This window comes from Rhizobium brockwellii (genome assembly GCF_000769405.2).
Taxonomy (GTDB): Bacteria; Pseudomonadota; Alphaproteobacteria; order Rhizobiales; family Rhizobiaceae; genus Rhizobium; species Rhizobium brockwellii.
In genome coordinates this window covers 345340-400451 of sequence record NZ_CP053440.1, presented here as the reverse complement: position 1 = coordinate 400451, position 55112 = coordinate 345340, and the positions used below count along the sequence as shown (strand labels likewise).

General features: G+C 59.1%; 57 protein-coding genes and 8 pseudogenes (1 of these 65 running past the window's edge). 35 read left to right on the top strand and 30 right to left on the bottom strand.

From position 1 onward, the window contains the following. The first annotated feature begins 617 nt into the window (after positions 1-617). Positions 618-971 carry a chemotaxis protein CheW gene (locus tag RLCC275e_RS25465; RefSeq protein WP_033184492.1) on the top strand — a complete coding sequence of 118 codons (354 nt, stop codon included), beginning with the start codon at positions 618-620 and terminating at the stop codon, positions 969-971. Between the two features lie 143 nt (positions 972-1114). Here the strand turns inward: RLCC275e_RS25465 and RLCC275e_RS25460 are convergent, their stop codons facing one another. Beyond that, on the bottom strand, positions 1115-1327 hold the full coding sequence (locus RLCC275e_RS25460; protein WP_033184493.1) for a hypothetical protein: 213 nt from the start codon (positions 1325-1327) through the stop codon (positions 1115-1117). A gap of 128 nt (positions 1328-1455) precedes the next feature. Here RLCC275e_RS25460 and RLCC275e_RS25455 point away from each other — a divergent pair, with 128 nt between their 5' ends. The 4 genes and pseudogenes from RLCC275e_RS25455 to RLCC275e_RS34350 form a co-directional block, all read left to right on the top strand. Continuing rightward, on the top strand, positions 1456-2013 hold the full coding sequence (locus tag RLCC275e_RS25455) for a threonine transporter RhtB (RefSeq protein ID WP_033184494.1): 558 nt from the start codon (positions 1456-1458) through the stop codon (positions 2011-2013). Between the two features lie 225 nt (positions 2014-2238). Then, positions 2239-3318, top strand: a complete 1080-nt coding sequence (locus RLCC275e_RS25450) for an IS630 family transposase (protein WP_130707161.1) — start codon at positions 2239-2241, stop codon at positions 3316-3318. Between the two features lie 403 nt (positions 3319-3721). Further along, positions 3722-4026: pseudogene (locus RLCC275e_RS34355) on the top strand (chloride channel protein); the annotation flags it as partial. Then, a pseudogene (locus RLCC275e_RS34350) lies at positions 3963-4142 on the top strand (universal stress protein); the annotation flags it as partial. The pseudogenes RLCC275e_RS34355 and RLCC275e_RS34350, both read left to right, overlap by 64 nt. A 186-nt stretch (positions 4143-4328) precedes the next feature. On the opposite strand, the gene RLCC275e_RS25440 reads toward RLCC275e_RS34350, so the two are convergent. Together RLCC275e_RS25440 and RLCC275e_RS25435 are read right to left on the bottom strand one after the other, a co-directional pair. Beyond that, complete coding sequence (locus RLCC275e_RS25440) at positions 4329-4670, bottom strand: type II toxin-antitoxin system RelE/ParE family toxin (protein WP_130712162.1); 342 nt, start codon at positions 4668-4670, stop codon at positions 4329-4331. Then, positions 4667-4975 carry a type II toxin-antitoxin system RelB/DinJ family antitoxin gene (locus RLCC275e_RS25435; protein ID WP_082229838.1) on the bottom strand — a complete coding sequence of 103 codons (309 nt, stop codon included), beginning with the start codon at positions 4973-4975 and terminating at the stop codon, positions 4667-4669. The genes RLCC275e_RS25440 and RLCC275e_RS25435 overlap by 4 nt, the downstream gene beginning before the upstream one ends. An 88-nt stretch (positions 4976-5063) precedes the next feature. Here RLCC275e_RS25435 and RLCC275e_RS34775 point away from each other — a divergent pair, with 88 nt between their 5' ends. From RLCC275e_RS34775 to RLCC275e_RS25420, 3 genes are all read left to right on the top strand, one after another. Next, positions 5064-5324 (top strand): hypothetical protein, encoded by a 261-nt coding sequence (locus RLCC275e_RS34775; protein WP_171816964.1) that lies wholly within the window; start codon positions 5064-5066, stop codon positions 5322-5324. Between the two features lie 131 nt (positions 5325-5455). After that, positions 5456-5656, top strand: coding sequence for a type II toxin-antitoxin system VapB family antitoxin (locus RLCC275e_RS25425; RefSeq protein ID WP_013851145.1), 201 nt, complete (start codon positions 5456-5458; stop codon positions 5654-5656). Further along, entirely contained in the window at positions 5653-6036 is a 384-nt protein-coding gene (locus RLCC275e_RS25420; RefSeq protein WP_033182978.1) for a type II toxin-antitoxin system VapC family toxin, read from the top strand. Before RLCC275e_RS25425 ends, RLCC275e_RS25420 begins: the two co-directional genes overlap by 4 nt. 217 nt (positions 6037-6253) lie before the next feature. On the opposite strand, the gene RLCC275e_RS25415 is transcribed toward RLCC275e_RS25420, so the two are convergent. Genes RLCC275e_RS25415 through RLCC275e_RS25395 form a run of 5 tightly spaced genes read right to left on the bottom strand, consistent with a single transcriptional unit; the run spans position 6254 to position 12062 of the window. Next, a complete protein-coding gene (locus RLCC275e_RS25415) occupies positions 6254-7102 on the bottom strand; it encodes a fumarylacetoacetate hydrolase family protein (RefSeq protein WP_033182979.1) in 849 nt (282 codons plus the stop codon). Between the two features lie 42 nt (positions 7103-7144). Then, a complete protein-coding gene (locus RLCC275e_RS25410) occupies positions 7145-8455 on the bottom strand; it encodes an MFS transporter (protein ID WP_130707957.1) in 1311 nt (436 codons plus the stop codon). A gap of 51 nt (positions 8456-8506) precedes the next feature. Further along, complete coding sequence (locus RLCC275e_RS25405; RefSeq protein WP_033182981.1) at positions 8507-10084, bottom strand: bifunctional 3-(3-hydroxy-phenyl)propionate/3-hydroxycinnamic acid hydroxylase; 1578 nt, start codon at positions 10082-10084, stop codon at positions 8507-8509. A 30-nt stretch (positions 10085-10114) separates the two neighbouring features. Then, positions 10115-11008: a VOC family protein gene (locus tag RLCC275e_RS25400; protein WP_033182982.1), complete on the bottom strand. Its 894-nt coding sequence runs from the start codon at positions 11006-11008 to the stop codon at positions 10115-10117. A gap of 4 nt (positions 11009-11012) precedes the next feature. Continuing rightward, positions 11013-12062 carry an amidohydrolase family protein gene (locus RLCC275e_RS25395; RefSeq protein ID WP_033182983.1) on the bottom strand — a complete coding sequence of 350 codons (1050 nt, stop codon included), beginning with the start codon at positions 12060-12062 and terminating at the stop codon, positions 11013-11015. Positions 12063-12185: 123 nt separating this feature from the next. On the opposite strand from RLCC275e_RS25395, the gene RLCC275e_RS25390 reads away from it, so the two are divergent. The 7 genes from RLCC275e_RS25390 (at position 12186) to RLCC275e_RS25360 (ending at position 19950) form a co-directional block, all read left to right on the top strand. After that, positions 12186-12905: a GntR family transcriptional regulator gene (locus RLCC275e_RS25390; RefSeq protein WP_033182984.1), complete on the top strand. Its 720-nt coding sequence runs from the start codon at positions 12186-12188 to the stop codon at positions 12903-12905. 158 nt (positions 12906-13063) lie between these two features. Then, complete coding sequence (locus tag RLCC275e_RS25385) at positions 13064-14299, top strand: ABC transporter substrate-binding protein (RefSeq protein ID WP_033182985.1); 1236 nt, start codon at positions 13064-13066, stop codon at positions 14297-14299. 69 nt (positions 14300-14368) lie between these two features. After that, complete coding sequence (locus RLCC275e_RS25380; RefSeq protein WP_033182986.1) at positions 14369-15256, top strand: carbohydrate ABC transporter permease; 888 nt, start codon at positions 14369-14371, stop codon at positions 15254-15256. Continuing rightward, positions 15253-16146 (top strand): carbohydrate ABC transporter permease, encoded by an 894-nt coding sequence (locus tag RLCC275e_RS25375; RefSeq protein WP_033182987.1) that lies wholly within the window; start codon positions 15253-15255, stop codon positions 16144-16146. Before RLCC275e_RS25380 ends, RLCC275e_RS25375 begins: the two co-directional genes overlap by 4 nt. Positions 16147-16148: 2 nt before the next feature. Continuing rightward, on the top strand, positions 16149-17222 hold the full coding sequence (locus RLCC275e_RS25370) for an ABC transporter ATP-binding protein (protein ID WP_033182988.1): 1074 nt from the start codon (positions 16149-16151) through the stop codon (positions 17220-17222). Then, positions 17222-18907, top strand: coding sequence for a glycoside hydrolase family 3 protein (locus RLCC275e_RS25365; RefSeq protein ID WP_033182989.1), 1686 nt, complete (start codon positions 17222-17224; stop codon positions 18905-18907). Before RLCC275e_RS25370 ends, RLCC275e_RS25365 begins: the two co-directional genes overlap by 1 nt. A gap of 74 nt (positions 18908-18981) precedes the next feature. Beyond that, positions 18982-19950, top strand: coding sequence for a LysR family transcriptional regulator (locus tag RLCC275e_RS25360; protein ID WP_130712164.1), 969 nt, complete (start codon positions 18982-18984; stop codon positions 19948-19950). Positions 19951-19956: 6 nt separating this feature from the next. On the opposite strand, the pseudogene RLCC275e_RS25355 reads toward RLCC275e_RS25360, so the two are convergent. Then, positions 19957-20493: pseudogene (locus RLCC275e_RS25355) on the bottom strand (NAD(P)-dependent oxidoreductase); the annotation flags it as partial. On the opposite strand from RLCC275e_RS25355, the pseudogene RLCC275e_RS25350 reads away from it, so the two are divergent. Beyond that, positions 20479-20724, top strand: a pseudogene (locus RLCC275e_RS25350) (IS701 family transposase); the annotation flags it as partial. The pseudogenes RLCC275e_RS25355 and RLCC275e_RS25350 overlap by 15 nt on opposite strands. Here the strand turns inward: RLCC275e_RS25350 and RLCC275e_RS34340 are convergent. Together RLCC275e_RS34340 and RLCC275e_RS25345 are read right to left on the bottom strand one after the other, a co-directional pair. Next, positions 20658-20798 (bottom strand): annotated as a pseudogene (locus RLCC275e_RS34340) (IS91 family transposase); the annotation flags it as partial. The pseudogenes RLCC275e_RS25350 and RLCC275e_RS34340 sit on opposite strands and share 67 nt — an antisense overlap. Next, a complete protein-coding gene (locus RLCC275e_RS25345) occupies positions 20795-21673 on the bottom strand; it encodes a LysR family transcriptional regulator (protein WP_033184475.1) in 879 nt (292 codons plus the stop codon). The pseudogene RLCC275e_RS34340 and the gene RLCC275e_RS25345, both read right to left, overlap by 4 nt. 102 nt (positions 21674-21775) lie before the next feature. Here RLCC275e_RS25345 and RLCC275e_RS25340 point away from each other — a divergent pair, with 102 nt between their 5' ends. The 4 genes from RLCC275e_RS25340 to RLCC275e_RS25325 all read left to right on the top strand — a co-directional run bounded on the left by RLCC275e_RS25340 (position 21776) and on the right by RLCC275e_RS25325 (position 25122). Beyond that, positions 21776-22585, top strand: coding sequence for a VOC family protein (locus tag RLCC275e_RS25340; RefSeq protein ID WP_033184476.1), 810 nt, complete (start codon positions 21776-21778; stop codon positions 22583-22585). Between the two features lie 11 nt (positions 22586-22596). Further along, positions 22597-23373: a nuclear transport factor 2 family protein gene (locus tag RLCC275e_RS25335; RefSeq protein ID WP_033184477.1), complete on the top strand. Its 777-nt coding sequence runs from the start codon at positions 22597-22599 to the stop codon at positions 23371-23373. Between the two features lie 11 nt (positions 23374-23384). Next, positions 23385-23744 carry an antibiotic biosynthesis monooxygenase family protein gene (locus RLCC275e_RS25330; protein ID WP_033184478.1) on the top strand — a complete coding sequence of 120 codons (360 nt, stop codon included), beginning with the start codon at positions 23385-23387 and terminating at the stop codon, positions 23742-23744. 388 nt (positions 23745-24132) lie between these two features. Then, positions 24133-25122, top strand: a complete 990-nt coding sequence (locus tag RLCC275e_RS25325; RefSeq protein WP_033184479.1) for an AraC family transcriptional regulator — start codon at positions 24133-24135, stop codon at positions 25120-25122. Positions 25123-25497: 375 nt separating this feature from the next. On the opposite strand, the pseudogene RLCC275e_RS25320 reads toward RLCC275e_RS25325, so the two are convergent. The 4 genes and pseudogenes from RLCC275e_RS25320 to RLCC275e_RS25305 all read right to left on the bottom strand — a co-directional run. Continuing rightward, positions 25498-25841: pseudogene (locus RLCC275e_RS25320) on the bottom strand (electron transfer flavoprotein subunit alpha/FixB family protein); the annotation flags it as partial. A 7-nt stretch (positions 25842-25848) separates the two neighbouring features. Then, on the bottom strand, positions 25849-26346 hold the full coding sequence (locus RLCC275e_RS25315; RefSeq protein WP_033184480.1) for a chemotaxis protein CheW: 498 nt from the start codon (positions 26344-26346) through the stop codon (positions 25849-25851). Further along, positions 26346-28271 (bottom strand): HAMP domain-containing methyl-accepting chemotaxis protein, encoded by a 1926-nt coding sequence (locus RLCC275e_RS25310; RefSeq protein WP_033184481.1) that lies wholly within the window; start codon positions 28269-28271, stop codon positions 26346-26348. Before RLCC275e_RS25310 ends, RLCC275e_RS25315 begins: the two co-directional genes overlap by 1 nt. A gap of 346 nt (positions 28272-28617) precedes the next feature. Then, a complete protein-coding gene (locus RLCC275e_RS25305) occupies positions 28618-28818 on the bottom strand; it encodes a hypothetical protein (RefSeq protein ID WP_050516886.1) in 201 nt (66 codons plus the stop codon). A 692-nt stretch (positions 28819-29510) separates the two neighbouring features. On the opposite strand from RLCC275e_RS25305, the gene RLCC275e_RS25300 reads away from it, so the two are divergent. The 5 genes and pseudogenes from RLCC275e_RS25300 to RLCC275e_RS25280 form a co-directional block, all read left to right on the top strand. Further along, entirely contained in the window at positions 29511-31193 is a 1683-nt protein-coding gene (locus RLCC275e_RS25300; protein WP_050516887.1) for a globin-coupled sensor protein, read from the top strand. Beyond that, the gene (locus RLCC275e_RS25295) at positions 31193-31675 is read left to right on the top strand and encodes a chemotaxis protein CheW (protein WP_033184482.1); all 483 of its coding nucleotides are present in this window, start codon (positions 31193-31195) and stop codon (positions 31673-31675) included. The genes RLCC275e_RS25300 and RLCC275e_RS25295 overlap by 1 nt, the downstream gene beginning before the upstream one ends. A gap of 37 nt (positions 31676-31712) precedes the next feature. Then, positions 31713-31940, top strand: coding sequence for a hypothetical protein (locus RLCC275e_RS25290; RefSeq protein WP_033184483.1), 228 nt, complete (start codon positions 31713-31715; stop codon positions 31938-31940). 124 nt (positions 31941-32064) lie between these two features. Beyond that, positions 32065-32403, top strand: a complete 339-nt coding sequence (locus RLCC275e_RS25285; protein ID WP_130707959.1) for a hypothetical protein — start codon at positions 32065-32067, stop codon at positions 32401-32403. A gap of 116 nt (positions 32404-32519) precedes the next feature. Beyond that, a pseudogene (locus tag RLCC275e_RS25280) lies at positions 32520-32854 on the top strand (transposase); the annotation flags it as partial. Between the two features lie 15 nt (positions 32855-32869). Here RLCC275e_RS25280 and RLCC275e_RS25275 read toward each other — a convergent pair. From RLCC275e_RS25275 to RLCC275e_RS25235, 9 genes are read right to left on the bottom strand one after another with little or no spacing between them, the layout of a single operon-like run. Beyond that, positions 32870-33802 (bottom strand): 2-hydroxyacid dehydrogenase, encoded by a 933-nt coding sequence (locus tag RLCC275e_RS25275; RefSeq protein WP_130707960.1) that lies wholly within the window; start codon positions 33800-33802, stop codon positions 32870-32872. A 6-nt stretch (positions 33803-33808) separates the two neighbouring features. Then, the gene (locus RLCC275e_RS25270; protein WP_033183470.1) at positions 33809-35128 is read right to left on the bottom strand and encodes an NAD(P)/FAD-dependent oxidoreductase; all 1320 of its coding nucleotides are present in this window, start codon (positions 35126-35128) and stop codon (positions 33809-33811) included. 40 nt (positions 35129-35168) lie between these two features. Then, positions 35169-35522, bottom strand: a complete 354-nt coding sequence (locus tag RLCC275e_RS25265) for a cupin domain-containing protein (RefSeq protein WP_033182991.1) — start codon at positions 35520-35522, stop codon at positions 35169-35171. A 23-nt stretch (positions 35523-35545) separates the two neighbouring features. Beyond that, positions 35546-36226 carry an ABC transporter permease gene (locus RLCC275e_RS25260; protein WP_033182992.1) on the bottom strand — a complete coding sequence of 227 codons (681 nt, stop codon included), beginning with the start codon at positions 36224-36226 and terminating at the stop codon, positions 35546-35548. A 2-nt stretch (positions 36227-36228) separates the two neighbouring features. Further along, positions 36229-36942 carry an ABC transporter permease subunit gene (locus RLCC275e_RS25255; RefSeq protein ID WP_033183471.1) on the bottom strand — a complete coding sequence of 238 codons (714 nt, stop codon included), beginning with the start codon at positions 36940-36942 and terminating at the stop codon, positions 36229-36231. 59 nt (positions 36943-37001) lie between these two features. Then, a complete protein-coding gene (locus RLCC275e_RS25250) occupies positions 37002-37820 on the bottom strand; it encodes a transporter substrate-binding domain-containing protein (protein WP_033182993.1) in 819 nt (272 codons plus the stop codon). 38 nt (positions 37821-37858) lie between these two features. Then, a complete protein-coding gene (locus tag RLCC275e_RS25245) occupies positions 37859-38635 on the bottom strand; it encodes an amino acid ABC transporter ATP-binding protein (protein ID WP_033183472.1) in 777 nt (258 codons plus the stop codon). Positions 38636-38667: 32 nt separating this feature from the next. Beyond that, complete coding sequence (locus RLCC275e_RS25240; protein ID WP_033183473.1) at positions 38668-40068, bottom strand: aspartate aminotransferase family protein; 1401 nt, start codon at positions 40066-40068, stop codon at positions 38668-38670. A 10-nt stretch (positions 40069-40078) separates the two neighbouring features. Then, positions 40079-41566 carry an NAD-dependent succinate-semialdehyde dehydrogenase gene (locus RLCC275e_RS25235; RefSeq protein ID WP_033182994.1) on the bottom strand — a complete coding sequence of 496 codons (1488 nt, stop codon included), beginning with the start codon at positions 41564-41566 and terminating at the stop codon, positions 40079-40081. Positions 41567-41700: 134 nt separating this feature from the next. Between RLCC275e_RS25235 and RLCC275e_RS25230 the strand changes: the two genes are divergently transcribed. Further along, positions 41701-42177, top strand: coding sequence for an Lrp/AsnC family transcriptional regulator (locus RLCC275e_RS25230; RefSeq protein ID WP_033183474.1), 477 nt, complete (start codon positions 41701-41703; stop codon positions 42175-42177). Between the two features lie 154 nt (positions 42178-42331). Here RLCC275e_RS25230 and RLCC275e_RS25225 read toward each other — a convergent pair whose 3' ends face one another. Next, entirely contained in the window at positions 42332-42730 is a 399-nt protein-coding gene (locus tag RLCC275e_RS25225) for a PHP domain-containing protein (RefSeq protein WP_050516840.1), read from the bottom strand. Here RLCC275e_RS25225 and RLCC275e_RS25220 point away from each other — a divergent pair. From RLCC275e_RS25220 to RLCC275e_RS25205, 4 genes are all read left to right on the top strand, one after another. Further along, a complete protein-coding gene (locus RLCC275e_RS25220; protein ID WP_033182995.1) occupies positions 42729-43094 on the top strand; it encodes a hypothetical protein in 366 nt (121 codons plus the stop codon). The two genes, RLCC275e_RS25225 and RLCC275e_RS25220, sit on opposite strands and share 2 nt — an antisense overlap. Before the next feature lie 380 nt (positions 43095-43474). Further along, a complete protein-coding gene (locus RLCC275e_RS25215) occupies positions 43475-44836 on the top strand; it encodes a TadE/TadG family type IV pilus assembly protein (RefSeq protein ID WP_033182996.1) in 1362 nt (453 codons plus the stop codon). Then, positions 44833-45363, top strand: coding sequence for a TadE/TadG family type IV pilus assembly protein (locus tag RLCC275e_RS25210; protein ID WP_018245413.1), 531 nt, complete (start codon positions 44833-44835; stop codon positions 45361-45363). The genes RLCC275e_RS25215 and RLCC275e_RS25210 overlap by 4 nt, the downstream gene beginning before the upstream one ends. A 1-nt stretch (position 45364) precedes the next feature. Further along, positions 45365-45949, top strand: a complete 585-nt coding sequence (locus RLCC275e_RS25205) for a TadE/TadG family type IV pilus assembly protein (RefSeq protein ID WP_033182997.1) — start codon at positions 45365-45367, stop codon at positions 45947-45949. 36 nt (positions 45950-45985) lie between these two features. Here the strand turns inward: RLCC275e_RS25205 and RLCC275e_RS25200 are convergent, their stop codons facing one another. Then, positions 45986-46843 (bottom strand): hypothetical protein, encoded by an 858-nt coding sequence (locus RLCC275e_RS25200; RefSeq protein ID WP_033182998.1) that lies wholly within the window; start codon positions 46841-46843, stop codon positions 45986-45988. Between the two features lie 89 nt (positions 46844-46932). Then, positions 46933-47092, bottom strand: a pseudogene (locus RLCC275e_RS34335) (SDR family NAD(P)-dependent oxidoreductase); the annotation flags it as partial. Positions 47093-47131: 39 nt separating this feature from the next. On the opposite strand from RLCC275e_RS34335, the gene RLCC275e_RS25195 reads away from it, so the two are divergent. Then, positions 47132-47914 (top strand): pyrroline-5-carboxylate reductase, encoded by a 783-nt coding sequence (locus tag RLCC275e_RS25195; protein ID WP_033183000.1) that lies wholly within the window; start codon positions 47132-47134, stop codon positions 47912-47914. On the opposite strand, the gene RLCC275e_RS25190 is transcribed toward RLCC275e_RS25195, so the two are convergent. Beyond that, positions 47911-48459: a cupin domain-containing protein gene (locus RLCC275e_RS25190; RefSeq protein ID WP_033183001.1), complete on the bottom strand. Its 549-nt coding sequence runs from the start codon at positions 48457-48459 to the stop codon at positions 47911-47913. The genes RLCC275e_RS25195 and RLCC275e_RS25190 overlap by 4 nt on opposite strands. Positions 48460-48602: 143 nt before the next feature. On the opposite strand from RLCC275e_RS25190, the gene aptA reads away from it, so the two are divergent. After that, positions 48603-49937: an omega-aminotransferase AptA gene (gene aptA / locus RLCC275e_RS25185; RefSeq protein ID WP_033183002.1), complete on the top strand. Its 1335-nt coding sequence runs from the start codon at positions 48603-48605 to the stop codon at positions 49935-49937. Positions 49938-49978: 41 nt separating this feature from the next. Here aptA and RLCC275e_RS25180 read toward each other — a convergent pair whose 3' ends face one another. Beyond that, positions 49979-50386 (bottom strand): Lrp/AsnC family transcriptional regulator, encoded by a 408-nt coding sequence (locus RLCC275e_RS25180; RefSeq protein ID WP_245457186.1) that lies wholly within the window; start codon positions 50384-50386, stop codon positions 49979-49981. 180 nt (positions 50387-50566) lie between these two features. Between RLCC275e_RS25180 and RLCC275e_RS25175 the strand changes: the two genes are divergently transcribed. Genes RLCC275e_RS25175 through RLCC275e_RS25165 form a run of 3 tightly spaced genes read left to right on the top strand, consistent with a single transcriptional unit; the run spans position 50567 to position 54179 of the window. Continuing rightward, positions 50567-51778 (top strand): diaminopropionate ammonia-lyase, encoded by a 1212-nt coding sequence (locus tag RLCC275e_RS25175; protein WP_033183004.1) that lies wholly within the window; start codon positions 50567-50569, stop codon positions 51776-51778. Continuing rightward, a complete protein-coding gene (locus tag RLCC275e_RS25170; RefSeq protein ID WP_033183005.1) occupies positions 51775-53022 on the top strand; it encodes a Zn-dependent hydrolase in 1248 nt (415 codons plus the stop codon). Before RLCC275e_RS25175 ends, RLCC275e_RS25170 begins: the two co-directional genes overlap by 4 nt. After that, on the top strand, positions 53019-54179 hold the full coding sequence (locus tag RLCC275e_RS25165; RefSeq protein ID WP_130707962.1) for a M20 aminoacylase family protein: 1161 nt from the start codon (positions 53019-53021) through the stop codon (positions 54177-54179). Before RLCC275e_RS25170 ends, RLCC275e_RS25165 begins: the two co-directional genes overlap by 4 nt. Before the next feature lie 21 nt (positions 54180-54200). On the opposite strand, the gene RLCC275e_RS25160 is transcribed toward RLCC275e_RS25165, so the two are convergent. Further along, a protein-coding gene (locus tag RLCC275e_RS25160; RefSeq protein WP_033183006.1) for a helix-turn-helix transcriptional regulator crosses the window boundary here: on the bottom strand, positions 54201-55112 show its 3' portion. 111 nt of this gene lie beyond the right edge of the window; 912 of the gene's 1023 nt are visible here — the last part of the coding sequence; its start codon lies off the right edge, out of view; its stop codon occupies positions 54201-54203.

Genomic DNA, 55112 nt, shown 5'->3' with positions numbered 1-55112 from the left:
TAGTCAATCCTCAGCTTCTGGAGCCCTTTCACGTCGGCGTCGGTCATTTCGGGGTGGCTGGCCGCTTCGTACGCCAGCATATATGCTTCCACGAGGAAGAGCGGAGGCGGCAGAATGTCTGCGACGAGGTCCTTGCTATCAATCAGCTCGTCATAGACAGGGCCGGTGACCTTGAGGCGGTTGATCGTGCTGGTTTCAAACACAAGCGCGCCGCCGATCCCTACGCTCACGATGAAGGCGAACGCGAAAAGCTTGCGAGATATCGTCAGTTTCATTCCACATTTCTCCAGATGCGCGCAATCAGCCTGGCGGTGTTTGACCGGGATCGAACATTGTTGATAGCTAAATGAGCTTTGAGTGAAAGACACCCCAAATGTAGGGATGAGTCATTAATGAAGAATTGACGACGTCGGCAGCTGGTACCGCAATAAGCCGAGGATTCACTTCTACTTTAGTCTTTGGCTTGAGACGCCATTAATAATCGAACCCTATTTTGGGGGTGCTGGGTCGAGCCAATCTCGACGGGCACCATGAAGGTCCCAGGCGCACCGCCGTGCGGTTTGCTTCAGGCGCTTGCGCTCATCACATTGTCCCAACACGGGACCGGGTGCCCATCCATGTTTCTTTCGAATTTCTTTCGCCCTCGCGACACCTTTGGAGTGTCCGTCGGAAACAAGCCGCACACCTTCAAGGGAGGAACCATCGTTGCGCAAGCCGAGTGGGAGCCGCAGCAGCGAGATGGAAGCCGTGCGGCCGTAGGCTACACGTCCTACCGGGGCGATTTGGTGCCGGTCTACGATTTGGCGGCGAAGTTGGGTTTCGGCTCCTGTCGAAGCCCCTTGATCGTCATCGTCGCAACGGAAGCGGGCTACGTCGCCTTTATCGTCAACGAGCTGGTGAAATGCGATGAGCGCAGCACCACGACCATCGACCTCGATGATCTTTTCGGTGGTTTGAAACGCGCCGCTTAGTGAAACAATTGCCGTTTTTGAGCTCCTGACATGAGAACGGCCATTGGTGGAATGTCTTGCCCCGCCGTTCCCCTGTCAGTGCGGACCGTTTCTCAGCAACCTATGGGACACTATTCACAAGCCGTTTGATGGCATCAAAGTGGCTATTCTTCTTCCAACAAAAGCGCTGTAGCCAGGTAGCCCATGCTCATCGTGCTCGCGAAGAAATAAATGAACAGCCCCTGGGCGAGATAATGAGTACCTGCCGTGTTGGTGGAGGACAAAAGACCATTCTCCCAAACCACGAACCCGACGGCACATCCAATTGCAAACCCTGTGGCCAATCGAGTGAGTATGAAGCTGATCATGCGAGGCATGGCGGCACCTCAAAGCTAACTCCCAACAACGGCCAATCAACGAGAATGTTCCGGCCGCAACATGACCTTTGTCAACGACAGAGGAGGCTGACCATGCAAAAAGCTGGCGGAACCGAGGGACCGAAGCAGTGCATCTCCTACCTTTCGCAGCCGGCGTTTTTGCGCTTCTCATTTTGCCTGGGCCGACCAACGCAACATTGGCGATGGCATCTCAGGGTCTGAGCGCCGGGCGTGCGATCATGCTGCTTGGTACGGTCGTGTCCGCCTATGTGGCAATTGTCGTTCCGGCTTCCGGCCTGGCCGGTCCCTTTCTCCAAGCGCACCCCCTGGTCGCGCAAGGCGTCAAACTTGCCTCTGCAACCTGGGTGTTCTACCTCGCGCTGCGGCTCTGGGGCGTCGGATCCAGTCCTGCCGAGATTGTGACAGTACGTCAGTTGGCGATTACGACGCTATTGAATCCCAAGGCGCTGATCATCGGGCTCACGATGATGCCGGACGCGCAGGATGTGTCTGGGATAGCCGCCACCGCGACCCTCGCCTTCGTCGTCCTTTTCGCATCTTCGATCTGGCTGTCGACAGGCAGAATTGTTCTGGGAGGTGAAAAGCAAATGCCGTTGCTGGCTCGGCGATGCGGATCCGCAACCCTGCTGCTCTTGTCTGCCGTCCTGACCTTCAGCGCGTGTTGATGACACTGGCTTTTCAAAGTGAGATTTTCCCGACCTGAGGTTTGAGCGCGTCATGCGCCTCTGTCCTCAGAAACAGAAACACCACCAGCGCCGAGAGAAGGGTGATGGCTGCCAGCAGCAGAAGGTCGCTGAACGCATTCGAATAAAGCGATACTAGTGGATTGATCGCGACGAAAGATTCCGTCCTGAGATTCCCAACCGTTTGGGATTGTGCGACGGTTGGGGATGCGCACAGGGATCACATTTGACGTCACCGCCGCCGACCGTTCTCGGCTTGAAGCCATCATTGCTGCCCCAACGTCTCCGCAGAAGCATGTCTGGCGGGCCAAGATCATCTTGATGAGCGGCAACGGCCTGGGAACGGTCGCCATCATGCAGGCGACGGGAAAGTCCAAACCTTGCGTCTGGCGCTGGCAGGAGCGTTTCATGTCCGAGGGGGTCGATGGCCTGTTGCGCGACAAGAGCAGGCCTCCGGGCATGGCGCCTCTGGAGAGCGACGTGGTGGAGCAGGTCGTTGCGCTGACGCTGGAACCGCCTCGACAGGAGGCAACGCACTGGACCGTGCGTGCCATGGCAAATGCCGTTGGGATCGCGGCCTCTTCCGTCGTCAAGATCTGGCACGAGCATGGGCTGGCGCCGCATCGGTGGCGCAGTTTCAAACTCTCCAATGACAAGGCTTTTGCCGAGAAGCTTCACGATGTCGTCGGTCTCTACGTCTCGCCACCGACCCACGCCATTGTCTTGTCCGTCGATGAGAAAAGCCAGATCCAGGCGCTCGACCGGACCCAACCGGGCTTGCCGCTCAAGAAGGGGCGCGCCGGCACAATGACCCACGATTACAAGCGCCACGGCACGACCACCCTGTTTGCCGCCCTCAATGTTCTCGACGGATCGGTCATCGGCCGAAACATGCAGCGCCACCGGCATCAGGAGTTTATTCGGTTCCTCAACGCCATTGAGGCGGAGCTGCCGAAAGATAAGGCGGTCCACGTCATTCTCGACAATTACGCGACGCATAAACAGCCGAAGGTCCGCGCCTGGCTGGCAAGGCATCCACGATGGACCTTCCACTTCGTCCCGATATCGTGCTCATGGCTCAATGCTGTCGAAGGCTTCTTCGCAAAACTGACACGCCGGCGGCTGAAGCACGGCGTTTTCCACTCCGTCGTTGACCTGCAGGCGGCCATCAACCGCTTCGTCAAAGAACACAACCACGAACCAAAGCCATTCATCTGGAAAGCAGACCCCGATGAGATCATCGCAGCCGTCAAACGTGGGCACCAAACGTTGGAATCAATCCACTAGCCTGTCCGATCGGTGGACTCTTTGCGCTCGATCAAAGAGGTAGCGGGATACATCTCGCGACGATATTCCCGGTCCTGAAGGCGGGACGCCGAAAAAGGTTGGTTTCTCGATCAAGCGGCCTTGCTGTGCGTGCGGCCGTGCGAACCGAAATACGCGTCGAATGCCGCCGCAACGGCGCGTTCTTTCGGCACGACACTGACGCCAACCCATCCATCAGTCCCCAGGGCAGACTGATACCGGTGCCGATCACCAGCATCGGCAATTCTGTCGTCAACACCGAAACGCCGACCGGGATGTGCGCCAGCCAGAACAAACCTCCGGCCGAGATCAGCAGCCCCGTGCCGCTGAGCGTCGGGACAGCAAGCCTAAACCGAATGCGTTGAACGTGAGCCTCCGTGCTTCAGCACGCCCGGCGCAGAAGGGTTTCGGGTCTCTCATCTCGTCCGCTGAATGGGACTCCTGCTGCCACTTGCGCTGACCCCGCTTGGCTTCATGCTGTCGGCCTATCTGGCGGCGACGCTGTTTCCGAACTCGCAGGGCAGCGGCATTCCGCAGGCGATCGCCGCGCGACATCTGCGGGACGAGGAAGATCGGACGCGGCTGCTGTCGCTGAAGATCGCCTTCGGCAAGGTTGTGCTGACGTTGTGCAGGACGTCTATACGGAATATGCTTTTGCGCGGGAGGACATTGCAGAACGGGCGCTCTATGCCGACGTCGTCCTCGTCGGCTGCCAAGCGTGCAAGGACGAGCAACTCCAGACGCGGGTCATGGATGGCGCTCTGTTTCATACGCCGACGCCGGTCATCATCAACCGCGGACGGCGGCGCCGACAAACCCGGCCTCCGCCGAATGCTGCACCATTCCTTGCGACATCATCTATTAGATTCCAAATGCTGGTCAGAAGCAGGGATCGGGGACGCAGATTGTATGCGGTCTCTAGTTTGCGCTGCAGCCCATTCGAGAGGAAGGTTGTAGGTATCAGCAGTACGCCCAAAGGCAGGTGAGGCAAGTCAAGACCGATTCCCTTTCTCAGATCGTTGGGAGGATTTATCCTGCGTGACAACGACCAAAAGGGGCTCCACCCGCAGACCGGTGAACGGCAGTTCGATCTGTGGTCCGTGCCGCTCGACCTGACAGCCGAAGCAGTCACGTTCGATGGCGACGCCGTTCACATCGATTGGCGAGGAGATCACGACAGAACGATGACCGCTCGCGGGAAAATCTATCAACCGACGGACAGCAGCAACAATCCGTTCGACAACCAGAATGGCGGCTAACGGATTTTCTGCTTCTATGTATGTGAAGATGGCGTCGCGATCCAATAACGCGAACGCAGTCCAGATAAGTTTCACGATTTGCGCGCACTCGCGTTAAGTCGGGCTGTCGCTCGACGTTCAGCAAAATGTGCCTTGACTTCATCATCCGAAGCGTCCGCTCGAGTATCGTTCAGCGATTCAAGTACCTTGGTGCGAAACCAGGCGTAATGGGCCTCACTGCCTGAAAGAAGCTCCAACGGCAGCGCACCCTCGTTGGCGGTCCGGGTTAGTAAGATACGAACCGCGTCCGATACCGTAAGCCCCATATTTCCAAGCACTGCAGAGGCACGATCCCGAACCTCGGCATCAATGCGAGTTTGAACCAGTGCATTTGCAGCCATAGCGATCAAGGCGGTTCACAACAGTCCAAAAGGCGATGTCACGTCGTTTCAGCAGCGCATGTTCGCCGCTTTCCCCGAGGCGACCCCAATGGTGATCACCTACACAATCGCTTCGAACATCCGGACATCTTCTTGGCCGTTGCCTCAGAGGAAGTCGCGCACAACACTGGCACCGCCCGCAATCCTGACCGGCTTTCCATCAGCAATGGCAACAGCCTGCCGGAATGGCTCGGCCGGGGTCGTGTTGAGGAAATGGGATGTTGTCCCGCCTGCCGCGCAGACGATCATCGACGTCCAGATCGAGAAGATTCAGAAGATGTCGAAATGGGCCGAAGCAAGCGAGCGCTAGTGACCTGATCGGCTATGAGAGCCGCCACGCGGTCGCGCAGCTCCCGCTCTCACTCGGCGGTCGTCAGGTATAGACGTAGATTTCATCACCAAATGGTGCTATTTAAAGCGCCAGGATAAGGATAAGAAACGATGCGATCGACTATCAATCTAGACGACACTCTCATGGAAAGGGCCAAGTCCCTGACCGGCACAAAAGAAACCGCCGCTCTAGTCCGCCAGGCGTTGGAGACGCTTGTCCGAGTAGAGTCCGGAAAACGCCTCATCGCGCTCGGCGGAACTATGCCCGATGCAGAGGCAGCTCCACGTCGCCGGAGCGCAGCTGCCAAGTGATACTGGCAGACACTTCTATATGGATCGATCATTTCCGCCATGTTGATGCGGAACTTCGGACGATCATTGAGGACGATCGTCTACTCTGCCATCCGGCTGTAGTTGGCGAACTGGCGCTTGGCAGCCTTCGAGATCGCGGGCGCGTGATAACGTTTCTGGCAGCCCAGCGCCAAGCGTTCGTCGCAACGCACGACGAAGTGATGACAATGATTGATCGTCACGGCATTTTCAGTATGGGCATCGGCTATACAGATGCCCACTTGCTCGCCTCGATACTGCTTGATCGGCGAGCGGCGTTATGGACCAGGGACAAGCGCCTTCAGGCGGCGGCCAAAAAGGCAGGCGCTTCATTGCATAAGCCGGCCAATGCTCGCAACTAAACACCTAAATAGTTCTGCCGCGCTTTCGCATTTTTCCGATCTTTCGCCTTGAAAAGGATCTGAATCGGCGGCGCCTCAACTCAGTAAGCTAAGTGCCTGATAAATCGAAATTCACGGCATAAGGTTGATTTATGGAACACATCCGTCCGTCTCGGGAGCAAGCTGCCCTTTTCGCCCCTGGCATGAACCACCCCGCCTACCCCCTCGACCGCCGCCGTTAGCGTGCCTCGTCCATGATCGGATTGCGCAGGGTGCCAAGCCGATCGATCTGGACTTCGACTACGTCTCCGGGCTTCATCCAGAGCGGCGGATTGCGCTTCGCGCCGACGCCGCCCGGCGTGCCGCTGACGATGACGTCGCCGGCTTCGAGCCGGGTGAAGGCGGAGCAATATTCGATCTGGCGGGCGATATCGAAGATCATCTGGCTGAAGGTCGCCTCCTGCACCACCTCGCCGTTTAAGCGCGTCTGCAGCCGCAGCTCGCTAAGCGGGCCGAGTTCGTCCAACGTCATCATCCACGGGCCGAAGGCGCCGGTATCTGGAAAATTCTTGCCCGGGGTGAACTGGTGGGTATGTCGCTGGAAGTCGCGGATGCTGCCGTCATTGTAGCATGCATAACCGGCGACATGGCTCATGGCCTCGGCGTACGGAATGTAGCGGCCGGGTTTGCCGATGATGACGGCCAGTTCGCCTTCAAAATCGAGTTCGGTCGAGACCTTCGGGCGTATGATCGGAGCGAGGTGTCCCGTCTGGCTATTGGCATAGCGGGCGAAGATGGTGGGGTTTTCCACCTTCGAACGGCCGGTTTCCTTGCGATGCATTTCATAGTTCAGGCCGACGCAGAGGATCTTGTCGGGATTGGGAATGACCGGCAACCATTCGACCGAGTCGACAGGCGTGGCGGCCGCGGCAGCAGTTGCCGCGGCAACGCCGTCAAAGCCAGCGGCGACGGCCGATTTGAGGTCGGCATAGCGGGCCGAGAGCGCGGCGCCGACATCGAGGAAGCTTTCGCCTTCCACGACGCCCCAGGTCGTTCGGCCGGCGATCTTGACGGTGGACAATCTCATGACTTCTTCTCCTATCTGTGATCAGAATTTCGGGCGGGCCGGTCAGACCCGCTGCATTTTTTCGGTGAAGCGCGTCATCTTGCCGAAGCGCTCGATGGTGCGGTCCGGGAAGATCAGCGCGAAGGCGGAAATTGCGCCAATGATGAGGATGCCGGCGGTGAACAGCATGGCGTTCGCATAACCGGCAGCCACATGGTCGGGTCCTGCGGCCTGGACGATCATGCCGGTGACGGCGTTTGACGCGAGCGCGGAAATGGCGTTTGCCGAATAGATCACGACGATCAGCCGGCCGCGTTGGGCGGCGGGCGCCACGCTGCCGAGCGTGATGGGACCGTAGATCGTCGTCAGGCTCGGCGCGGCAAAGGCGATCGCGATCAGCGCCAGTTGCAGCGCGCCGCTCACGTGAACGGAGGCGATGAGCGCCACGCCGCTGACAAGCAGTGCGTAACCAGAGGCGCTGCCGAGCGTCGTGCGCTTGCTGACACCATTCTGCAGCATCCGCTGCGCGATCCATGAACCGACGAGCAGCAACGGTGACTGGAAGATGTAGACGGCCGAGATGACTGAACCGGTCTCAGTCTGCGAATAGCCGAGGCCTTGCTGCAGGAAGGGTGGCAGCCAGGTGGCCGACATGCCGACGATCCAATAGGACATGGTGGACATGATGATGACGCCGATCACCGTCGGATCGAGCCAGAGCTTGCGGGCCGGAACCGGCGGATCTCCGACAGTGGCGCGAACTTTTTCATTCTCCGTGGTCGCATGCGGCCCCTCGCCGCCGATGAGCAGCCAGGCAACGATCCAGACAATGCCGATCAGGCCGCAGAACAGGAAGCCAGAGCGCCAGCCGTGGCTGACGATGATATAAGTGAGGATCGGACCGCCGGCGAGCAGGCCGACGCTGATGCCCTGCAGCACGACGGCGCTCGGCACACTGCGCTTTTCCGGGCTGAACCAATTATGGCATGCATGCAATGCCGTCGGCAGGCCGGGTCCCTCGCCAAGGCCGAGCAGAATGCGGCAGGCGATCAGGACCGCCACCGAACTGGTGAAATAGATCGGGATCTGAGCGATCGACCAGATCGCAGCCAGAATGACGAGGATCCACTTGACCGGCATGCGGCCTATCACGAAGAGGCCGACGAGGACGCCGGAGATCGAGAACAGGAGAAAGAAGCTGCTGCCGATCAGCCCGAACTGCTGTGGCGAAATCCCAAGCTCCTTCATCATCGGCACTGCCGAAAGCCCGAAGACGAGCTTGTCGAAAAAGTTCAGCGTCTGGAACAAAAACAGAAGGGCAAGAACGGCAAAGGGGCGCCATTTGCCTGAGGTAACAGCGGTTGGTTCGGTCATATCTTCCTCCCAGAAACCGATTGAACTTCAATGTGTGACGGGCCCTGCTCTTCAGGCGAGGCGAGCATGCAAATCCGCGATCTGCTGGCGAAGCGCCTGAACGTTCTGGGCAGCGCCGAAAACATAGTGATCCGGACGGACCAGCGCGGCGACAGTGCCGTGCCGGTCGAACCAAGCTGAAAGCACGCCATCCTTCTCGCGAAGGGCTGCAGGGTCGACTGCCTCCGCACCTTCAGGAGCGACGGCCTTGATCACGATCCCATCGATCCCCCCGACAAGTGCCTCTCCCTCCCCGGCCCCGATCCTGCGGCCGTCAAGGATGAGCCGCCAATTCGGGCCGGTGAAACGATCCAGCAGGCGCGTCGAAGCGCCTTCGACGATGGCAGGCTGCGGAAAGAGCAGCCCCCGCGCCGGCGTTCCATCCGCGGCAAGCAGACCTTCTTCGATCGGCGGAACGATCTCCTGGCGGGTAATGGTCAGCGGCTTGCCGTCGCCCTCGGCGAGAATGCGGGCGTCGCGCGCTGCCGCTGCCGCGGGATTGCGTTCGCAGATCATTTGGCCGATCGCCTTGATCTTGCCGGTTAGGGTCTGCACGTGGCGTTTGCGCTCGACCGTATAGGTATCGAGCAGCGCTTCCGAGGATTGCTCTTTCAGCACACGGTCGAGCCGCCAGACGAGATTGGAAACGTCGCGCAAGCCCTGGCACATGCCCTGCCCGATAAAGGGCGGCTGCTGATGCGCGGCATCGCCGGCGATCAGCACCCTGCCGCGGCGCCATTCATCGGCTACCAGCGCATGGAAGCGATAGGCAGCAGCGCGCCAGAGCTCACCCTCTTCTGACGTGAGCCAGGGCGACAGCAACCGCCAGACGTTTTCGGGTTTTTCCATTTCGCGCGGATTTTCATCCGGCAGCAGCATGATTTCCCAACGGCGGTGGTTCTTCGGTCCCATGATGTAACTGGTCGGCCGCGAGGGATCGCAGAATTGCGCCGAGGTCTGCGGCAGTTTGGCGAGTGTGGGATCATGCACCTGCACGTCCACAACCAGCCAAGGCTCGTCGAAGAGCAAATCCTCGAGCCTCATGCCAGACAGTTCGCGTACCCGGCTCGACGCGCCGTCGCAACCGATCACGTATTTTGCCGTGACCGTCCGGATATTGCCGGAGGCGTCCTTCAGTGTTGCAACTGCCTCTTCCACCCGCTGGTCGAGACCAACCATTTCCGTTCCAAGCTCGACCGCGACGCAATCGAAGCTCTCGGCATGGCGCCGCAGAATGGCCTCGACCGGCGGCTGAGTGAACACCATGCTTGGGGTGTAGCCAAGCGGGTAAGGTGCCGGCACCATATCGATACGGCGGATGAGCTGCCCCTGCGCGCCGAAATGCTGGGATGCGGTAAAGGGCGCGGTATGGCGCAAAACCTCGTCGGCGATACCCATATTGTCGAAATGGCGCAGGATCTCGTGGTCGATCGCGATAGCGCGCGGCTTGTCATAGATATCAGTCAGCCGATCGACGACGAGCGTGGAATGACCACGCGCGCCCAGCATGCCGGCGGCTACGGCACCGGCTGGGCCAAAGCCGACCACCAGCACGTCATAACGATTAGAAATGTTGTTCTCGCTATTCAACGGAATCCCTCTGCTATGATGGTGGCCGTCTCAGGCGCCGGAAAATCCGATGGAAATCTGTGCCTTCTTGCAGGCGTCGCTCTTGGGAGCCGCGATACCCCAGTGATCGGTGCGACCCGGCGGCCAGCCCCACTCGTCCGGGCCTCGCACGCGATAATCGTCCTCCACCTGCAGAACCTCGGCGGTGTATTCGACCACGACGCCCTGGGGATCGACGAAATAAGCAAAGACATTGTCACCCGGGCCATGCCGTCCGACGCCCCAGCCGATCGGATAACCGTGGTCGACCACCCAGCCGGAACCGCGCATGACCGATTCAAGATCGGGCATCAGGAAGGCGATATGGTTGAGCCCGTTCACCGGCGCTTCGGCCAGCACGACGGCGTGGTGATCGTCATTGCAGCGCAGGAAAGCCATCAGCTTCGACCGGTCGGTCAGGCGGAAGCCCAGGACATCGCGGTAGAATTTTGAAAGCGCATCGATCTCCGCGCTATTGATGTTGACATGCGCGAGGCGTTCCGGGCGGTTTGCGACGACTACCCCCGCCTTCCTGTTGTCGCCATGCACGAACTCCAATACGGAACCCTGCGGCTCCCGAATGACGAAGCGCTCCCCACCGGACGGTGCGTCTGCAGGTCCGGGCTCGCGTAGCGTGGCACACCCCGCCGTAACGGTCTTTGCGAAAAGCGTTTTGAGATCTTCGGCGGAGCGGACGCGGAACGTGATCTTGCGCAACTCGGAGCGGTCGCTCTGCTTCAGTTCCAGCACATGGAAATCATCGCCGGTTGCGGCAAGGAAAACTTTGCCGCTCATTTCGGCGATCGCGTCCAATCCCCAGACGCGGCAGTAAAAGTCGACGGATGCAGCCAGATCGGGAGTGCCGAGCTCGACGCTGCGCAGGGCGGTGACGGGAAAGTCGGACATCTGATCAAACCTCATCCAGCGCCAGAAAGGCCTGCGCGTTTCTAAAGAACAGCCGTTCGCGCAGACCGGCACCGGCGAACGCGGCCTCGATGCGCGCAACGGGCTGCTGATCGCGAAAATTGAAGGGGTAATCCGTGCCGAGCAAAACGCGTTCCCCTCCAAAAACGGAAACCAGGCGGCGCAGCGTGTCCGCATCGAAGACGAGAGAATCGACGTAGAGTAGCCGAGCCTGCGCCGAGGGCGGTTCGGGCATGGTTTCCCTCAGCGCCGGGAAGGCCGAATAGCCCTGCTCCAGCCGCGGCAGGAGCGAGGCGAACGTGCCGCCGCCATGGCTGAAGGCGATCCGCAGCTGCGGGAATTTCAAGAGCAATCCGCCGGTGATGACCGAGGCCGCAGCCAGCCCCACATCCGTGGGATAGCCGAGCACCTGCTGAAGCGGCGCCGGCCCGACGAGCCGGTCCATGCCGGCTGGCCGCACTGCATGGACGAATACGGCCGCTCCAAGTTTCTCTGCTTCCGCAAAGAATGGATGGAACCTGGGATCGCCGATCGGCACGCCATTTATATTGCTGCCGATCTCGACGCCGCGAAAGCCGAGGGTGCCGACCGTGCGGTGAAGCTCGGCGATCGCAAGGTCGATATCTTGCAGGGGAACGCCGGCCAGCCCGACGAAATGCCCTTCTCCCTCCGCAACGAGTGCTGCAATCGCGTCGTTGACGTGGCGGACGAGGTCGTTGGCCGCGTTGCTTTCGATCCAGTAGCCGAAAAGTTCCGGCATGGGCGAAAGTGCCTGAAGCCTTATGCCGCTACGGTCCATGTCTTCGAGCCGCCGCTCGGCGACCCAGCAGGCGTTGCTGACCGTCCGATAGGGTTTCTCATCAATGACGACGGTGGCATGGCAATCGCCCGACGCGACCATCGAAGGAAAGCCGCGCACCGGCGCGCCACCGGCCGGTAGCGGAAAGCGTGCCGGCACGACGTGGCAGTGAATGTCGATGCCGAAGCAGCCGCAACCGTTGTTGAACCGCCCTGCGCTTTCCTCGTCTTCGCCCATGCTTTCCTCCGGTGGTGGCTTTTGCATAATATCCATAAATTGGCGTGTAAAGCAAAAATTTATAAATTTTGCAAATTGGATGCCATTGTGTATATGAAACTGGTGTGAAACAATGGATCCGATATGGACGCCGATGCGCTGAACAGGGGGCCGGAGAGCCCCGCAACACTGGCCACGAGCATTTACGAACGGCTGAAGGCCGACATTCTGTCCGCGCGCCTAGAGCCCGGCCGCAAGCTGCAGCTGCGCTTCCTGATGGAGCAATACGAGGCGGGGCAAACGCCCTTGCGGGAGGCATTGAACCGCCTGACCACTGAGGATCTGGTGATCGGCAAGGAGCAGCGTGGCTTCTTCGTGAAGCCGATAAGCTTGGAGGAATTGGGGGAGCTGACCAAAACCCGATCCTGGGTCGAAGGCCTGGCATTGCGGGAGTCGCTCGCAAATACAACGCCAGCGTGGGAGGAAGCCCTTCTCGTGGCGCACCACAGGCTGGAGCGTGCACCTCGCTCATTGAACCCAGAGCGGTTCGAGAGCAATCCGGAATGGGAGCGCCTGCATCGAGCCTTCCATGCGCAGCTCATCGGTGGCTGCGGCTCACGCCCGCTGATCGGCTTCTGCGAACAGCTCGCCGACCGGCTTCATCGCTATCGCGCGCTTTCCAGCCGCAAGGCGTTTCGGGTGCGCAATGTGGCGCAAGAACACGCGGACATTCTGAAAGCCGTGCTCGATCGTAAGAGCGACGAGGCTGTAGGCCTGTTACAGCGGCACTACGAACAGACCGCGGATTTCATCAGGACCGACCTGGAAACAAGCGAAGCCGGCGACACAACACCGCCGGCCTGATGCTTTGAACGGACACCGGAAACGATGCGACCGCGTGACCGGCATCGTCAAGGCGCAAGAATTTCTATAATCTGCGGTTATGATATTTGCTAAATCCATTATTTGACGAATGATAATCGGCTCCTGAATAATCGCGATGGAGTTCAGGAGGAGAAGACATGATTGCGAAATTGCTTCTTGCAGCGACCACCGCCGTTACGCTTTGCTTGGCAGCCTCAGCGAATGCGGAGGAAATCAAAGGTGAGGTGATCCATCAATGGACCTCCGCCGCCGAGTCGGCCGGTGTTAAGGTTTTGGCCCAGAAGTTCACCGAGCTTGGGGGAAGCTGGGTCGACAACGCCATATCAGGCGGCCCGAACGCCCGAGCGACGGCGGTCAACCGGGTGATCGGCGGCAACCCGCCCGCCGCCATGCTGTTCAATACCGGCGCCCAGTTCATCGAGCTTCAGGAAAACGACCTGCTTCGCGACCTGACGGAGACGGCCACGGCCGACAACTGGCAGGAAAAATTGCCGCAAGCACTACTGAATTCGGGCACGGTCGACGGCAAGATCTGGGCGCTTCCGATCTCCGGCAACGGCGCCAACTGGTTCTGGTTCAATAAGCCGATCCTCGACAAGATCGGCGTGTCGACGCCCAAGACCTGGGACGATGTGTTTGCTGCACTTGACAAGGCCAAGGCGGCCGGCCTCATGCCTTTCGCGCCCTCCGGGGAGCCTCGCTGGGAGCGGCTGATGTTCAATGCCGTCGTGCTCGGCGTTGCAGGGCGCGAAACCTATGATGCGGTCATCTACAAAAGGGACGCGGGAGCCGTGCGGGGCGATAAGTTCAAAGCCGCCGTCAAGGTATTCGAAAAGCTCAAGGACTATGCCGATGCCGGCTCGCCGGGTCGCTCGTGGCCGGATTCGACCAACCTGGTGATATCCGGCAAGGCACTGATGACGCAGGGCGGCACCTGGTTGAACGGCGCCTTTGCGGCTGCGGGCAAATCGGCGGGCAGCGATTACGAATGCGCAATCATTGGCTCCGATCAGGGCATGATCATTTCGGGTGACGTGTTCCTGTTCCCGGAACCCTCGGATGCTGCGATGGGCAAGGCGCAGGACCTGCTCCTCAAGACCTTTACGGATATCCCGACGCAGACCGCATTTGCGGTCGCGAACGGCACGATCCCCATTCTCAAGGGCGCCGATACGTCGAAACTCAACAGCTGCATTGCCCAAGCGTCGCACTATTTCAGCGATGCCAAGCTTTCCACGGCGGGCGACCAGATGATGTTCCCGCCGGCCGTCGTCGGTGCCGTCGAGGATGCGATCACCCGTTTCTGGAGCAAGGGCGGCCTGACTGCCGACCAATTTATCGAGGCCTATGCAAACGGGCTCTCCGCGAGCTGACGCAACCCCGTCGGGGGAGCGTGTTCAGTCGCCTCCCCCGAACGACGAAGATATTCGGAGTCCCCAGTCGTGTTCGCAAAGTCGCCTTCAAGCAGTCGCCTTCAAGCGGCCCTGACACTTGTTCCCGTCGCATTCGTGGTTTTGTCGGTCTATGTCGGAGGCGTCCTATGGGCGGCGGGCATATCCCTAACCCGCTCCTCCATGCTGCCCAACTACAGGTTTGCCGGATTCACCCAGTACATAAACCTGTTCTCCAATGCCCGGTGGCATGTCTCGCTCACCAATATGGCCTTGTTCGCGGTGATCTTCATCCCGGCGACGCTGTTCATCGGCTATTCGCTCGCCGCCATGATCAACCGCGGTGTCCGCGGTGAGAATGCACTACGGACGATCTACCTCTATCCGTTTGCCATGTCGTTCATCGTCACCGGTCTCGTCTGGCGCTGGTTGTTCGATCCGAACTACGGCATTGCCGACGTTGCTCGCAAGCTCGGCTTCGAGAATGCCTCATTCGACTGGATCGTCAATGCTGACACGGCGATCTTTACGATCATCTTCGCAGCCGTCTGGCACTCCTCCGGCCTCGTCATGGTTGTTCTCCTCGCCGGGTTGCGGGGCGTCGATGACGATCTGTGGAAGGCGATCCGTATCGAGGGTATCCCAGCCTGGAAGGCGCATCTCTATATCATCGTCCCGAGCATCGGCGCGAGCATCACGACTGCATTGGTGCTGATGTGCCTGACCGTCGTGCGCCTATTCGACGTCGTGGTCGCCATGACCGGAGGCGGACCGGGCATCGCAACGGATGTGCCGGCCAAGTTCATCATCGATCACATGTTCGAACGCCAGCAGGTTGGCCTTGCATCCGCCGCGGCCACCACGCTGCTGCTTCTCGTCCTGTTGGTCTCCGTGCCTCTTCTCTATCTCAAGAACCGTCGTAAGGGAGTTGCCGAATGACCTCGACAAACGGCCTGGCTCCCGTACACCGCAGCACCTATGCCGCCCCGCTGGCTCGCGTGCTGACCTACGTTCTCTTGATCGTGATCGCGATCGTGGCGCTGATCCCGCTTTACGTGATGATCGTGACGGCCTTCAAGTCGATGGAGGAGATCCGGACCGGCACGCTGCTGTCCCTGCCCCATGCGCTGACGTTCGAATACTGGTCGAAGGCCTGGAATTCTGCCTGTACGGGACTGCGTTGCGAGGGACTCAAGGTCGGCTTCGTGAATTCCGTGCTGATCACCATTCCGAGTGTCGCCATCGCCATCGCGGCCGGCGCGGTCACCGGTTATGCGCTGAGCTTCTGGCGCGTGCGCTTCGCCAACGTGCTTTTCGCCGTGCTGCTGATCGGCGGTTTCTTTCCCTATCAGGTGCTGATCTATCCGCTCGTGCGCATTACCTCCACCATCGGACTGTTCAATTCGCTCGCCGGGGTGATCGCGGTGCACGTCGTGTTCGCTCTGCCTGTCGTGACGCTGCTGTTCCGCAATTATTTCGCAACGATCCCGATCGATCTCTTCAAGGCCGCCCGCGTCGACGGCGCCGGCTACTGGCGCTTCTTCTTCTCGATCCTGCTGCCAATGTCGGTTCCGATGATCGCCGTCGCTGGCATCCTGCAGGTCACCTTCATCTGGAACGACTACATCGTCGGGCTCGTCTTCGGCGGCATCAACTATGCGCCGATGACGGTCCAACTCAACAATATCGTGCACTCCACCTATGGCGAGCGGGAATACAACGTGGAGATGGCCGCAACGCTGCTCACTTCGATCATCCCGCTTCTCGTTTATTTCACGTCGGGCCGTTGGTTTGTCCGCGGCGTGGCGTCCGGTGCCGTGAAAGGCTAATCATGACAGGCGTTCAACTGCGAAATCTCGGCATCCGCTACGGACAGGTCGAGGTGCTTAAAGGCATAGATCTCGACATTCCGCCGTCGGAATTCATCGTCCTGCTCGGACCTTCCGGCTGCGGCAAGTCCACGCTTCTCAATGCGATCGCCGGGCTCCAGGATGTTGCCGAAGGGCAGATCTTGATCGGCGGCCACGACATGACGAATGTTGAGCCGAAGAACCGCGGGATCGCGATGGTCTTCCAGTCTTACGCGCTCTATCCCCGCATGAGCGTGCGGGGAAACCTCAGCTTCGGCCTGAAGGTCGCCGGAACCGCCAAGCCGGAAATCGAAAAGCGCGTCGCCAATGCGGCAAGAATGCTGCAGATCGAACCATTACTTGACCGCAAGCCGTCTGAACTGTCCGGCGGCCAGCGCCAGCGCGTGGCGATCGGCCGCGCCGTCGTGCGCGACGCGGGCGTGTTTCTCTTCGACGAACCGCTCTCCAACCTCGACGCCCAATTGCGCTCGGACCTTCGCGTCGAGATCAAGCGTCTTCACCAGCGGCTCAAGTCCACGATGGTCTACGTGACCCACGACCAGATCGAGGCGATGACGCTTGCCGACCGCATCGTGGTCATGAAGGACCGGATCATCCAGCAGCAGGGCACGCCTGACGAGATCTACAACAAGCCAGCGAACACCTTCGTTGCCCGTTTCGTCGGCTCGCCCGCCATGAACTTCCTGGATGCTGCCGTCGAAGGCGGCGATGCGATTGTCGACGGCAAGACGGTGCACATCGCATCCGCGCTGTCGTCGCAAGCCCCGCTTGCAGACGGCCGGAATGTGATCGTCGGCATTCGCCCGGAGGACGTGGTGCTCCACACGGATGAGGCCGCATCCGGCCTTGCAGTCGAGGTCGACGTCGTCGAGCCGATGGGAGCCGAAAAGCTCGTCTGGTGCAAACGCGGAAGCATCGGCATCTCCACCAAGATACCCGCCTCCGTCAGCATCAAGCCCGGCGACAAGGCGTGGCTCGGCCTGTCCGAGCAGTGCCTTCACATATTCGACGCAGACAGCGGAAAGCGCATGTGATGACCGAGACGATCCTTGAAAAGCTTGCGGGACATCCCTTCCATCTGAACGACACCGCTCTTGCGTGGGTCAGGTCGACCTTCGACAGACTGTCGCTGGATGAAAAACTGGGGCAGATCGTACTGCCTCTATGCCGTGACCTCTCGCCGGAAGACCTTTGGGCGCCGCTGCGGCACCATGTCGGCGGCATCCATCGCATGCCCTCCCGTTCGGAGAAGGAACTGCGCGACAGCGCGCAATTCCTTCAGTCGCAGACAGCGATCCCGCTGCTGATGAGCTGCGACATCGAGTTCTCGGAGAAGAGCAGCGTTGCGGCGGGAACGCCCTACCTTAACCAGATGGCGATCGCGGCGACGGGAGACGCCGAGCACGCACGGCGTATGGGTATCGTTGCGGCGCGTGAAGGCGGTTATCTCGGCTTCAACATTTCCTGGACGCCGGTTGCCGATCTTGCGGTCAATTTCCGTTCGAACGTGGTCAACACCCGTTCGTTCGGCGCGGATGTGCCGACGGTCATGGCGATGACCGCGGCTTATCAGCAAGGAGCCCGATCAGCCGGTTTTGCAAGCTCGATCAAGCATTGGCCGGGTGACGGCCTCGACGACAGGGACCAGCATTTCGCGACCACCCACAATACGATGCCGATGGAAGAGTGGCGCCAGACCTTTGGCAAAATCTATGCCGATGCCTTTGCGAAAGGTGTGCAGGTCGTCATGGCCGGCCACATCACCCTGCCGGCCTACACGGCAGAGCTTGGATCGTCAGCCCGCAGCCCTGCCCATATGCCGGCGTCGCTGAATTTCGACCTCACCACCACCCTTCTCAGGGAGGAGATGGGCTTCAATGGTCTGGTCGTCTCCGATGCGACCGGCATGGTCGGCTTCAATGCGCGGGGTGCGCGGCGAGAACTCGTTCCGCTCTGCATCGCCTCTGGCTGCGATATCCTGCTGTTCCCGGCTGATCTCGACCAGGATCTCGACTATCTCAGGGACGGCCTTCAGAATGGTCTCCTCAAGCAGGAGCGTGTCGATGAAGCGGTCTTGCGCGTACTTGCCCTCAAAGCGTCGATGAAGCTCCACGAGACCGGCGGCCATCCACCAGCGGCGGCGGATCGCCCGCGTCTGCTCGGCGGCGCCGAGCATGCCGGATGGTCGAAATTGGCCGCGGAGGCCGGGATCACGCTGGTGAAGGACATACAGGCTCTGCTGCCGCTCGATAAGAGCCGGCACAAACGCATCCTGCTGGCGCAACTGGAAAGCCGGATGAGCCCTTCCGGCCCGCTGCCGCAGTTGCAGGTGGCCGATATGCTGCGCGAAGGGGGCTTTGACGTCACGCTCTATCGCAAGGGCGATACAATCGATCCGGCCTCCCACGATATCGGCATGTATCTGATGGCCGAGGAAGGTGTTTCCGCCAAGGAAAACCTAGGCCCGCGCTGGGAAGACCTGCACGGCTTTTTCCCACATTCGATGCAAAGGCTCTGGGACTATCTTCCGACCATCTACGTCTCGCTCGGTACGCCCTTCTTGCTGTATCATATGCCGGAATGCAGAACCTTCGTGAATGGCTATGCAGCCGTGCCTCCGGTGCAGCAGGCGTTGGTGAAGGCTCTCCTCGGTGAAATTCCGTTCGCAGGGCAAAGCCCTGTTGATGCGGCCTGCGGCCTGCAGGAAGCTTCCCTTTGAACCGACAGTCGTCCGGCGGACCACCGATTGGTTCATCAGGCTCGGCACCTGTCCCTAGGGGTTCGCTTGCGGACGTGCTATTCGACGGAATTCTGGATACATCACGCGCCGAAGGCTCTTGTCAACAAATGGACCTGGATCCCCGACTGCTGCGCTATATTCTTGCTATCGACCGCGCCGGCTCCTTCCTCAAGGCGGCCGAAGCGCTTCATATTTCCCAGCCGGCACTTTCCGTCAGCGTCGCGCGTTTGGAGGATGTAACTCAGATGCAGCTTGTCGATCGGGGTCGACATGGTGCGATCATGACAGAGGCAGGCAAGATTCTGGTGCGCCATGCCGAGAGCATTGAAGCCATCTTGCATCTAGCCGGACGGGAATTGGAAGCGAGTGGCCGCGGTGTTGAGGGCCCGTTGCACGTCGGTGGAACGCCGCTCGCGACCGGTAGTTTCGTGCCGCTGGTCGTTGGTCGCATCCTCGAGGAAAATGGCAGTGCTGCCATCGAGGTGATCGAGGGCACGGACGAGCAACTGATGGAGCGGCTCCTGACCCACAAACTTGATCTCGTCATTTCCAATGTTGGACAAAGACCCGCATCGGAGAGAGTGGAGGAAATTCCGCTTTTCACGGCCCGTTCCGTTATCGTGGTTCGGGCGGGTCATCCATTGGAGGGGCGGCAACAAGTTTGTCTTGCAGAACTCGCCGACTCGACATGGGTGATGCCCCCGCGCGGAGGCGCCTTCCGCAAACAGCTCGAAGCCCTGTTCACGACCAATGGGCTTCCTTTCCCCGTACGCCTCGTCGAGGCAGCTCCGTTCAGCGTGTTGAAGGCGATAGTAGAACGTTCAGACGGCGTTAGCATACTGTCCGACGAGTTCCTGCGGGAGGAGATCCGCCGGGGCGTACTGGCTGCGATCCCACTGCAGGAGCACATCGCCGCTAGGCAATTCGCCTTGCAGAAAATTGCAGGTCGCCAACTAAATTCTCTCGGACAGCGCTTTGTGGACATTTCCATGGAAATGACATCCGCATGGCAAACCATGTGACTGGGCCCAAAGGGGATGATCTGAATTAAGGGGCTCGGGATCGACAACGTCAAGGAACGCACCTGAGAGATGTCCGCTATCGAGAGCCGACATCAATGCATCGCAGTCGAGCTGACGGCCCCTGCCCGCATGTACAAGGCTCGCGCCTAAGGGCAGAAGCGCAAACAGCTCCTTGTTGAGAATCCCGGTCGTCTCCGGCGTCAGCGGCAGCAGGCAGACGAGGATGTCGGTATTGGCAACCATATCGCGGAGGCCATCCTCGCCACTGAAGCATGCAACGCCATCGATAGATCGCTGGGAACGGCTCCATCCGGAAAGCTTGAACCCAAATCCTTGTAGCTTGGAGAGCGCCGCCTCGCCAAGAACACCCATGCCCAGCACAGACACTCGGCGATCTGCGGACTGAGGCTGCGGGATCACTTCATGCCAGACATGGCGGCGCTGTTGATCGATGTAGACATGCAGATTGCGATGAAGGCACAGAACGGCCATCATCACATACTCCACCACCATGCGTGTGATGCTTTCATCGACCATCCGGAGGGCGACACCGAGCCGCTCAAGTACTGGCTCTCCACTCTCGCCGCCGACGCTTCGCTCGCAACGCTCGTCACCACCGCCAAGCTACGCTGGCGTATCGAGCGCGACTATCAGGAAATCAAGCAGGAACTCGGGCTCGGCCATTACGAGGGGCGCGGCTTCCATCAGCCGAGCCTGGGTGTCCGGCAAGCTTCGATCGCGCCCACGACACGTCGTTCGCCGCGGCCAAGATGACCGGCGTTCTCTTGCCTATAGGAGCCACCGTGTCGCCGAAAGATGTCGGCAACTTCGAGAACCGACCCGGCTATCTGATATGTTTTCTTAAGGTGTTGATGAAAGCGGAGACTTTTGGCTTTCTAAAAGCCGAGGGCAACTGCACCGACTGAATGGCGATCGTTCTCGAGGGGAAGCCGGGCAACAGCTGCACGAGCCTGCCCTGGGTCAGATCATCATCCAGAAAAACGTGCGGGCAGATAAAGATGCCCTTGCCTGCCCGCGTGGGCAGGAGGCAGGCGGGAGGGCTGTTGGCGACAAAGGGACCTGCGACAGGAATTTGCACTTGCTGGCCCTCGATGACGAAGGGCCAGCGGTTAGGGTCAGGGTTGTTGGCGTCACGAATGCAGATATGAGCTGACAGTTCATCGGGATGGCTCGGCGCGCCATGCCGTTCGATATAGGATGGGGCGGCGACGACCACTAGCCGCGCCTCTCCGAGTTTCCGGGCAACGAGGCTCGAGTCCTTCAAAGCGCCGATACGGACAGCCAGATCGAAACCCTTCTCGGCGAGATCGACATATTCATCTGACAACTCCAGTTCGATCGTAACCTCCGGATGGGTATCCATGAACTCGAGAGCAGCGGTGGCGACCACCGTTTCACCGAAAGTCAGGGGCGCCGCTACGCGCAGCGTTCCTTTCAAACCACTTGAGGATTCGAGGGACATATCCAGGAGATCTATTTCGTTCAGAACGCGCCGGCACCCCTCAAGATAGGTCCGTCCGTCATGCGTTAACGACATGGACCGGGTGGTGCGGTGAAGCAGATTCATTCCCAACTGGGCCTCGAGCATCGCGATGTACTTGCTGGCCAGCTTCCCGGTAATGCCCAGGCGTTTGCTCGCGCCAGCAAACGAGCCAGCTTCCACCACGGCGACAAAGGTCCGCATGCCATCAATCTTGTCCATTTGATTGTCTCCACAATGGCGAAGTTGATCCGCTATAATCGCCATTTTGGCGATTAATAGCCAGTGATAGTTTCACATTACGAAATGAAAGGGAGACCGAACATGAGTGCGACCGAAGCCCCGCTCTCGATCGGAAGGGTTGCTCTGACTGTGAACGATCTTGATGCAGTATCGACGTTCTACGAAGACGTTATCGGTTTGGCTCTTATTGGCCGTGATGGCGAAACCGCCCTCCTGGGAGCCGGAGACCTGCCGTTGATCGAGCTGCGTCATGACAAGGCTGCACAATACCACCCAAACGAGGCGGGGCTGTTTCATACGGCTTTCCTTCTTCCTTCACGCCGCGATCTTGGTCTTTGGATGCGACACATCCGCGAAATCGGCGTCCAGCTCGACGGGGCGTCGGACCATCTCGTCAGCGAGGCGCTCTATCTCCATGACCCAGAAGGGAATGGGATCGAGGTCTATGTCGACCGGCCTCGATCCGACTGGGTCCGCCACGGCGACGAAATCGAAATGGCCACGGAGCCACTGGACTTGTCGGACCTCGCCAACGTTCAAGGCGAATGGACGGGCGCGTCGCGCGGCACAGTGATCGGCCACGTGCATCTGCAAGTGGGTGATGTCGAGACGGCGGATGCCTTTATGACGGGCCCACTCGGCTTGACCCGTACGGCCCGCTTGCCCTCGGCAGGTTGGTACGGCTCGGGCGGATACCACCATCACCTTGCTGCCAATGTCTGGCAGTCTCGTGGTGCCCAACGGCGCAGCCCCGCCTCCAGAGGGCTGACGGAAATCGAACTCCTCGTGGCGCCGGGAACATTGCCTTTCGGCCTGATCGAAGACCCGTGGGGCACGCAATTTACCATTTCAACAGCGCAATCCCGCGCTGTCGGACCCATGCCAACCTGAAAGGATGACAAATGACCCCGAAGGAAATCGTACTCAGCGCTGTCGCCGCGCTGTTCACCAAGTTTGATCCAGAAGCGGCAGGCCAGCTTCTGAAAGAAGACTATATCCAGCACAATCCCGCTGTGCCGACGGGTGCGGCTCCTATTCTCGGCTTTTTGCCGATACTCAAGGACCACCGCTTGAGCGTGACGAACCATCGCGTCCTGTCGGAAGGCGATCTTGTGGTCCTGCATTCCACCTATGACAATGCGCAGGCCTTTGGCGGCCAGACCATGGTCGCATTTGATGTGTTCCGGGTTCAGGATGGCAAGCTTGCCGAACATTGGGATAACCTGCAGGCTGCCGTGCCGGCCTCGCAGACAGCCAGTGGCAATTCGATGACGGACGGCGCGACCGAAATCCGCGATCTCGACAAGACCGCCGAGAACCGTGCTCTGGTCGAAGCCTTCGTCAAAGACGTCCTGCTTGGAGCCGCACCGCAGAAGATCACCGACTACATCTCGACCATGACCTATACCCAGCACAACCCGATGGTTGGCAATGGTCTTGACGGTCTCGGCGCCGCGCTGAAAGCCATGGCAGAGGCAGGACAGGCAATGGCCTACACCAAGACGCACCTGATCGTGGCGGAGGGCAATTTTGTCTTCACCGCCTCGGAAGGCAAACTGGGTGATACATCAACAGCCTTCTACGATCTCTTCCGCGTGGAAGGTGACAAGATCGTCGAGCATTGGGATACGATTTCCGCTATCCCGGCTGAAATGGTGCACGCTAACGGCAAGTTCTGAGGACAAATACCATGAAATCCGTTCTATTTGCCGGTCTCATCCTTTTTTCTTCAATGGCAGGTGCAGTGATGGCCCAAGACAAGGGTGTTGTAGAAGTCGTGACGATGAACCTGAAAGACGACGTCTCTGTCGAGGCCTTCGCCGCGGTCGATAAGGCCATCGAAGATCAGCATGTCAGCAAGCAGCCCGGCTTCGTTTCGCGTGAGACCGCCGTCAGCGGGCACAAGTGGCTTGTTATCGTGCATTGGAAGTCGGCCGATGCCGCACAGGCTTCCATGGACAGCTTCGCGAATGCACCGGCCGCGGCTGAGTTCATGAGCATGATCGATGCGTCAACGATGACCATGACGCGCTACGATTTAGTCCGCTAAACAGCGAAGGCCGTTTGGGTGCACGCTATCGCGTGCGCCCAGACACCGAGGTGCGATCTCGAGACTGACGGTCCCGAGCCTGATGGCATGGAATTTTGCAAAATCCGCTTCAGCTTGAAGCGATTCGAACTTCCGAACCTGCCATTAGACATAGGAAACTCCATAGGAACCTGGGCCACAGGCTTGAAATTGTAAGGTTCAATCCAACGAAGGCGAGATCGTTCAGTGGTCATCGCACTTAGTGGAATCCGGAAACGTCAGCTTTCGCTTCAAAGCCAGTTTGACCGTCGCAGCCTTGACCAAAGCCTGTTCAGAAGTGGCTCCCTTCTCGATGGAAAACCCGGCTCAGTTTCGCGTGGAAATCAGCAGTTTAAATTAAGGTTTCACAATGAACGAAATCGCATTGATCAAGTTAGAAAGAGCCCCTCTGACTGCAGGAGAAATCTCCGAATGGCTATCAGTGGAAAAGGGTCCGAATCATTATCGCCCGCTCAGTCTAGATCGCCCTGGGCTCTTTTCGTTCGATGTACATAGCGTCGGTGGGTTTGCGGGCTGGTCTGGCTCAAGTTCAGTAGAGCGAAGTCTGTCGGTCAGTATTGAAAGTGATGATTTCATGTTCTTTGTCGAGCATGAAACTTACTATAACGTGGCGACAGGCGGCATTCAGCATACAATAGCTCCAGGATCTGGCCTGTTGACGTCTGCCGACCGCTACTCGAGCCTCAATATTGGCGAGGGGTCGATGGCGGAAGGATTTTGTGTGCCGCGAAAAGCCGTGCTCACCGCCCTTGCCGACAGTTTCGAAAGGGCGACTCCGGCAAGTTTCGAATTCACTCCACTCCATGATCTAACCAGTGGGCCTGCAGCGCGTATGCTCAAACTGATGAGATTCTTCAGGGATGATATCTGCGGTGATCAAAGTCTCATTGCCTCACCTATCGCGCTGGCCAGCTTTCAGGAGATGTTCTGCCTGCTGATGGTGCAAAACCTGCGTCACACGCTGTCGAATTTCAATTCACCCGTCCATTCGATTGCGCCGCGGCAGATAAAGAGGGCGATCGAATTTGCCAGAACAAACGCCGCGCTGCCGATTACGATCTCAGACATGGCCGCGGCCGCCGGCGTCAGCGTCCGAGGCTTGCAGTTCAACTTCCGCCGGTTCTTGAATGCGACACCGATGGAATACCTTCGGCGTTTGCGCCTCGAAGGTGCTCGCCATGAGATAAAGGCGGCAGACCGGTCGTCTACGGTCACCGATATCGCCCGCCGCTGGGGCTTTCTACATCTGGGCCGCTTTTCGCAGGAATATCATGCAGCCTTTGGTGTAATGCCCTCCTCAGATTTGGCCGACAGTCGTCGGAAGTTTATGACCAAATGACGAGGTCGCGTCTCGCTGGCGCCTGCATAGCCACCTGACTGTAGACGACGTTCACGTCACAGTTCAGGTGACTTGCCACCGCAAGCACATCCTCAGTCCACCGGGCCATCGGCGCGCTGTCACGTCATCTGGACGATAGCGGAATTGACTTCCTGAAGGCCGATCGTCTGTTCACGTGCTGCAAATCCCGTGACCTGAGACCCATCCCTCCAGTTTTCGGGAGAGCCTTGGGTCGACGCGGAACGGACCGACCCGCCCTTTTCGAGCACGCCCATCGAGAACCGGCGGGGACCTGTTTTAGCTGGACCGCTGCCGACAGCCCGGCCGACGATCAGACGTCGAATTCCATGCTCTCACGTTCCGCGCTTTCGCGCATTACAGTGCCTGTTCGAGGTCCAGCAGGATCGTGAAGAGGTCGCCGACGATGCCGTAGTCGGCAACCTGGAAGATCGGGGCTTCCTCGTGCTTGTTGATGGCGACGATGACGTTATTATCCTTCATGCCGGCCAGATGCTGAATGGCACCGGAAATGCCAACGGCGATATAAAGCTGAGGTGCAACGACCTTGCCAGTCTGGCCGACCTGCCAGTCGTTCTGGGCCTAGCCGATAGTTGCGCGCGATGCGCCGACGGCGCACCGAGCTTGTCCGCAACGGACAGGACGACTTCCTGAAATTTCTCCGAAGAGCCAAGCGTCTGCTCGCCGGAAATGATTGATGGCGGCGACTTATGCTGCGGCCATCTTGGTCGCCACCATGTCTTGCGTCTCTGTTGCTTCGAACATGCGTTCCAGGTTGAGAAAGCAGATCATCCCGTCTGGTTGCGCGATAATGCCATCGGCGTAATGTCTGCCGCCTGAAACGCTGATATCGGGAACCGGTTGAAGGAGGCTGGCGGAGATTGTCAGAATGTCCGAGACCCTGTCGACGACCAGACCCATGGCCATGCCATAAACCTCGGCCACGACGATGGCGCTGCGTTCGTTGGGCTCGGTGCTTCTCATGCCGAGCTTGTTGGCAAGATCGACGATCGGGATGACCGTCCCGCGCAGGTTCATGACGCCGATAACATCGGCGGGTGCATGAGGGATCGGCGTCGCCGGACCCCATCCGCGAATTTCGCGGATGGTTGTCGTGCGGACACAGAATTCCTGGTCGTGCAGCCGAAAGGCGATGATCTCAAGTGTTTCGCCGTTGTTCCCGGGCGAGTTGACAATAACGTTCATCAAAACTCCTCCCAGCTTTCCTTGACAGCTGCATTTCCAGAAAAGGCTTGGGCCACCTGTCCTGCCATGCGTCTCGCCGGTGATGCGACGGGACGGTGATTTTTACCGGCGGCCATGGCCGATGCCGGCTGGCGGAGCGCGCCGCCGAGCTGGAACTGGCCGATGAGTTCGCGGAGGCGGCTGGCTTCGCCGGCAAGCGCGGCGCTTGCCGCATTGCTTTCCTCGACCATGGCGGCGTTTTGCTGGGTGACCTGATCCATCTGATTGACGGCCGTGTTGACCTCGGCAAGACCAACCGACTGTTCGCGCGCCGACGTGGCAATCGCATCCATGTGGTGATTGACCGTAACAATATAGCCTTCGATCGTCTTCAGGGCCTCGCCGGTTTCGCTGACCAGCTTGACGCCGCTTTGCACTTCGACCGAGGAGTTGCGGATCAATTCCTTGATTTCCTTGGCGGCCTGGGCGGAACGCTGGGCGAGCTCGCGCACCTCCTGGGCAACGACGGCAAAGCCCTTGCCCGCATCGCCGGCGCGCGCCGCTTCGACACCGGCGTTGAGCGCCAGAAGGTTGGTCTGGAAGGCGATCTCGTCGATGACGCCGATAATGTTGGAGACCTGGTTGGACGACTGCTCGATCTTCTGCATGGCATCGACCGCGTCGGCGACCACTTTGCCAGACTGGGCGGCACTGGTGTTGGCCTGCGCGGCAACGCTTCGTGCTTCGTCGGCACGTTTCGACGAGTTCGACACGTTCGCCGTAATCTGGTCGAGGGCTGCTGCCGTTTCTTCCAGCGAGGCCGCCTGCTGCTCCGTGCGCTTGGACAGGTCTTCGGCGGACTGGCTAATCTCGCGGGTGCCGCTGTCGATCTGCGTCGTTGCCTGAGCGACCGCGCGCAGCGTTTCGCCCAACTGCCCCACCGCACCGTTCAGATCGTGACGCAGGGCTTCAAAGTCCGGTGCAAATGCATCATTCAGCTGAAAACCAAGATCGCCGGCCGCCAGGCGGCGTAGTCCGGTCGCCAGACCCGATGTCGCTTCCAGAAGGCGCTTCTGCGCAGCCGCTTCTGCCTCTGCGGTCAAGCGGATGCGGTCGGATTCAGCCTGGACCCGGGCCGCTTCAGCTTCCTGTTCTAGCCGCTTGTTGGTGATGGCTGCCTGACGGAAGACCTCGACGGCACCCGCCATTTCGCCGATTTCGTCGGCGCGGCCCGCAAAGGGGATGGCCTTGTCCGAGTCGCCGCCCGCAAGATCGGTCATGGACGCTGTTATTCTGCCGATCGGTCGTGAAATGCCCATCAGGGCAAAGTAGATTGCGCCCAAGGTAATTCCGAAGATAAGCGTAATGGCGACGTATGTCACCTCTACGGTATAGGAGAAATTGGCCATGCTTTCGACATTTGCCTTGGCTGCGTTATCCGTGTTGACGGCAACGAGTTTGTCGATTTGGTCGGCCATGGCGTCGGCAATCGGGGACATTTCGTCATTCATGACAACCTTGGCATCGTCGTCCTGAGACGCTGCAGAAAATTTGACATACTTCTCGCCACTTTTCCCCAGAAGCGCAAGATTTTCGCGCAGGCCTCTGATCAGTTCTCGATCGCCATCATCAAGACCGAGAGCTTCGTAATTTTTAAATTCGTTGTTGATGCGCGCGGTCTCGCGATCGATTGCCGTCTGCGCCTCATCTTGCGTCTTTTGGTCCGATGCCGCGAGATGCTCGAGATAGGCCACACGCAGATCGGAAAGCGCCGTGTCGATTTCCTTCGCTGTCATTGCGCTGGGCATTAAGTTTCCGGCGAGCTCGGTCACATTCCCGTTTATTGCGGCCAGTGACTGCAGAGAAAAATATGAGAAAGCTGCAATTGCGACCGCGATCACACTAAGAATGCCGATCAGGGCAGTTTTGATTTTAGGACGGGACATAAGGCGGTAACTCCGAACAGTCATGCGCCCTTCAGGGCCATGGGGATTTGCCGAGGAGCAGAATCATTCTGTCGAAGGCTTCAACGAGCGGAATACACTCCGCCCCTGGATCAGGATGAGCAGTACATTTCCCTCATCCAAGGGTAATACATACGCTGGTGGTGGTACAATTTGTCCTGGTTTGTTTATTTTGAATTAACTCAGTTTGAGCGACGCGAGTAGAAATCCGAAAAATTGCGTGTTGTGGATCTTTGTGCGTATTTTGGCTGTGTGCCGAGAGCTGGCTCGGGAACTTTGAACAGCCGGGATAAGTGGAATTTCTGCCTGACTTTGGCTTAGAGTCCGTTCAAGAAAGCGGATATCGAGCGAGCCTTCTTGTCATTAGCTTGATGATAGCGGTCTGGATGAAGGCGAGGCTTGTGCCTGAGAAGCGCTCGAAATCCTTTGCCATTCCGCAGTTTATGCCGAGCCACTCCAGCGTCGGCTCGACGATCCATCGCCTCGGCAGCACCTGAAAGCCGACCTGATTGCGTTTGACGATTTCCATCGGTCGCGGACTGGCCTCTTCGACTGTCGGGCCCTGATACCCGCCATCGCCTGCATAGCGACCTCACAGTAGACGACGTTCGAGCTTGACGTCACAGTTCAGGCGACTTGCCACCGCAAGCACATCCTCAGTCCACCGGGCCATCGGGGCACTTCAACTGGACGATAGCGGAATTGACTTCCTGAAGGCCGATCGTCTGTTCACGTGCTGCAAATCCCGGCGTGAAGTTTAAGTCAATTTGCGTAGGATCGTCCGATAGGCGCACCATTCCTGTTTGCATTTTTTAGGCGCAGGAACTTGTTAACCAGTGCCGCAGCTTTGTCATTTTATCAAAGCGCTATCGCCCTTCCGCATCCAGTCAACCCGTCCCGAAATGGCGCTTTTTGATCAGACAGCCGCGCAATACACCTGTAGCGGCTCCGGCGAAATGATTTCGCTGGACTAGCAAAATGATTGGTTCCCAAAAAATAACGCGTCTTGCGTCCCCTGTGCGACCGCGGATCAAGCGTATCGCGTTCCTGCGCCGCACCCAGCCACATTCGCTGTGCAATATTTGAAGGTATTCTAGATGACGCGTCCAAGCGTAAAAACCTCCCTGGTCGGCATCGTCGCCGGCCTGTCTCTGATCGCGGCCAGCTTGCCCTGGCTCTCCTCAGCTTTGTTTCCGAAATCCTTGTCTCACAGAGGTAGCAATGTCGAACCACTCCCATGCCCATGCTGGTAACTACGCTCACCCCACCCACGGCGCGTCTCCCAGCTCAAGCGGAGCGCATTCCAAGAATCAGAACATCGAGCGGCGTTTGGACTTTATGGGGCTCGACGCGCAAGGCAGAGCCAGCATCCGCTCGCTGAAAGCACTGGTCGAGCGCGAACTGCCGCATGGTCTCGACAAATTCTATGCCCAGCTTAGCAAGAGCCCGCAGGTCAAACGGTTCTTTTCCTCCGACGAGCACATCGCACGAGCCAAGGGGACACAGCAGGGCCATTGGGTTAATATTTCCGACGGTAACTTCGATGAGGACTACGTCAGCAAGGTTCGCACGATCGGTTCGGTGCACGCCCGCATCGGCCTGGAGCCGCAATGGTACATCGGCGGCTACGCGATCATTCTCGATCACCTGATTAACAGCGTCGTCGAAGAGATTTTTCCCAAAGGCGGGATATTCTCGAAGAAGACGATGAAGCCGGCAGAGTTCGGAAAGGCGCTGGCCAGCCTGGTCAAGGCTGCGATGCTCGATATGGATCTTGCCATCTCCGTCTATATCGACGAGGCCGAGGTTGCCAAACAGAAGGCGCAGGCAGAAGCGATCGCAGCCGAGCAGAAGCTGGTGTGTGACTGTTTCGGCAAGGCGATGTCGGCCATTGTCGACAAGGATGTCAGCTATCGTATCAATGACGACCTGCCGGAGGCGTATCACCGGCTGCGCGACGATTTCAACAACGCGCTAGAGCAGTTGTCCGCAACCATTCAGCAGATCGATGCTGGGGCCTCGCAGATCCACGCCGGCGCCGAGGAAATTCGTGTCGCGGCCGAAGATCTGTCCAAGCGCACCGAACAACAGGCCGCGTCGATCGAAGAGACGGCGTCAGCGCTTGAGGAGATCACCACCACCGTCAAGGATTCGAGCAGACGCGCCGAAGAGGCAGGCCAGTTGGTCGCCAAGGCCAAGGTGGGCGCGGAAAAATCCGGACAAATCGTCCAGCAGGCGGTGGCGGCCATGAGCGCCATCGACACCTCATCACGCGAGATCTCGAACATCATCGGTGTAATCGACGAGATCGCCTTCCAGACCAACCTCTTGGCGCTGAACGCCGGCGTTGAAGCCGCGCGCGCCGGCGACGCTGGCAAGGGCTTCGCTGTCGTCGCTCAGGAGGTCCGCGAGCTTGCCCAGCGTTCCGCCAAGGCGGCAAAGGAAATCAAGGAATTGATCAACAATTCCGGAGAGCAGGTCAAAAGCGGCGTTGCCCTTGTCGGAGATACCGGTAACGCGCTGACGATCATTGTCGATGAGGTCAAGGAGATCGACCGGCATATAAATGCCATTGTCGAGGCCGCCCGCGAACAATCGATAGCGCTTCAGGAGATCAACACGTCCGTCAGCACCATGGACCAAGGTACCCAGCAGAATGCCGCCATGGTGGAGCAATCCACCGCCGCCAGCCATGCACTCGTCCGCGAGGTCAGCCGAATCGCCCAGATGCTGAGCGAATTCGATATCAGCAAGGCATCGCCTTCCCGCGCGCCGCAGCGGCAGACAACCGGGCCATCGCGGCCACAAGGTTCCCCCGCCCACGAACTCCGCGGTAAGCTCGCCAAAGCCTACGCAACGAGCGGCAATGCCGCTGTGGCTGAGAGTTCATGGGAGGAGTTTTGATGTCCAACCCCGTCCGTCTGCGCGCGGGAACCGGTAACGAAACCTTCGAAATCATCGCCCTCCGGTTCCGTGATCAGGAATTTTGCGTCAGAACGACCACCATCCGCGAGATTCGCGGATGGGCTCCCTCGACTGCGGTGCCGCATTCACCGCCGGACGTCATCGGTGTCATTAATTTCAGGGGTTTGGTGATCCCGATCATTGATCTGGCTTACAAACTTGGCATGAGAAGCACGGAGGCCACCGAGCGCAGCGCTATCGTCATGGCTGAGGTTTATGGCATGGTGCTCGGCCTAGTCGTCGACGGCGTTTCGGATATTCTGACGGTCAGCACCGCTCAGGTTCAACCCGTGCCGGAAATCACCGCCTCCTTCGACCGCAGCGTCACGGAAGGCCTCATCACGCACGACAGCGGCATGATCTGCTTCCTCAGCCTCTGCCGCCTTTTCCAACCAAGAGACATCGAGACCGTCGCAGCCTGACGGCTTGGCCGGACATTTTCAAACCGAAGGAGTTTCAATGAGCAATGTTATCGCATTCCCCATCACCCACCCTGGCGACGTCGTGAAGCCGGGCGAGATCGATCTACTTGCACAGGAGCGAATGGAGGCTGCCCGCGAGCAGATTCAGGCCGTCTCCAATTCGCTGATCGCCATCCTGGACCGACTGGCGAAGGTGACGACGAACTCCGCTGGTCTGTTGGAGACGGCAAACAGCAACATACCGGACGAAGAAAGCTGGGGGTAAGCTCTCATCTCTTCATATCGGGAGGTTCGCTGAGCGATGGGCCGCCACCCTCCGGTACGCGCCATGACGCTCGCATTTTAAATAGGTTCACATGCTGCATCTCATACGTCACCACCGCGCTCGGATGGAAGCGATAGCACTGGCGATTTTCGGCGTGGTCTTGTCGCATCTCGCCCTGGTATACGAACTGCATGAGAAGCTCGACCACCTCGCACATGAAGGTGGCGGGTACGGCGTCGATCAGTTATTTATCGCGATCATCATCGTCGGCATCCTCGGCTTTGTGTTTGGTGTTTTGCGCTTCGGGAGTTGCAGTGAAAACCTCAAACCGCTGCACCATCTCATCCGTCTTGGTGCTAGGCGTAAACCCTGTAATCGTCATATGTCGAAGCCCTGTTCGGGCATAACATCAACAATCGAACGCCGATCCGGAAGGTGGGACGAAAACAGCGCTTACGGATGAATTCGTTCGCCTCAGGCTAAAGCTGGCCTAACCGCCCGCACCGGGAGATCCACTCGGCGGAAACGTCGAACTCGCTCCAGATTTCTGCAGACACATCTCGTGGCCGTTGCGGGGGGACGGCGATGTCCTTCCGCCATACCATTGATGATCCGTCCCGTTTCCGAAGCGCCGCATCAGTTGGGGCGCCCATCTGGTCCCAACGCCGCGGCGCAAGCAGTCGGGCGAGACGGATGCCACAGGCCATATCTCTGGATGGGGCGATCGCCTACAGCGAACCTATCTCTTCGAGGCGGCCAGTGTGGTGCTGCATCGAACAAGGCGTTGGCGCTGAAGGCTTGGGGCCTGCGACTGGCCAAGCGCAATGGCGTGAAGAAGGCACAGGTCGCCGTCGCCCGCAAACTGGCGGTCATCCTGGCACTGCAACTGGGTCGATGGCACTTCGCTCCAGTGAATCCTTCGATACCATTCATTGACGATGGAGACCCGCTTTGTCGACAAGCCCGACCGGGTTCCGGCCGACATGCAACAGCCTCAGGTTTTCGATTGTGGTCATTGCCGCTGACGCGGGCTGAGTAATCGCCGCGATGTGTGGCGTGATGACCACCTTCGGGTGGGCCCAAAGGGGATGATCTGAATTAAGGGGCTCGGGATCGACAACGTCAAGGAACGCACCTGAGAGATGTCCGCTGTCGAGAGCCGACATCAATGCATCGCAGTCGAGCTGACGGCCCCTGCCCGCATGTACAAGGCTCGCGCCTAAGGGCAGAAGCGCAAACAGCTCCTTGTTGAGAATCCCGGTCGTCTCCGGCGTCAGCGGCAGCAGGCAGACGAGGATGTCGGTATTGGCCACCATTTCGCGGAGGCCATCCTCGCCACTGAAGCATGCAACGCCATCGATAGATCGCTGGGAACGGCTCCATCCGGAAAGCTTGAACCCAAATCCTTGCAGCTTGGAGAGCGCCGCCTCGCCAAGAACACCCATGCCCAGCACAGACACTCGGCGATCTGCGGACTGAGGCTGCGGGATCACTTCATGCCAGACATGGCGGCGCTGTTGATCGATGTAGACATGCAGATTGCGATGAAGGCACAGAACGGCCATCATCACATACTCCACCACCATGCGTGTGATGCTTTCATCGACCATCCGGATTAGTTTGACCTTTGATGGCAGGCTGGCATTGGCAAATTGGTCGACGCCAGCACCGATACAGAAGACTGCGTCGAGGTTGGGGTAGCGTTCGAGATCCTCTGGCGGCTTCCAGGTCATGATGTAGCGAACATTGTCAGGAGCTACTGAAGCCGCTTCCATGGAGAACCGGACGTCAGATAGATGCTCGGCGAATGCCTTTGCGAAGACAGCGCCGCGCTCGGCGTCACAGAGGAACAGGAAGACCATCTCGTCTCACCGCTGCCTTAGATGCTTGAGCGTCTTCTTATCGTGACGCTCGTACATCGAGTAGACAATTGGAATGAACCAAGGGCGCCCATTGTAAAACGGGATTGCTTTGGGCGCTGGGTCGAAATCGAAGGCGCAACGTGCCTGCTCCTTGTCACCGAGAACTTTAAATGCGGCCTTCTTTCCTAACCAGCGTGCCCATACGACGCCTGAGCCGCAGTACCCCGTGGCATAGACCGTATTGCGTGTTGCGAATATTCGAGGGACCATGTCGCGGTGCATCGCGACATAGCCAAACCAAGTATGGGTCAGCCCTACTCCGGCCAACTCGGGAAAAAGGCGCGCAAGTTCTGCTTGGAGGTGCTCCGTGGGAGCACTCGGATCGCCTTCGGTCGTGCCGTCCCGACCGCCGAAGAGAATGCGGGAGCCATCCGGCGAAGGGCGGTAATAGTAACTCAGCTTGCGCATATCCCCGTGCATCATGCGCGCCGGCATCAGTCGATCCATGACGTCTTTGTCGAGCGGCTCGGTAGCGATGATGCGGCTGCGCACCGGCACCAGACGACGACGGAGCCATGGGTCGAAACCATCGGTGTAACCGTCCGTGCAGACCAGAAGCTTCTTAGCAAGGATTTCGCCACGCTCGGTTTTGATCCGCACGCCGTTAACTTCGTCGGTTGAACCCAGCACCGCGGTGTTTTCATGAATCACGGCATCCGACGAGGCGGCAATCCTGATCATCCCAGCAAGTAGCTTTGCCGGCTGCAGTCCGCCGATGTCTTTTCTAACCAGTCCTCCGCAGTATAGGTCAGTGCCGATATATTTGCGAACATCAGCATTCTCCACCGAAAAGGCCTCGATCTCGAGCATCCGATGAAGGAGCTCCGCATGGCGACGCAGGTCTTCCGCCTCCTCTGAAGTCATCGCTCCGTCGAAGAGACCGGAGAGGAAGAAGTCGCAGTCGATTTTCTCCTCTTCCATGAAGCGCCATAGATCCTCGCGAGCCGCCTTGCCTTCAAGAAAAATGCCGTTGGCACGCGCCTCTCCGAACCGTTTGATCAGTTCCTTTCGGCTCAGCCTGATACTGCCGCTGGCCATACCGCCATTACGGCTCGAAGCTGCCTTACCAAGAGGCTGCCGGTCAAAGAGCTGCACGTGCCGGCCGGCCCGCGCAAGCTCGATTGCAGCAGAAAGACCTGTGTACCCGCCCCCCACAATCGCCACATCGCAGGCCAGACTGACTGGCCGGACTGGCAAAGAGGGGAAATCGCAGTCATCCCACCAATAAGGTGTCGATTGAACCAATTTCTGGCTGGCTTGTGGCATGAGAGGTACCATATTGACGTTGCGGGGGGTACAGCTTGGATCAGCTGCGTTCGACCCAGATCTTGCGAGTGGTTTCGATGACCTTCCAGACCCCTTCGAAACCGGGATGCATGACGAAAGAATCGCCGGCGCCAATGCGGCGCGTCTCGCCACCTTCTTCGCTCAGCTCGGATACGCCGGACAGGATGTAGCAGAATTCGAATACCTTGCCCTTGATCGAACGATAAGCGCCTGGCGTTGCCTCCCAAAGGCCGCATGAGACCTGACCGTCCTCGGTCTTTGCAATGTCCCAAGAGAGAAAGCGCGGGTCGCCCTCGAGAAGCCGTTCCGGCAGTGGCTGACCTTTACGAGGCTCCGGAAGGTTGTTCTGGTCGATAAATGTGAGCTTGGACATGATAGGCCTTTCTAAAATCGAGTTTATCGGTTGAACGACAGGCGCCGCTCAAGGAGTTTCAGGGACGTCAGTGCGACGACGTTTATGGCGAGGTAAAAAGCGGCAGTGATGATGAAGATCTCCATGATGGCGAAGGTCTCGCTCATCAGCCGCTTGGCATAACCGGTGATTTCAAGGACGGTGATGGTTGATGCGAGGCTCGACTCCTTGACGATGATGGCAACTTCACTGCTGTAGGACGGAAGTGCCTGGCGCAGTGCCAGTGGGAACTTGATCCGTGCAAACACGTACCAGGGTGACATGCCGCAAGCCTCTGCTGCTTCAATGAGGCCTTTTGGCAATGACAGAAACGCAGTGCGAAATATCTCAGCCGTGTAGGCGCCAGTGTTGAGGATCACAGCCAATATCGCGGCGTTCAATCCGTTACCGATCATCCACCAGATCACCGGGTTGTGTCTTATGAAACTCACTTGTGCCAGGCCGTAGTAAATAATGAAAATCTGGACTAGCATCGGAGTGCCACGAAAAACCGCGCAGTACACGTCGCAGACGCGGCGCAGGACCTTGCTTTTCGCTCCGCGCCCGAGGCCAACTAGAACGCCGAAAGGCAACCCCAGCCCAACGCCGAAAACTGCAATCAGTAGCGTTGTCTTCATCCCAATGAGCAGGAACGGCACCGCATAGCTGATGATGCTGAAATCCATAATCAGCGCCCCCTGAAACCGCGGTTGAGTGAACGCTCGACTTTAGAAAAAAGCGACTGACTAAGAGCAGTCATGCAAAAGAACATCACCGCGGCTATGCAGTAAAACAGCAAGGGAGAACGGGTAATCCCTGCAGCAATCGCCGCTGTCCGCATCAACTCCTGCAGCCCGACAACGGAAATAAGCGACGTATCCTTGATCGTCATTTGCCAGACATTGTTTATGCCACCGAGCGCCAGTCTCAGGGCGAGCGGCAGGACAATCTTGAAAAACATAACCTTGCGTGGCAACGCCAGCGATTCTGACGCCTCAAGGACACCGCGGGGCACAGCCTCGAGCGCGCCTCTGATGACTTCGATCGAATAAGCGCAGGAAATGGCAGCGATCGCCAATACACCTATTATGAACGGGTAGGCGTTCTCGGCGCCTGCCTGAAAACCAAACACCGTTGCCACTGCGCGGATCCAGTCGATGGAACCGAAAAACAAAAGATAGATTACCAGCAGACCAGGAACACCGCGGATCGCGATGCTGTAGGCGTCGACTAGGTGTGACACACCGACAACTTTTTTCCAGCGAAGCACCGCAAGCGGCGTTGCCACGACGAAACCCGCGGACATGCCAAGCAGGCCGATCGCCATTGTGACAACACCACCCTGCAGCAGAGCCAGCGCCCAGCCGCGCTCCACCATCAGTACCCAGAAATCATTCAGCATGGACACCATCGCACTGACCTGCCCCGAAGAGTGCCGAGGCAGGTCGTCTTGTCGGAGGATCAGTTCTTGCAAGGGATGGTATAATCGTCCTGGAACCATTGCATCGACGATTCCTTGACCTTACCGTCATTAATCATCTTGCACAGTGCTGCGTCGATCTTGGCCTTGAGTTCGGTATTGCCCTTGCGCATGCCGACACCCATGCCTTTGCCAAGAGTGTCGGGATCATCCATCGCCATCACCTTGACGTCGATCTTCGTGAAGTTCGCGCCGTCAGATGTTGAAAGGAAGTCCATCCAAGTCGGCGAGTCGCCGTAGGCTGCGTCGATGCGGCCGCTCGCGAGATCCGCAAGCTGCTGCGTTGTTGCATCGTAGGTCTTCAAATCGGCAGAAGGAATGTTCTTCTGGACAAACTGTGCGTATGTCGTACCGGTGACGACACCGACGCTCTTTCCATCCAAGGCCTTTTCGACTTCGGCAAGGGTCTTCAGCTTAGCCAGAGGAGAGTCCTTTGCCACCACAAAATACTGAGGGGTCGTGGCATAAGGGATGGAGTAATCAATCTTCTTGGCGCGCTCGTCTGTGATGCTGAGACCAGAGATAATGACGTCGAAGCGGTCGCTGTCCATGGAGGGAACGAGCGAGCTGAACGTCTGAACGACGAATTTGCATTTCACCTTGAGCTCGGCGCAAATGCCGTTGGCGATATCGGCGTCGAAACCAGTCACGTTGCCGCTGGGATCGGCCATGCTGAATTTCGGCGCGTCGCCTTCGGTACCGATACGAAGGACACCCTCCTCGGCAAAGGCTGTGCTAGCGGCCGCGGCCAGGAGGAAGCTTGATGCGAATGCGGCTTTGAGAAACTTGCTGCTGATCATTTCTGTTACCCCTTTATGGTTTTTGATTTGGCCCGCCCTCAGGCATTAGCCGGCATGACGCTGGAGAGAAACCGTCTGACCGCTTGCGAAGCGGGATTGCGAAACAATTCCTCTGGCGTATCATCCTGCTCAAGGCGCCCCTTTTGCAGGAATATCATTCGGTTCGACACATCACGAGCGAACCGCATCTCATGCGTGACAAGAAGGATGGTTGCCCCATCCTCAGCCAGTGTTCGTATGACTTTTAGCACTTCGCCGACCAGCTCCGGGTCAAGCGCTGATGTCGGCTCATCAAACAGCATCAGCTTCGGACGCATCGCCAGAACACGAGCGATTGCGACACGCTGTTGCTGTCCACCCGATAGCTGGTGGGGATAGCGATCCCGCAAGTCGACCATGCCGACCTTTGCCAGAGACGCGAGAGCAACCTCCGCAGCCTCCTTCTTTGGAAGCTTCAGCACGTAGATCAGCGCTTCCGTCACATTGCCAAGCACAGTACGGTGCGGCCAGAGGTTGAAGTTCTGAAACACCATCCCGATTTGTCGGCGAAAGCGTATGATGTTCGCCGCATTGACGACGACGCTTTCGCCACGCTCACCGGAACTTACCGAAATTGCGTTCCCCATCACTTCGATCTGGCCCGAGCTCGGCGTTTCAAGGAAGTTGACGCAGCGAAGCGCCGTGCTCTTGCCGCAACCGGAAGAGCCAATCAGGGAGATGACCTCTCCTTGACGCATGCGGAAGCTCACCCCTTCCAGCACCTTTGCGGTGCCAAACGACTTGACGAGATCGTGGACCTTCAGGACTTCCCTCATCCGCGCGGGCTCTCCAGTGGGGCGACCATCCATCAGCTTTTCACAGCATCCTGGCTATCGAGTTCCTTCAAGACCTCATCGACGGCAGCCTTGGCAATCGAAACCATCTCATCGATTTCCGCCTCCGTCATGATAAGCGGGGGTGCGAAACCAAGAATGTCACCATGTGGCATCGCACGCGCGATCAGATTGCGGTTGCGAGCAGCCTGGGAAATTCGCGCACCGACCTTGAGTGCCGGATCGAATGCGGCCTTTTTTCCGCGATCGGCGACAAACTCGACGGCCGCAAGCATGCCAACGCCACGCACCTCACCGACGATCGGATTCTGTTCGAAGGCTGCTTTCAGTCGCATCATCAGGTAAGCACCTTTCTTTGCCGATTGCCCTGCAAGATCTTCGCGCTCGACGATATCAAGCACGGCGTTTGCCGCTGCAGCACCAATCGGATGACCGGAGTATGTGTAGCCGTGAGAGAACGAACCAACGCGTGGCGTTGCTTCTTCCATGACGTCGTAAATCTTCTGCGACACGATGGATGCGGACAGGGGGACATATGCGGAGGTCAAGCCTTTGGCGACCGTCACCAGATCCGGTTCCATGCCGTAAAGGTGGGAACCAAACATGGCGCCAGTGCGCCCGAAACCACAAATTACTTCATCGGCGATAAGCAACACATCATATTTCTGCAGCACAGCCTGGATCTTTGGCCAGTATCCGGCAGGCGGCGGCGTGATGCCTCCCGTTCCGAGAACAGGCTCGGCGATAAACGCTCCGACCGTGTCCGGACCTTCCGCGATAATGAGTGCTTCGAGCTCGTCGGCGCGACGCTGCGAGAAGGCCTCTTCGGTTTCACCCGGATGAGCACCACGGTAGAAGTGAGGAACACCGGTTCGCAAGATGCCGGAAACCGGCAGGTCCATGTGCTCATGGTAGAAACTCAGGCCGGTCATTGAACCTGCGACGACTGAGCAGCCATGGTAGCCACGCTCGCGCGAAATGATCTTTTTCTTCAGTGGCTTGCCACGCAAATTATTGTAGTACCAGACGATTTTCGCTTGGGTCTCATTCGCATCCGACCCTGACAAGCCATAAAACACCTTGGACATGTTGCCGGGTGCCATTTTGACCAGCCGGTCAGACAACCGTGCAAGCTCTTCGGTGGTGTGAGCAGCATAGGAATGGTAGTAGGCCAGCTTATAGGCTTGCCGGGCAATAGCTTCGGCTACTTCCGTGCGGCCATAGCCAATGTTCACGCAATATAGTCCGGCGAAACCGTCGATGTACTCGCGCCCAGTGGCATCCTGGATGCGCACGCCTTTACCCGTCTCCATGATAGTGGGATCGGCATCCCCCGTTGCGTAGTCTTTCAGATAAGTGAAGGGATGAAGAACTGTCCTGCGGTCCATTTCAGCGATCTCAGCGATATTAGTCATCTTCATTTCCTCACGCGGCTAGGCCGCCAAAACAGACGTATTTCAGTTCCATGAATTCCCGCAGACCGTGCCGCGAGCCTTCCCTACCTAGCCCCGATTGTTTCCAGCCACCGAAGGGAACGGGTGCGCCGGTAAAGGATGCTGTATTGACGCCAATCATGCCGTATTCGAGAGCGTCGGAGAGGCGCATCGCGCGCTTCAGATCGCGGGTGTAGAGGTAAGCAGCCAAACCCATTTCGCTAGCATTCGCCGCCGCCCGGACATCCTCCTCGTTGTCGAACCGCAAAATCGGTGCAACTGGACCGAAGGTCTCCTCGGAAGCAATGAGCATGTCATCGCGAACACCAACCAGAAGCGTGGGGTAGACGAAGTTGCCGGTCTGGGAGCTCGGAACTTCGCCCGCAATGACCTTCGCCCCTTTCTCTATGGCATCAATGACATGCGATCGGCACTTTTCGACGACCGCTGCCTTGGTCATTGGGCCAATGTCAACCCCAGGCTCGAAGCCGGGTCCGACCTGCAGGCGCCCGATACGCACCCGCAGACGTTCGACAAAGGCATCATGGATACCATCCTGCACGTAGATCCTATTCGCAGCCAAGCAATCCTGACCCGAGGTCGTGAATTTCGCGGCGAGACAACCCTCAACCGCCTCATCCAAATCCGCATCGTCAAAGACGATGAACGGTGCATGGCCGCCAAGCTCCATCGAGACTCTCTTGACCGTCTGCGCCGCTTTGCCCAACAGAAGACGGCCAACTTCAGTCGAGCCTGTGAAACTGAAAGCGCGAACCCGCTCATCGGCGAGAAGTCCTTCGGTCAGAAGCACAGCATCGCCGGTGACGACCTGAAACACGCCTGCGGGAAAGTCTGCGCGATGAGCGAGCTCGGCGAGCGCGAGTGCGGAAAGCGGTGTCTCGACAGCTGGCTTAACGATGACCGGGCATCCGGCAGCCAAAGCCGCCGCCGCCTTGCGGGCAATCATCGCACTTGGGAAATTCCATGGGGTCACTGCAGCGCTGACGCCGACCGGTTGCATAGAGACGAAGAGGCGGCTCGACGGCTTATGAGCAGGGATCGCCTCGCCATAGGCACGCTCTCCTTCGGCAGCAAACCACTCGATGAAGCCAACGCCATAAAGGATCTCCGCTTCCGACTCGCTAACTGGTTTGCCTTGTTCGGCAGTCAGGATAATTGCCAGGTCTTGGGCATGATCGCGAATAAGGCCAGCCCATTTGAGGAGGACCTTGCCGCGCTCGCGCGCCAAAAGCTCGCGCCAGCCTGTGAAGGCTTGTTCGGCAGCTTGTATCGCCTGGTCAAGCATCTCCGTATCGCAGTCCGCTACCTGTGCGAGCTCCTCATCAGTCGCTGGGTCCTGCACGGCTGTGGAGGTCTGCGAGCCTGCCCAGGCACCCGCAATATACGACCTGTCGCGGAGCAAAGCAGTATCGCTCAATTGCGTCAATGCATGGCGTGCTGTCGGTATTGTGTTCAACATTTCGCCTCTCGTTTTGATCCCTCTGGCGAGAAGCTTATGTGCAGTGCAGCGCGCTTATTCAGCAAGCTTGCTTGCCATGACGAAGAAACCCTGCTTTATTTTGCATGAATACGATGAAAATCTGTGAAAATCTGATGCAGCTCGATCGACTTGATGCGCGACTTCTCAGTATTCTCCAATCCCATAACCGTCACAGCACGGAAGAACTGGGCGCACTGGTAGGACTTTCCGCGACGGCCGTTCAGCGCCGCGTGAAACGATTGCGAGAAGAAGGTATTATCGAGGCGGACGTTTCGATCGTCAAACCAAAGACAATCGGACGCCCCATCGCGATGCTGGTGCTGGTGTCGTTGGAACGCGAGCGTGCCGATATCGTCGACCGCTTCAAGCAGTCGATCCGCCAGACACCCGAGGTCATGAACGGGTACTACGTCACCGGGGATTCAGACTTCGTGTTGATTGTCACGGCTCGTAGCATGGAAGACTATGAGGGTTTTACACGTAAATTCTTCTACGAGAATCCCGACATCAAGGGGTTCAAGACGATGGTGGTGATGGATCGTGTCAAGGTCGGTTTCTCGGTGCCGATCGACTTCGACGACTTCTCGTAAGGAATTTGAGTGTCTCCGCCATAACCATCACGCGATTTCGGGAGGACGTCTTTGCTCGTGGGTGAGATGATGAAGGGAATGTCGGCGGCACTGGCCGGCTCGACCGTCAGGGACTGTGCAGTGGCGCTCTGGCGCATGTCTTTCTCGATCATGATCAGCCCCGGCGCGGCCCGAGCGTGTCGAGTGCCGCTTCGCGCCATCCATCCGCGCGCGTGAGGTAGGCGACCGTTTCATAGCCCGCCGCCGCTATCGCGGCCAGCGACTGGTCTAGTCCGACACCCACCGTCTGCGCCCCGTGGCTATCATCCCCCAAGGTCACACGAATGCCCATGGCCCTTGCCCGCTCCAGGATCTGCGGCAGTGGGTAGACCGGCCCGTATCCCTTGCGGAATGTTGCGCAGTTGACGTCGAGAACACCGCCAGAGGTCCCGATTGCCTCGAGCGTTGTCTCGATCGCGCGTAGCGCGCGCGGAGGGAAACTGAATCCGACCGGCTCATATTTGCGCACCAGATCGAGATGCGCAACGATATCGGGCCGGAGCGATTCGACCATGTTCGTCACTGCATCGAAAATAGGCGATCTGCAAGGCTTCCGGTCCGCCGAGATCCGCTGTCAGCGCGGCTGTGTCCGCCGGAGAGAAATCGACCCAGCGGCCACAGATGTCGTGGACGCTGCCAACGATATAGTCGAACGGATAGGCATCCCGCACCGTCATCATGGCCTGAAGCCATCCCTCGGGCGGAAGCGTTTCCGTTTCGAATCCGACGAACAGCTCGATCTCCCCGGCACGGGCATCGCGCAGGTCGAGGGCACGTGCCACATAGGCTTCGAAAGCAGCTGCAAGACCGGCTATGCCAAGCTTTTCCTCGCCGGGATAAAGATCCTGCGCGCGGTAGCGGGGGGCAATGTTCGCTGAGCCCGTAATGCGTGAAACCGCGTTCGATGGCGGTATCGACGACGACCGCACCGCCGTTGGCGAGGTATGCCCGTGCTTTCGCCATATGGCGCTGATCTCAGTACTTGGGTAGCTCAGGCTGTCGAATGAAAACGCTGGAGAGGTCGCGGATGGCGCCGGGCGGGTCCCGCTTCCGGCTTCCCTCACGCGTTCGGACCCCCGCAGCATGAGTAAGATGATAGGTCATTCCACGGCTATCCATATTTCGCAAACATATACAATTTGCGCAGGAAACACTGCGCCAGCAGCCCACTTACTCTCAAAAAATGCAGGAATTAACAAAGGCTTAAGCACTTCGGATATTTCTTGCATATTAGTATGACTTATTTGACGGTGGTATTTTGCGCTCGGGTCTTTCACATTCACTTGCTCGGGTCTTCAAAGCCCTTTGCGGTCTCGGCAGGGACAGGGGCGGCAATGTCGCGATCGTCGTTGCCCTCACCCTGGTGCCGATGATCGTCGCAGTCGGCGCGAGCTTTGACTATATTCGCACTTACAATGTCCGGCAGAGAATGCAGAGCGACCTCGACACGGCCCTGATCGCCGCAGTCAAAGAGATCGATACCGACGACACCGACGCCCTCAAGGAAAAAGTTTCCGACTGGTTCCACGCGCAGGTGGAAAACAGCTATACGCTTGGCGACATCGACATCGATACATCAAACCATAAGATCACGGCGACGGCGAGCGGCACCGTTCCGACGACACTGATGAAGATCGCCAACATCGACACCGTTGACGTCAGCGTGGCAAGCGCCGTCAAGGGGCCGGCCACCTCCTATCTCAATGTCTATATCGTCATCGACACATCCCCATCGATGCTTCTGGCGGCAACAACCGCCGGCCAGTCGACCATGTATTCCGGCATCGGCTGCCAGTTCGCCTGCCACACGGGCGATGCGCACAAAATCGGCAACAAGACATACAACAACAATTACGAATACAGCACGGCCAAGAACATAAAGCTGCGCGCCGATGTCGCCGGTGATGCCGTCAAGGACGTGCTTGCCCTGATTGACACCTCAGACAGCAATCATCAACGCATCAAGGTCGGATTATATAGCCTCGGCGATACCCTCACGGAAGTTCTGGCCCCGACGCTCAGCACCGACACGGCGCGCAACCGCCTCGCGGACGCAAGCTACGGCCTCACCAGCGCGACCTCGAAGGCAGCCACCTATTTTGACGTGTCGCTTGCAACGCTCAAGCAGAAAGTCGGCACCGGCGGGGACGGAACGTCCTCGGGTTCGCCGCTCAAGCTGGTTCTGCTGTTGACGGACGGCGTCCAGTCGCAGCGCGAATGGGTGACCGACAAGGTGACGTGGAAGAACGGGCAGGCGACGTCCGGGGCATATTGGAACAAAGTGGCGCCTCTCAATCCAGCCTGGTGCGACTACCTCAAAAACCAGTCCGCCACCATGGCGGTTCTCTATACCGAATACCTGCCGCTGACGTCGGATTGGGGCTACAACGCAACCGTCGGTTCGACCATGGCAAGCGCCAACTGGAAAGGCACCTATGGTGGCACCATGCAAAGTGGCGTGTCGACCAGCATCACGAGACGGGATTACATCCCCTATGCGCTTTCCGACTGCGCATCTTCCAAGAGCCTATTCATATCGGCGGCGTCGTCGACCGAAATCACCGCGGGCCTGTCGGCGCTTTTCACCCAATACCTCGCATCCGTCCGGCTGACCCAATGAGGCGAGGGAAACGCTTCGCATCGTTGCGCCGTCTGCTTGGCGATCGCAAAGGGGTCGCTGCGATCGAATTTGCGATCCTGGCTCTGCCGCTCTTCATCATGATATTTGGCATTATCGAAGTGTCGCTGATGTTCTTCGTCAACTCGGCGCTGGACGCATCCGTGCACAAGATCTCCCGAATGATCCGCACCGGCGAGGTTGCGTCCTCCAAGATTACGCTGGCCGATTTCAAGGCCAGAATCTGCAACGACATGCTTCTGTCGTTCAGCTGTTCCAGCGGTCTGCTGGTCAAGGTGATCGTGCTTTCCGACCTCTCGTCCGCCGCCAGCACCGACCCCATCGACGACAGCGGCAATCTCACGGTCACCGAGACCTATGATATCGGCAAGGGCAGCGATTACATCCTGGTTCAGACGTTCCTGCCATGGACAGCCGTCGTCAATTTCTTCAGCCTGTCGAGCGCCAAGCTTTCCGACGGCCGCTACCTGCTCGGATCTTCCGTTCTGTTCCGCAACGAGCCTTTCTGACATGATCATAAAACGGAGCCTGTCCTTTTTCCGCGTTGCCCGATCCCGTGCCCGTCATTTCATGCGCGACCGGTCGGCGGCTTCGGGCGTAGAATTCGCGCTGGTGCTGCCGATCCTGGTGATGCTCCTGTTCGGCACCGTCGATCTCGGCCATGCGCTCACGGTCAGCCGAAAGATAGACGAGATCGCCTCTTCCACCGGCGACATGATTTCACAGCAGGGCTCCTGGACGAAGTCCGACGTCGCCAAGCTTCTCTCCGGCGCCAGCTTCATCCTGCAGCCCTATGACACGACGGGGCTGACGATCACGCTGGCGGTGGACGATATCGCCAAGAGCGGCAGCGCGACGGTCAACTGGTCTGCAGCACTCAACACCTCCGCACTTAACTCCGGCGCGGCGAGCACAATCGAGGTCCCTTCGGAGATCCAGAATGACGGCGTGCAGGTCGTGCTGACCCGGGTGCAGTACACATTGACGACGCCTGTCTCGGCGTTCTTTTCAAACTTCACCGGGCAGAATGGCTACAGCTTCGATCGCCATTACTTCAATCGCCCGAGGGTCGGCGACAAGATCACTTACAATTGAGGAGGAAATCGAAGCCCCGGGGACGACAGCCCAGACTCACTTTGGCAGCCTGACGATGCCGTATGGGTTGAACTTGAACTCATCCACTGCGTAAGTCGAATCGAAGGAGAGGCCTGCGCGGCGACCCTTGAGCGTCGGCTCGAGGCCCTGCTGCGCAATCTCGTCGGCAACCGCGTCCATGATGGCGACGATCTGCCTTTCGCTGCCGGCCGTCTCAGGCACATAGACCTCCGGCAATCCGACGAGATGGAAACCGACGCTCTCCAGATATCCCGGAACCGATAGCGGCCGTTTCGCAAAGGCCAGTCGGCCGATCCGCTGCTCAGACAGCGGGTCGGCGGCCTCTGTTGCCTCGGCGCCTTGCCGGATCAGCTCTCTCCACCGGTCGAGGCCGTGGGCAATGCCGGCACTTTCGCCCTTTACCGCAACCGCTCCCGCATCAATCAACCGCTCGACGAGGCGCAGCGCCAGCATCGAAACCTTCACCGTCTCAGCCTGCGCCATACTCGGCCCGAGGATATAAAGGACTGACTGATGATCGGCGACGGCATCTTCGTCTGCCGGGCTCCACGCATTGGCTTCGACCCGATCCCAGCACACGGCGAATGACTGGCTCATCCGGTCATCAGGCTCGGACTGAGAGTAGTCCTCGTCGATGCTGAAGCCCTTGGCGAAGTCACGGATCGCCTGCGACGCCGCATCTGACAAGCGGCTGAGGTCACGCTCCTTGCCGAGAAAACATACGACATGCCGGGGCGTCACCGACGATTCCTCCGCCTCGTTTTGGGTCGTCGTTTCCCCGCCGGAATCCGGGCGGGTTTCCTTGGCCGATGACGGTTTCCCGCCGATCATCGTCCCTATGGCCCCCAAGAGCGCGCGACGCATGAGATTCAAGATCGATGCCTTCCGTTCGGTCGAATGTTCGCAGCCTCCTCGCCTTGTAAACGGGTGAAATCCGAAACGAAAGCAGGATCAAACCATCCGCCGGCGCGCGTAATAACGGCGTCGAGCATCGGCGTATCGATTTCGCCGGGGCAGACGGCATTGACCGCAACTTTGTCAGGTGCATAGTCCCGGGCGAAGTTCTGGTGAAGGGGCAACCGCCGTCTTTGCCGTATTATAGGTGATGTGGTTCGGCGCGGGGACGTCGCGCTGGGGCCCTGCGGGCTGCGGAGTAGTCAAATGAAAATCGACAGTATCGGATTCGTCGGCACCGGCGCGATTACCGAAGCGATGGTTCGAGGGATTCTCACTGAGCCGGCCTATGCCTCCGAGATTCACGTATCTCCTCGAAGCGCTCACATCGCCGCGACTCTGGCAGACGAATTCGCCGCTGTGAGAATTGCCAAGGACAATCAGGACGTCGTCGAGCGCAGCGACATGGTGTTCCTGGCGATACGGCCGCAAGTCGCCGAGGAGGTCGTGCGCGCGCTATCGTTCAGGGATGGGCAAATGGTCGTCAGCCTCGTTGCGGCGACGGAGCGCCAGGCCCTCTCCGAATGGATCGCCGCCGACGTGCATCTCGTGCAGGCGATTCCCCTGCCGTTCGTCGCCGCTCGGCAAGGCGTCACTGCCATCTATCCGCCCGATACCGCCGTCGCAGCGCTGTTCGATGCGCTCGGAACGGCTGTCCAATGCCGGTCGAGGAAGGAATATGATCTTCTCGCAGCAGCGAGCGCAATGATGTCGACCTATTTCGGCATCATGGAACAGGTTGCCGTCTGGCTGGAAAGAAGCGGCCTCGAAAAGGCGAAGGGACAGGCCTACATTGCCCCGCTCTTTGCAAGCCTCGCGCAGAAAGCGAATAGCCCCGGCAACGAACCGTTCAGCGCGCTGAGCCGCGAATTCGCGACCAAGGGCGGACTGAACGAGCAGGTTTTCTCCGACTTCGAGAAGAAGGGCGGCCTTGCCGCGTTGACCGCTGCACTCGACGGTGTACTTGCCCGGATCGAGGGCAAGAACTAGAAAGTCGGCGGCGTGCAGGCGCTGATGACCTCGCAGGGCACCGGTCCGACGCAGCGGAAGCGGTGCGGGCGTCTGCTTTCGAAATAGTAGGCGTCACCCGGCCCAAGGATACGCCGCTCGTCATCGACCGTCACCTCGAGCCTTCCCGAGAGCACGATCCCGCCCTCCTCCCCCTCGTGAACAAGGGGAACCTTTCCGGTGTCGGCGCCCGGCTGGTAGCATTCCTTGAGGATTTGCAGGCTGCGCCCGAACAGGTTTTCCCCAACCTGCCTGTAGGAGATGGCGCCCTTGCCGATCTCCACCAGCTCCTCGGCCGCATAGAAGGCCTTCCTTGGACGCTCGGGCTCGAAGGCGAAGAATTCCGCCAGGCCGATGGGGATGCCATCCAGAATTCGCTTCAAGGCCCCGACCGACGGGTTGGAGGCGTTCGATTCGATCAGCGAGATCGTCGAATTGGGCACTCCAGTGCGCTTGGCGAGCTCACGCTGGGAAAGCTTATGAGCGATGCGGAGATAGCGAAGACGGCTGCCGATATCGACTGACATGATGCGGCTCGTTTGTGTTGTCCAGAATATCAAAAATAATACCCTTTCATTCGTTTAATTTCAATGGCTTACAAATACGAAGAAAAGGACTTGTTTGAAAGAGAGAAATTGCCATTCTCGGCGCCACCCCAAAGGAGGCCAGGATGGACCAGCTCAGCAAAACGAACGCGCCCGTACTCGAAAATTTCTGGATGCCGTTCACCGCGAACCGGCAATTCAAGGCAACGCCGCGCCTTCTGGCAGCCGCCGAGGGCATGTATTACACCGACATCGATGGACATCAGGTGCTTGACGGCACGGCTGGCCTCTGGTGCTGCAATGCCGGCCACGGCCGCAAGAAGATTTCCCAAGCCGTCGAGCGACAACTGGCAACGCTGGACTATGCGCCAACCTTTCAGATGGGGCATCCGATCGCTTTCGACTTCGCCTCGAAGTTGGCTGCGAACGCGCCGGGCGGCCCGCAAGCCAAGCTCGACAGGATATTCTTCACCGGCTCAGGCTCGGAATCGGTCGATACGGCGCTCAAGATTGCGATCGCCTATCAGCGGGCGATCGGCCAGGGCACCCGCACGCGGATCATCGGGCGCGAGAAGGGATATCATGGCGTCGGGTTCGGCGGCATTTCCGTCGGCGGTCTCGTCAACAACCGGCGGGTCTTCCCGCAAATACCGGCCGACCATATGCGCCACACGCTCGACATCGAGCGCAATGCGTTCTCAAAGGGTCTTCCCGCTCACGGCGTGGAACTGGCGGACGATCTCGAGCGCCTGGTGCAACTGCACGGCGCGGAAACCATCGCAGCCGTCATCGTCGAGCCGATGTCGGGATCGGCAGGCGTGGTTCTGCCTGCGAAGGGTTATCTGGAGAAGCTGCGCGCAACCGCCGACAAGCACGGAATCCTGCTGATCTTCGACGAGGTCATCACCGGCTTCGGGCGTCTCGGCACCCCTTTTGCGACCGACTATTTCGGCGTCGTGCCCGACCTCATCACCACGGCAAAGGGCATCACCAACGGCACGATCCCGATGGGCGCGGTCTTTGCCAGCCGCAAGGTCTATGACGGCCTGATGGTCGGACCGGAAAATGCGATCGAACTCTTCCATGGCTACACCTATTCCGGCCATCCGGTCGCCTGCGCCGCCGGGCTCGCTACGCTCGAGATCTACGAGGAGGAAGGCCTGCTGACCCGCGCAGCCGATTTGGCCGAGTACTGGCAGGAGGCCCTCCATTCACTGAAAGGCCTGCCTCATGTCGTCGACATCCGCAATCTCGGACTGGTCGGTGCAGTCGAACTGGCTCCTCGTGACGGCGCGCCGGGAACCCGCGCCTACGAAATCTTCGTCGACTGCTTCAACAAGGGCCTGCTGATCCGGGTGACCGGCGACATTATCGCCCTCTCGCCGCCGCTCATCATCGAGAAAAGCCAGATCGACACGATCGTCTCGACGCTCAGTGATGCGCTGAAGTGCGCCGCATAGGCCCGCTCCCGATGCGGCGGTAAACCAGCCGTCGCATCCTCCTATCCCACAGGCACCCCAAGCCCGACCTTGACCCGATCCATCGCGACGAAGGTCCGGAAGCGTTTGACGTTGTTGTTCCCGAAGAACAGCCTGCGCGTCAGAGCCTCGTAGTCGGCCATTGACGGCACGATGATGACCAGAATGAAATCCGCTTCGCCGGTGACGTAGTAACATTGCTGGATTTCGGCCGCAGCCGCGAACTCAGTCTTTGCCTGCTCGATCTGCTCGGCGGTTTCGCTGATGACCTCCACCTCGACGAAGATCGTGATGGATTGTCCGACCGCCTGCGGCTCGATGATCGAAACATCCGCCCGGATGACCCCCTCCTCCCGCATGCGCTTGATCCGTCGCTGAACTGCCGGCGCGGAAAGGTTCACCGCATCGCCGATCGTTCGCTGCGGGGTCATATTGTCCCGCTGGAGAATTGCGAGGATCTTCCGGTCGAAATCGTCGAGATGCGGCTGGTGAACGGGGTTGCGCAAATCGATACTCCAATGAAACAAAATTGCAAATGAACGGTCAAATATCAGCGCCCTTTTCGTCTGTGCTGCAATAGAGTTCAGCGAAACCACACATAAAGGTGCGCGATGTTTCTTTTGAACACCACAGCGGACTATCGTCTGGCACTTGACCCGAGGGATGAGAAAGCGCTCGACGCCTCCGCCGCCGTGGAGGTGGAACGCCACCTCGCTTCCCGGAGGGACCATGGGGTAACGCCGCTCGTGGCTTTGCCCGGATTGGCGAACGAAATCGGCGTCGCCGCGATCCACGTCAAGGACGAAGGCCATCGCCTCGGGCTTGGAAGTTTCAAGGCGCTCGGGGGAGCCTATGCGGTGATCCGCCTTGTCCTCGAACAGGCCGAGCAGCGGCTCGGCCGCGTCGTCGACATGGCGGAGCTGCATTCGCCTGATGTCCGCGCCGTTGCGCAGGCGATGACGGTCGCCTGCGCGACCGACGGCAACCATGGCCGTTCGGTGGCCCAAGGCGCGCAGCTGGTCGGTGCGCGCGCCGCAATCTTCGTACACTCAGGCGTCAGCGACGAACGCGTCGCCACCATCGCCCGCCTCGGCGCCGAGATGATCCGTGTCCAGGGAACCTATGACGACTCCGTCCGGGAGGCGGCCCGCGTGGCCAAGGCGAACGGCTGGATCATCGTTTCGGATACGTCCTGGCCGGGCTATGAGCGGATCCCCGGTTTGGTTATGCAAGGTTATACCGCCCTTGTCAGGGAAGCTCTCAGGCAGATGCCGGAGCCGCCGACCCATGTGTTCATCCAGTCCGGCGTCGGGGGAATTGCCGCAGCGGTGGCCGGCCACCTAGCAATTGCACTCGGCGAAAGTCGTCCCCTCTTCACGGTCGTCGATCCCGCCCGCGCTGCATGCCTGTTCGAGACGGCGCGCGCCGGACGTCCGGTCACGATCGCCCATGGCGAACCGACCGTCATGGCCATGCTCGAATGTTACGAACCCTCTCTCGTCGCTTGGCGGGTTCTCTCCCGCACCGCCGACGCCTTCATGACGGTGGACGAGGCAGATGCGACCGACGTCATGAAGCGCCTTGCGCACCCGGTCTCCGGTGATCCCGCGGTCGTCGCCGGCGAAAGCGGCGGTGTCGGCCTCGCAGGGGCCATGAAGGCCGTCGCCGATCCGGCGGTCAAGGCGGCGCTCTCGATCGACCAACGCTCCCGCATCTTCGTCGTCAACACGGAAGGTGCGACCGATCCGGGCAAATATCAAGAGATCGTCGGACTGTCGCCCGCAGCAGTCGTTGGCAAGAACCATGAAGGAGCGCTGACATGACCGGACAATCGATCGATGCGGCGCGTCTGCTCGGACGGATCCGGACGCTCGGCGAGATCGGCCGGGATACCGACGGCCGGCTGATCCGGCTGGCGGCTTCCGATACGGAGAAGCTCGGCCGCGACCGGTTCGTCGGCTGGATCGAGGGCGCAGGACTTGAGGTCGCCGTCGATCGGATCGGCAATATCTTCGGCATCTGGAAGCCTGAAGGTACCGTTGACGCCGCGCCCCTAATGCTTGGCTCGCATATCGACACGGTCATCGGCGCCGGCATTTACGACGGCTGCTACGGCACCCTTTCCGGGCTTGAAGTGATCGAAACGCTGAAGGCAGAAGGCTTGACGCCATCTCGTCCGATCGTCGTTGCGGCTTTCACGAACGAGGAGGGCGTGCGCTACGCACCCGATATGATGGGATCCCTGGTCTATGCGGGCGGCCTGGATGTCGATACGGCGCTTGCCACCATCGGCACCGATGGAACGATGCTCGGCGATGAACTCGAGCGGATAGGCTATGCCGGCGAACATCAACCGGGGTTCCTCAGACCGCATGCCTATATCGAGCTGCATATCGAGCAGGGGCCGATCCTCGAACGCGAGGGCATTCCCGTCGGCGCCGTGGAACATCTGCAAGGCATTTCCTGGCAGAGAGTTGTTATCACGGGGGACGCCAATCATGCGGGAACTACGCCGATTTCGATGCGCCGAGACGCGGGCCATGCCGCCGCACGGGTCGTCACCTTCCTGCGCGACCGGGCGAAGGCCTCGAACACGCCGACGGTCGCGACAGTCGGCTGCATGCGTTTCGAACCTGATGTCATCAACGTGATCCCGTCGCGGGCAACCTTCACCGTCGACCTTCGCGATCCGGACGAGGATCGCCTCAGAGAAGAGGAGACCGCGCTCACCAACTTCCTGGAGATTCTATCAACCGAGGAGCAGGTCGGCATATCGGTGGAAAGGCTTGCCCGGTTCGAGCCTGTGAAGTTCGACCAAGGGATCGTCGGACTCATCGAAAAGGCTGCGCGGAACCGGGGTCTCGCCTGCCGGCGGATGACCTCCGGGGCCGGCCACGATGCGCAGATGATCGCCAGGATCGCCCCGTCGGCGATGATCTTCGTGCCGAGCATCGGCGGCATCAGCCATAATCCCAAGGAATATACCGCCGACGAAGATCTCGTCGCAGGCACGAATATCCTGCTTGACATCGTTCGCCGGCTTGCCACGGAAGGATTGCCGGCATGACCATCGACAGGCACGCGCTTCATGCGGAAATGACGGCGTGGAGACACGATCTTCACGCTCACCCCGAGTTCGGCTTCGAGGAGCAGCGGACGTCGGCCTTCGTCGCCGCCAAGCTGCGGGAATTCGGGCTCGACGAGGTCGTCGAGGGCGTCGGCGGCACAGGAGTCGTCGCAACGCTGAGGCGTGGCAGCGGCAATCGCGCCGTTGCTCTGCGCGCCGATATGGATGCGCTCAGGATCAACGAACAGACGGAGCTCTCGCACCGGTCCCAAAACCCGGGAATCATGCATGCCTGCGGTCACGACGGCCACACGACGATGCTGCTCGGTGCAGCAAAGATCCTGGCCGGTGAAGGCGGTTTCGACGGCACCGTGCACTTCATCTTCCAACCGGCCGAAGAATGGGGCAAAGGCGCGCTGGCGATGATCGCCGACGGGCTCTTCGAAAGATTCCCGTTCGACGAAATCTACGGCATCCACAACATGCCGGGGATCGGCGTCGGCAGCTTCCAAACGCGTCCTGACGAGATCATGTCGGCCGAGGACAATTTCGAGATTACGCTAACGGGCGTCGGCGGCCATGCCGCACGACCGCACTGGGGCAACGAGGTGCTCGTCGCGGCCTGCGCGCTCGTGACCAACCTGCAGACCATCGTCTCCAGGCGGCTGGATCCGGCCGATATCGGCGTCGTGTCCGTCACGGAACTGATCACCGACGGCACGAGGAATGCGCTTCCCGGCCTCGCCCGCATTCTGGGCGATGCCCGCAGCTTCCGTTCGGAGATCAGCGAGACGATCGAGAAGCAGATGCGTCTGATCGCTGAGGGCGCGGCCATGACCTACAACGTCAGGGCCGATGTCGTCTACACTAGGGAATTCGTGCCTCTCATGAACGACCCTGTCTTGACGGAGGAGGCCCTGACTGTGGCACGCGATCTCTACGGTGCTTCGAATGTCGTCATTGCACGCAAGCCGATGACCGGATCCGAAGACTTCGCGCAGTTCCTCTCGCGGGTGCCGGGCTGTTTCGTATTCCTGGGCAATGGCGAGCACTCGCCGCCGCTCCATAACCCGACCTATGACTTCAACGACGCCGGCCTCTCGCATGGAGCAAACTTCCACGCAGGGATTGTTCGTCGACGGCTCCAGACAGGCTGATTTGTGAGACCGGGTGAGCGCTCAGCGCTTCAAGGTCTGTGACGGCAGCAGGCCGAAACGCTTCCTGTATTCGGCTGCAAATCGCCCCAGATGCGTAAAGCCCCATCTCAGCGCCACGTCGGCAATGCCTTGCTTCGCGTCAGACGCGAGCAAATCGCGATGGGCGGCAGCCATGCGAAGCTCCTGCAGATAGGCCATCGGGGTCGTATCCCTGAACTGCCGGAAACCCTGTTGCAAAGTCCGAACGCTGACCTTGGCGGCCATCGCGATATCGTTGAGCGAAATCGGCTCGGCGACGTGTTCCTGCATGAAGTCGATGGCCCATTTCACATGGCGCGGGGCCGGCGCCGGAGCAGGCAGCGCAAGCTCGTTCGAATAACGATTGGGGCAGGTCTCCAGAAGCAGATAGATCGCCGCGTCGCAGAGCGAACCGGCAGCCAGCGGCGACCGCTGTAGCGGTCCGTTCCCGCTGAGGCCGCGATGGAGGCTCGAGACAATTTGCTGCAATACAAGCCCCGGACCGGTCGTCAGATCGATGTGCGGATGAAAATCGACGTCGCCGCTGATCGTTCTGTCGAACATATGCGTGAGGTGGCTGGTGATCTTCGCCTGATCGACGAACAGGCCGAAATGACGGCGAGGCCCAAACAGGCGAGCACCCGCGACACGGCCTGCCTCAAGGATCGTGCCACGAGCGGGAACGGAATATATTTGCTCCCGCATGCCTTCGAAGGATGCGTTCCCTGCCATCGGCAGAAAAACGATCATCCTGTCGCTGGGCGCCTCCCGCCTGATCAGGATTGTGCCTTCGTAGGTACAATCGGCTACCGTTACCTCTTCTCCCACGGAGACGAAATTGCAGTGGTATGCAATCGGCATATTGCCTTCCGCCGCAACCTTGATCGGGGAGGTTGGCGTCGACAATATTTCCGA

Bases quoted from the DNA above. Each gene is read 5' to 3' on its own strand.
- RLCC275e_RS25465 (WP_033184492.1), top strand. From the start codon at position 618: ATGTTTCTTTCGAATTTCTTTCGCCCTCGCGACACCTTTGGAGTGTCC.
- RLCC275e_RS25460 (WP_033184493.1), bottom strand. From the start codon at position 1,327: ATGCCTCGCATGATCAGCTTCATACTCACTCGATTGGCCACAGGGTTT.
- RLCC275e_RS25450 (WP_130707161.1), top strand. From the start codon at position 2,239: ATGCGCACAGGGATCACATTTGACGTCACCGCCGCCGACCGTTCTCGG.
- RLCC275e_RS25435 (WP_082229838.1), bottom strand. From the start codon at position 4,975: ATGGCTGCAAATGCACTGGTTCAAACTCGCATTGATGCCGAGGTTCGG.
- RLCC275e_RS34775 (WP_171816964.1), top strand. From the start codon at position 5,064: ATGGTGATCACCTACACAATCGCTTCGAACATCCGGACATCTTCTTGG.
- RLCC275e_RS25425 (WP_013851145.1), top strand. From the start codon at position 5,456: ATGCGATCGACTATCAATCTAGACGACACTCTCATGGAAAGGGCCAAG.
- RLCC275e_RS25415 (WP_033182979.1), bottom strand. From the start codon at position 7,102: ATGAGATTGTCCACCGTCAAGATCGCCGGCCGAACGACCTGGGGCGTC.
- RLCC275e_RS25410 (WP_130707957.1), bottom strand. From the start codon at position 8,455: ATGACCGAACCAACCGCTGTTACCTCAGGCAAATGGCGCCCCTTTGCC.
- RLCC275e_RS25400 (WP_033182982.1), bottom strand. From the start codon at position 11,008: ATGTCCGACTTTCCCGTCACCGCCCTGCGCAGCGTCGAGCTCGGCACT.
- RLCC275e_RS25395 (WP_033182983.1), bottom strand. From the start codon at position 12,062: ATGGGCGAAGACGAGGAAAGCGCAGGGCGGTTCAACAACGGTTGCGGC.
- RLCC275e_RS25390 (WP_033182984.1), top strand. From the start codon at position 12,186: ATGGACGCCGATGCGCTGAACAGGGGGCCGGAGAGCCCCGCAACACTG.
- RLCC275e_RS25385 (WP_033182985.1), top strand. From the start codon at position 13,064: ATGATTGCGAAATTGCTTCTTGCAGCGACCACCGCCGTTACGCTTTGC.
- RLCC275e_RS25375 (WP_033182987.1), top strand. From the start codon at position 15,253: ATGACCTCGACAAACGGCCTGGCTCCCGTACACCGCAGCACCTATGCC.
- RLCC275e_RS25370 (WP_033182988.1), top strand. From the start codon at position 16,149: ATGACAGGCGTTCAACTGCGAAATCTCGGCATCCGCTACGGACAGGTC.
- RLCC275e_RS25365 (WP_033182989.1), top strand. From the start codon at position 17,222: ATGACCGAGACGATCCTTGAAAAGCTTGCGGGACATCCCTTCCATCTG.
- RLCC275e_RS25345 (WP_033184475.1), bottom strand. From the start codon at position 21,673: ATGGACAAGATTGATGGCATGCGGACCTTTGTCGCCGTGGTGGAAGCT.
- RLCC275e_RS25340 (WP_033184476.1), top strand. From the start codon at position 21,776: ATGAGTGCGACCGAAGCCCCGCTCTCGATCGGAAGGGTTGCTCTGACT.
- RLCC275e_RS25335 (WP_033184477.1), top strand. From the start codon at position 22,597: ATGACCCCGAAGGAAATCGTACTCAGCGCTGTCGCCGCGCTGTTCACC.
- RLCC275e_RS25330 (WP_033184478.1), top strand. From the start codon at position 23,385: ATGAAATCCGTTCTATTTGCCGGTCTCATCCTTTTTTCTTCAATGGCA.
- RLCC275e_RS25325 (WP_033184479.1), top strand. From the start codon at position 24,133: ATGAACGAAATCGCATTGATCAAGTTAGAAAGAGCCCCTCTGACTGCA.
- RLCC275e_RS25315 (WP_033184480.1), bottom strand. From the start codon at position 26,346: ATGAACGTTATTGTCAACTCGCCCGGGAACAACGGCGAAACACTTGAG.
- RLCC275e_RS25310 (WP_033184481.1), bottom strand. From the start codon at position 28,271: ATGTCCCGTCCTAAAATCAAAACTGCCCTGATCGGCATTCTTAGTGTG.
- RLCC275e_RS25305 (WP_050516886.1), bottom strand. From the start codon at position 28,818: ATGGAAATCGTCAAACGCAATCAGGTCGGCTTTCAGGTGCTGCCGAGG.
- RLCC275e_RS25300 (WP_050516887.1), top strand. From the start codon at position 29,511: ATGTCGAACCACTCCCATGCCCATGCTGGTAACTACGCTCACCCCACC.
- RLCC275e_RS25295 (WP_033184482.1), top strand. From the start codon at position 31,193: ATGTCCAACCCCGTCCGTCTGCGCGCGGGAACCGGTAACGAAACCTTC.
- RLCC275e_RS25290 (WP_033184483.1), top strand. From the start codon at position 31,713: ATGAGCAATGTTATCGCATTCCCCATCACCCACCCTGGCGACGTCGTG.
- RLCC275e_RS25285 (WP_130707959.1), top strand. From the start codon at position 32,065: ATGGAAGCGATAGCACTGGCGATTTTCGGCGTGGTCTTGTCGCATCTC.
- RLCC275e_RS25275 (WP_130707960.1), bottom strand. From the start codon at position 33,802: ATGGTCTTCCTGTTCCTCTGTGACGCCGAGCGCGGCGCTGTCTTCGCA.
- RLCC275e_RS25270 (WP_033183470.1), bottom strand. From the start codon at position 35,128: ATGCCACAAGCCAGCCAGAAATTGGTTCAATCGACACCTTATTGGTGG.
- RLCC275e_RS25265 (WP_033182991.1), bottom strand. From the start codon at position 35,522: ATGTCCAAGCTCACATTTATCGACCAGAACAACCTTCCGGAGCCTCGT.
- RLCC275e_RS25260 (WP_033182992.1), bottom strand. From the start codon at position 36,226: ATGGATTTCAGCATCATCAGCTATGCGGTGCCGTTCCTGCTCATTGGG.
- RLCC275e_RS25255 (WP_033183471.1), bottom strand. From the start codon at position 36,942: ATGCTGAATGATTTCTGGGTACTGATGGTGGAGCGCGGCTGGGCGCTG.
- RLCC275e_RS25250 (WP_033182993.1), bottom strand. From the start codon at position 37,820: ATGATCAGCAGCAAGTTTCTCAAAGCCGCATTCGCATCAAGCTTCCTC.
- RLCC275e_RS25245 (WP_033183472.1), bottom strand. From the start codon at position 38,635: ATGAGGGAAGTCCTGAAGGTCCACGATCTCGTCAAGTCGTTTGGCACC.
- RLCC275e_RS25240 (WP_033183473.1), bottom strand. From the start codon at position 40,068: ATGACTAATATCGCTGAGATCGCTGAAATGGACCGCAGGACAGTTCTT.
- RLCC275e_RS25235 (WP_033182994.1), bottom strand. From the start codon at position 41,566: ATGTTGAACACAATACCGACAGCACGCCATGCATTGACGCAATTGAGC.
- RLCC275e_RS25230 (WP_033183474.1), top strand. From the start codon at position 41,701: ATGCAGCTCGATCGACTTGATGCGCGACTTCTCAGTATTCTCCAATCC.
- RLCC275e_RS25220 (WP_033182995.1), top strand. From the start codon at position 42,729: ATGTTCGTCACTGCATCGAAAATAGGCGATCTGCAAGGCTTCCGGTCC.
- RLCC275e_RS25225 (WP_050516840.1), bottom strand. From the start codon at position 42,730: ATGGTCGAATCGCTCCGGCCCGATATCGTTGCGCATCTCGATCTGGTG.
- RLCC275e_RS25210 (WP_018245413.1), top strand. From the start codon at position 44,833: ATGAGGCGAGGGAAACGCTTCGCATCGTTGCGCCGTCTGCTTGGCGAT.
- RLCC275e_RS25205 (WP_033182997.1), top strand. From the start codon at position 45,365: ATGATCATAAAACGGAGCCTGTCCTTTTTCCGCGTTGCCCGATCCCGT.
- RLCC275e_RS25195 (WP_033183000.1), top strand. From the start codon at position 47,132: ATGAAAATCGACAGTATCGGATTCGTCGGCACCGGCGCGATTACCGAA.
- RLCC275e_RS25190 (WP_033183001.1), bottom strand. From the start codon at position 48,459: ATGTCAGTCGATATCGGCAGCCGTCTTCGCTATCTCCGCATCGCTCAT.
- aptA (WP_033183002.1), top strand. From the start codon at position 48,603: ATGGACCAGCTCAGCAAAACGAACGCGCCCGTACTCGAAAATTTCTGG.
- RLCC275e_RS25180 (WP_245457186.1), bottom strand. From the start codon at position 50,386: ATGACCCCGCAGCGAACGATCGGCGATGCGGTGAACCTTTCCGCGCCG.
- RLCC275e_RS25175 (WP_033183004.1), top strand. From the start codon at position 50,567: ATGTTTCTTTTGAACACCACAGCGGACTATCGTCTGGCACTTGACCCG.
- RLCC275e_RS25170 (WP_033183005.1), top strand. From the start codon at position 51,775: ATGACCGGACAATCGATCGATGCGGCGCGTCTGCTCGGACGGATCCGG.
- RLCC275e_RS25165 (WP_130707962.1), top strand. From the start codon at position 53,019: ATGACCATCGACAGGCACGCGCTTCATGCGGAAATGACGGCGTGGAGA.